This is a genomic window from Roseivivax sp. (assembly GCF_054552075.1).
Map to the genome: position 1 here is coordinate 54443 of NZ_JBTOLZ010000016.1, position 46899 is coordinate 101341.

The following is a 46899-nucleotide window of genomic DNA, read 5'->3' on the forward strand; positions in this document are numbered from 1 at the left end:
CCAGCGCCATCTGCGCCAGCGCCGCCTGCGCGGCCACCGCGCCGCCGGTGTCGCAGAGATGCGCCAGCCGCCGCAGGGTCGAGACCGGCACCGTCGAGATCTCGTCGAGCCGGGGATCCTCGCGGCCGTCCGCCGGCAGGACCGCCAGGGCGATGCCCTTCTGCCGGGCCAAGGCCTCGATCTGCTGCAGGCCGTAGGGCCAATAGGGCTGCCCGCCAATCAGCCGGATCAGGATGCCATGGGCGCCCTCGAGCGTCTGTTCGACATAGGTGTCGACCGAGAGCGGATGGCGCAGCGCCGCGATATTGGCCAGCCGCAGGCTCGGCAGCTTGCCCTGCCGCCCGCCGCCGCGCTTCCAGCCCGCCGCGAAGGCCCCGAGGTCCGAATCCGAGAAGGACAGCGCCACGATCTCGGCCGGGCTCTGGCCCAGGTCGGTCGGCGTGTCGGTCTCGTCGAGCCCGTGGCTTTCGCGGAAGACGACATGCATGGTCTCAGGCGGTCTCTTCCGCCGCGGTCAGAATGCGGGTGATCGCGGCGCGGTCGATGTCGTCGTGCTCGGCGATGACCACCAAGCGCCCCTCGCGGGCCTCGCCCGGGCCCCAGGGCCGGTCGAACTGGTGGCGCACCCGCGCACCCACTGCCTGCACGAGAAGCCGCATCGGCTTGCCCGCGACGCTGGCGTAGCCCTTGACCCGCAGGATGTTCTGCTCGCGCGCGAGCCGCTCGATGCGCGCGGCCAGATCGGCGGGGGCGGTGAGCTCGGGCAGGGCGACGACGATGCTTTCGAAGTCGTCGTGGTCGTGTTCGGGCACCCCGTCGTGATGCGAGGGGCGCGCCTCGATGTCGTCCTCGGCGGCGGCGCCCAGGCCCAGGATCACCCGGGGGTCGACGCGGCCCTCGGCGACCTCGACCACCGGCAGGCTGCGCGGCGCCTCGGCGGCGATGACCTCGCGGGCGCGGGTCACGCCCTCGGGGCCGGCGAGGTCGGGCTTGGTCAGCAGCACGATGTCGGCGCAGGAGATCTGGTCCTCGAAGACCTCCGACAGCGGGGTCTCGTGGTCGATGCTGTCGTCGGCCTGTCGCTGGGCGTCGACGGCGGCCACATCGGGGGCGAAGCGGCCCGCGGCGACTGCCTCGGCATCGGCGAGCGCCACCACGCCGTCGACGGTGATCTTCGAGCGGATGTCCGGCCAGTCGAAAGCCTTCAGGAGCGGCTTCGGCAGCGCCAGGCCCGAGGTCTCGATCAGGATGTGCTCGGGGCGCGGGTCGAGCTTCAGGAGCGCCTCGATCGTGGGGATGAAGTCATCGGCCACGGTGCAGCAGATGCAGCCGTTGGCCAGCTCCACCACGTTTTCCGCCGGGCAGTCGGGGATCGCACAGCCCTTCAGGATCTCGCCGTCGACGCCGACATCGCCGAACTCGTTCACGACCACGGCCAGGCGCTTGCCGCCGGGGTTCTTCATCAGCTCCGAGATCAGCGTGGTCTTGCCCGAGCCCAGGAAGCCGGTGACGATGGTGACGGGAAGTTTCTCGAGATCGGCCATGTCAGCCCTCCATTGGCGGCACGCGGGCCACGCAGTTTTTCTTGAAATGTTGCGGACGCTCGCGCCAGGGGATCAGCCCGTTGGCGCTGGCGTGGTATTTCGCGGCGCCCTCGCGCAGGACCTCGAGGTCCGAGGCCTCGTGCAGGTTGCCGAAGACATAGGTCCAGCGGCCCGCGCCGCGCAGCGCCACGGTGCAGCCGCCCTCGCAGTTCTGCAGGCATTCCACCGCGCGCAGGGTGACGCCCTCGGGCATCGAGCCCTCGAGCGCCTCGTACAGCGCGGCGCCGGGCCGGGTGCCGTCCTCGGTGACCTCCTGGCCACGGCGGCAGGTGGTGCAGATCAAGAGCTCCGCGGGCGGGCGGTCGGGCAGGTCTTTCAACGGGACGGTCCCATTCTGATCGGGGGAAGGGGCATGAAAGATGGCACGAAGGCTCTGAGCCCGCGGCCACCGGCACACCCCGTCCGGTTGCACTTCCTCGGCGCGAGGCAGGTCTCCCGGCTTTCCGGATGTGAGGCGCGGGCCTCTCGGGCGCCCTGCCTTCCCGACCCGTGACGGGGCCAGTGGCGGAGGGGCGACCTCTCCGGGTCACGGTCGCGGGGGCGGCTGCGGCTGCCTCCCGGGGGGCCGGGCGGTCCGCATTCCCTTTTCACCCCGGACGCGCCGGGGCACCTTGCGCATATGCCTTGTTGCGCCGCGACCCACGCGCTGTCAAGCGGCCAGAGACACCCCGGCGATTGACGGGCCGGGCGGCGCCTGCCAGTCAGTGGCCAAAGCCGCGAAGGAGCCCCGCCATGGACGACGCCACCGCCCGCCACAACGCCAAGATGAAGCGCATCAAGGCCGCCCGCGACGAGATGATGAAGACCAAGACCGAGGAAAAGGGTCTGATCGTGGTGCACACCGGCAAGGGCAAGGGCAAGAGCTCCTCGGCCTTCGGGATGATCATGCGCTGCATCGCCCATGGCATGCCCTGCGCGGTGGTGCAGTTCATCAAGGGCGACTGGGAGACCGGCGAGCGGACCTTCCTGCGCGAGCGCTTTGCCGAGGAGTGCCGGTTCTTCGTCTCGGGCGAGGGCTTCACCTGGGAGACCCAGGACCGCGACCGCGACATCGCCGCCGCCCGCGCCGGCTGGGAGACCGCGAAAGAGCAGATCCGCGACCCGGAGATCTCCTTCGTGCTGCTCGACGAAATCAACATCGCGCTGCGCTACGACTACCTCGACATCGACGAGGTGGTGGACTTCCTGCTGACCGAGAAGCCCGAGATGACCCATGTCGTGCTGACCGGGCGCAACGCCAAGCCCGAGCTGATCGAGGCCGCCGACCTGGTGACCGAGTTCGAACTGGTGAAACATCCCTTCCGCGAGGGGGTGCGCGCCCAGGCGGGCGTGGAGTTCTGATGTTCTTAGGTGCGGCCTCGGGGGACGCCAGCGCCGCTGCGCGGCGCTCCGGGGGCTTTGCCCCCACCGCCCTCCGGGCGGTTCCCCCAAGGTATTTTCGCCAACCTGAAGCAAGGGTTTCTTTACACTTCGCGCGCTACCCTGGCGTCGCGGTGGAGGGAGAGGTCCCGATCGCCGCCCAAGCTGAAGGCGCCGTGCGCGACCCATCTGCAAAAGGGGCGCGTGCGGCGCTGGACGGCAAGTTTGGGTTGGTCGCGTGCCGGGCGGGTCGCGGTGCGGTTTTGTGTGATGGTGTGTGGCGTGGGTTCGGCGGGGCGCGCGAGGCGGTTGGTTTGGTTCGGGGCGCGTTTGAGGAGGCGTTGCGCGGTTTTGTGAGGGTCGGCGGCGGCGTTAAGGTTAATGGCGCGGGTGCCGCCGCGGGGTTCGGCGCATGAGCCGGGCGCTGATGATCCAGGGCACCGGCAGCAATGTCGGAAAGTCCATGCTGGTGGCGGGGCTGATCCGGGCGGCGCGGCGGCGCGGGCTCTCGGTGGCGCCCTTCAAGCCGCAGAACATGTCGAACAACGCCGCGGTGACCTCGGACGGCGGCGAGATCGGCCGCGCCCAGGCGCTGCAGGCGCGGGCGGCGGGCCTCGCGCCGCGGGTCGACATGAACCCGGTGCTTCTGAAGCCCGAGACCGACACCGGCGCGCAGGTGGTGGTCCAGGGCAAGCGGCTGACCACCGCCCGGGCGCGGGACTACGCGGCGCTGAAGACCAGGCTCATGGGCGCGGTGCAGGAGAGCTTTGCCCGGCTCCGGGCCGCGCATGACCTGGTGGTGGTCGAAGGCGCAGGCAGCCCCGCCGAGGTCAACCTCCGGCCCGGCGACATCGCCAACATGGGCTTCGCCCGGGCGGCGGATGTGCCGGTGGTGCTGGCCGGCGACATCGACCGGGGCGGGGTGATCGCGCAGATCGTCGGCACCGAGGCGCTGCTCGAGCCCGGCGACCGGGACATGGTCGCGGGCTTCCTGGTGAACAAGTTCCGCGGCGACCCGCGGCTTTTCGACGAGGGCTACGCGCTGATCGAGGCGCGCACCGGCTGGCCGGGTTTCGGCATCCTGCCCTGGTTCCCCGAGGCCTGGAAGCTGCCTGCCGAGGATGCGCTCGACATCCGCTCGGGCCCCGGGGCGGAGGGGCTGCATGTGGTCTGCCTGCGGCTCTCGCGGATCGCGAATTTCGACGATCTCGACCCCTTGGCGCAGGAGCCGGGCGTGCGGCTGACCATGCTGGGCCCCGGCGAGGCGCTGCCCGGCGACGCGGACCTGGTGATCCTGCCCGGCAGCAAGGCGACCCGCGCCGACCTGGCCTTCCTGCGCGCCCAGGGCTGGGACATCGACCTTGCCGCGCATCTGCGCCGCGGCGGCCATGTGCTGGGGATCTGCGGCGGCTACCAGATGCTCGGGCGGGTCATCGCGGACCCCGAGGGGCTCGAGGGCGCGCCGGGCGAGGACGCGGGGCTGGGGCTCCTCGACGTCGAGACGCGGATGACGCCGGACAAACACCTGACGGAGGTCGCCGCCCGGCATGCCGCCAGCGGCGCGGACTTCCGGGGCTACGAGATCCACATCGGCGTGACCGAAGGCCCCGACCGCGCGCGGCCCTTTGCCCATGTTGGCGGCGCACCCGAAGGTGCGGTCAGCGCCAACGGGCGCGTGGCGGGCAGCTACCTGCACGGGATGTTCGCCGACGACGCCTTCCGCGCGGCCTATCTGGCGGGCTTCGGCGCGCGGTCGACCGGAGGCTATGAGGCGGGGGTCGAGGCGGCGCTCGACGCGCTGGCGGAGCATCTCGAGGCGCATCTCGACGTGGCGGGGCTGCTGGGCGTGGCACGGTAGGCGGGCAGGTGGCAAGCCGGAGATGACGTTGAGAGCGGCAGGAGCGGGCGCGTCCTAGCTTCGATCAAGGCCGTTTCCCGCTTCGAGCGGCTCCGGCTGAACCCTCTTGGACCTGCCCCGGCTCCGCCCGCGTCAGCTCTTGTCTTCCGCCCCGACCAGCGCCGCCTCCAGCCGCTGCCAGCCGGCGCGGTCGCCGGGCAACCCGAGGCGCAGCCAGCCGGTGGAATAGGGGAAGGCCCGGCTCCAGATATGCGCACGGGCGAGGTGGTCCCGGGCCTTTTGCGCGTCGCCGGTCTCATAGGTGCGGAAGAGCGGCGTGCCGCCGACCAGCGCCCAGCCCACGCGCGCGGCCAGCCCGTCGAGCCGCGCCGCGTCGCGCCCGAGGCGCGTGGTGGTGGCCTGTTGCCAGGCGCGGTCTTCCAGCGCCGCGCGGCCGGTCGCGATGGCCGGGCCGCTGACCGCCCAGGGGCCGGCGGCGGCGCGGATGGTCCGGGCCAGCTCGGGGCCGCTCAGGGTGAAGCCCAGGCGCAGGCCCGCGAGACCGTAGAACTTGCCGAAGGAGCGCAGGATCAGGAGGTTCTCGCGGGCCGCGCCCGAAGCCGATGCCTCGAAGCGCGGGGCGAGCGAGAGCGCGGGCTCGGGGTCGCAGAAGCTCTCGTCGACGACCAACAGACCGACCTGCTCCGCCAGCGCCTCCAAATCTTCTGGCGCATGCCGCTGCCCGTCGGGGTTGTTGGGGTTCACCACCACGGCGACCGCCGCGCCTTGAAGCGCCTCGAGCGTCGTGACTTCCGTGACCGCGCGGCCCTGCGCGGCCAAAGCCGCCGCGTGCTCGTTGTAGGTCGGCCCCAGAACCCGCGCCGGGCCGTCAGGGCCGAGGCGCGGCACAAGCTGGATCGCTGCCTGCGCCCCGGCGAGCGCCACGGGCGTCAGCGCGGTCTCATAAGCCCGAGCCGCCGCCGCCTCGAGCGCGGCGATCTCGCCCGCCTCGGGCAGGGCGGCGAAGGCGCGGGCGGGCAGCTCGGGCACCGGGTAGGGCCGGGCGTTGATGCCGGTCGAGAGGTCGAGCCAGTCGCCCGCCCCGTGGCGCGCCCGCGCCTGGTCCAGATCGCCGCCGTGATCGCGCATGAGACCTCCGATCCTAGCCCGCCGCGAGAAACGCGGGCAGCGCCAGCAGGGCCAGCGCGCCCGCCATGCAGAGCATCGCCCGGGCGTAAAGCGCAAGCCCCCGCGCCAGGTCCCGTGGGGCCGGATCGGGGGCGCCGGGGTTGATCCAGGGCTCCTCGGCGACGCGCGTGGCATAGACCCGCGGGCCCGAGAGCCGGACGCCAAGCGCGCCCGCCATGGCGCCCTCGGGCCAGCCGGCATTGGGCGAGCGATGGCCAGGCGCGTCGCGCAGCATGACCGCAAAGGCGGCGCGCGGGCGGGCCGAGACCAGCGCGAAAAGCCCGCCGGTCAGCCGGGAGGCCGGCAGGTTCACCAGGTCGTCGAGCCGCGCCGCCGCGCGGCCGAAATCCTCGTGCCGGGGCGTGCGGTGGCCGATCATCGAATCGAGCGTGTTCACCGCCTTGTAGGCCGCGATCCCCGGCAGCCCGGCGATCAGACCCCAGACAAGCGGCGCGACGATCCCGTCCGAGGTGTTCTCGGCCAGGCTTTCGAGCCCGGCGCGGGCGATGCCCGGCGGATCGAGCTGCGCCGGGTCGCGGCCGACGATCATCGCCACGGCGGCGCGGGCGGCCTCGGTGTCCCCGGCGACAAGCGGGCGGGCGACAGCGGCGACATGGTCGTGCATGGAGCGCAGCGCCAGAAGCGGCCAGGCGAGCACCCCGCCGATAAGCCAGCCGAGCGGGCCTTCGGGCAGGAGGAGCTGCAGCGCCAGCGCGGGCAGGAGCACGGCGAGAAGCACCAGCCCGACCGCCAGGCGGCCCCGGGCGCGGCGGCGGGCCGGGCTCTCGCCTTCGCGGTTGAGGCCCGCGTCGAGCCGCGCGATCAGCGCGCCGATCCAGGTCACCGGGTGGCCGATCTTGGCGAAGAGCCAGGAGGGCCAGCCCAGGCTTGCGTCGATCACCAGCGCGACCAGCATCATCGCGGCAAAGCTCATGCCCGCCCCCCGGTACGGAAGGTGAAGACCCGGGCGAAGCCGGCCTCGGCAAGCCGCGCGGGGCCCTCCTCGGGCAGGGTGCCGGGCGCGAAGATCAGCCCCCGGGCGGAGCCGGTGTGGGCGCGGAGGTGGCCAAGCGCGCCAAGCTCTTTCGCCAGTGCCCCGGTCGGGTCACCGCCGGGGCCGCGCAGCGCGCTGGTGCGGGCGGCCGAGAGGCTGGCGAGGCGGGCGGCCTCGGGCAGCTCGGGCGCGCGGCCCCAGGCCTCGGCGAGATCGGCGATGTCGGGGAAACGCGCGTCCTCGGGGTCGGTGCGGCTGGGTGCGCCGAAAAAGCCGCCGAGGATCTCGGCCTCGGGCGGCGGCGGCAGCGGGTGCAGCGCGCGGGCCTCGCGCGAGGCCCAGAGACAGCCGTCGGGCGTGGCGCGCATCAGGGGGTCGCTGGCGCCCTCGGCGGCAAGGCAGGCGGCGGCCAGCATCTCGGGCGTGCCGGCGAAACCCGCCGCCCGTGCCAGCGCCACCAGCGCGGCGGTCGAGGCACCGGCCCCGGCGCCCAGCGGCATCTCGGCGCGGATCTCGAAATGGCCCTCGGGCAGGTCGAGCGCGGTGAGAAGCGCGCGCGCCGGGCCGGGCTCGAGCGGCCCGGCGAGCCGCAGCGGCCCGGGTCCGCGGCGCGCAGCACTGACGCCGAGCCGCGCGCAGGCGCAAGTCACCAGGACCACCGGCCCCTCGGGCCCGAGCCGCCCCTGCAGCCATTCGCCGAAATGCCCCGCCACGCGGATCATGCGGAGAGCTGTCCGGTGACGTTGCAGGCGATCACCGAGAGCCCGCCGTCATAGGCCCGGAGCCGGGTGAGCGAGAGCGGGGCGATCTCGAAGGCGAGGCCCGCGTCGGGCAGCCCGAGCGCCAGCGAGAGCCCGGCGCGCGCAACGCCCGCATGGGCGACAACCGCGATGGGGCCCTGGCCCTTTGCGGCCTCGCGGGCCAGCTCTTCGAGCGCGGGGCGGCAGCGGGCCACGAGATCGGTGAAGCTTTCGCCGCCGGGCGGGCGGCGGGTGGCCAGCGCGCTCCGGCTCAGAGGGCCGAGGTCCGGCAGCTCGGCAAAGGGCAGCCCGTCCTCGGCGCCGAAGTCCTGCTCCCAGAGCCGGGCGTCCTGCGTCGCCTCGGTGCCCGGAAACAGCGCCTCGGCGGTCTGGCGGCAGCGCAGGGCCGGGCTGGTGACCACGCGCGCCCCGGAAAGGAGCCGCGTAAGCGGCGCCAGCGCCTCGGGTTCGGGCAGCAGCGCGGGCACATCGGTGCGCCCGACCAGCCGCCCGCCATGGTCGGCGGGGGCATGTCGAATCAGCACAAGTTCAGATGCGCCGATGGCGGTCATCGGGGGTTCCCTCCGTGCGGAAAGTCTGCTTTCTCACGTCGCCATGGGAAAGTCGATCCTGATCACCGGAGGCGCCCGTTCGGGCAAAAGCGGCCTTGCCGAGCGGCTCACGCTCGAGCTTGGGCGCCCGGCGATCTACATCGCCACGGCCGAGGCGCATGACGCCGAGATGGCCGCGCGGATCGCCGAGCACCAGGCCCGGCGCGGTGCGGAATGGGAGACACTGAACGCCCCGCGCGACCTCGTGGGCGCGCTCCGCGAGAGCGACGCGCGCGGCCAGCCCCGGCTCGTGGACTGCCTGACGCTCTGGCTGTCGAACCTGACCTTCGCCGAGGCGGACCTCAAAGCCGAGGGCGCGCGGCTGGCCGAGGTGCTGGCCGCGCAGCAGGCCCCCGTGGTGCTGGTCACCAACGAGGTCGGCAGCGGCATCGTGCCCGAAAACGCGCTGGCCCGGCGGTTCCGCGACGCGGCCGGGCGGCTCAACCAGGAGATCGCCCGCGCGGTCGACGAGGTGCATCTGTGTGTCGCGGGCTACCCGATGAGAGTGAAATGATCAGCCTGCCCGAATTCGACGACCTCGACGCCATCGCCCGCTGGGCCGGGGAACTGCCGGCTTTCGACGAGGCCGCCGCAGAGGCCGCCCGCGCGCGCCAGGGCGAGCTGACCAAGCCGCCGGGCTCGCTGGGCCGGCTCGAGGAGATCGCGGTCTGGATCGCCGGCTGGCAGGGCAATGGGCGGCCCACGCTCGACCGGGCGCAGGCGCTGGTCTTCGCGGGCAACCACGGGATCTGCGCCCAGGGGGTGAACCCCTTCCCGCAGGAGGTGACCGCGCAGATGGTCGGTAATTTCGAGGCCGGTGGTGCCGCGATCAACCAGCTTTGCCAGGTCTCGGGGGCGGAACTTTCGGTGGTGGCGCTGGAGCTCGACAGGCCCACGGCGGATTTCACCGAAGGCCCGGCGATGAGCGAGGCCGACTGCCTGGCCGCCATGGCGCGCGGCGCGGGCGCGGTCGTTCCGGACGCGCAGATCCTGGTCCTGGGCGAGATGGGCATCGGCAATTCCACCATCGCGGCGGCCCTGGCGGCGGCCTCCTTCGGCGGCGCGGCCGAGACCTGGGTCGGGCGCGGCACCGGCTCGGACAGCGCCGGCATGTCGCTCAAGGCGCGGGTGATCGAGGCGGGGCTGGCGCGGCACAAGGAGCTCTCGCCGATGCAGCGGCTGGCGGCCTTGGGCGGGCGCGAACAGGCGGCCCTTTGCGGCGCGGTCCTCGCGGCGCGGGCGGCGCGGATCCCGGTCCTGCTCGACGGCTATATCTGCAGTGCCGCGGTGGCGCCGCTGGCTGCCGCGGACCCCGCGCTTCTGGATCACTGCATGATCGGCCACGCGAGCGCCGAGCCCGGCCACGCCCGGCTCTGCGCGGCGCTGGAGAAACAGCCAATCCTCGACCTGGGCATGGCGCTTGGCGAGGGCTCGGGCGCGGCGCTGGCGCTTTCGGTCGTCAAGGGCGCGGTGGCCTGCCACAGCGGCATGGCGACCTTCGCCGAGGCGGGCGTCGCCGGGGCATGAGGGCCGTCCGGCGCATCCGCGAGGCGCGGCTGGCGCTGATGCTGCTGACCCGGCTGCCGGCCGGGAGTTTCACCAAAGATCCGCCCGCGCTGCCCGAGAGCCGCTGGGCCTGGCCGCTGGTCGGCCTGGTCACCGGCGCGTTGAGCTGGGGTGTCTTCGCGCTTGCGGGCGCGCTGGGGCTGGACCCCGGGATTGCGGCGCTTCTGGCGATCGGCGCGGGCGTCCTGCTGACCGGCGGGCTGCACCACGACGGGCTGGCCGACAGCGCCGATGGGCTCTGGGGCGGGCAGAGCCCCGAGCGCCGGCTCGAGATCATGCGCGACAGCCGGATCGGCAGCTACGGCGTGCTGGCGCTGATCCTGACGCTGGGGCTCGAATGGCAGGCGCTCGGCGCGGCGGGCGCGGCGGTGGGGCTTCCGGGCTTCCTGCTTATCGGCGTGGCGAGCTGGCTCGCGATGCTGCTGGTCTCGGACCTGGTGCCGCTGGCGCGGGGTGACGGGCTGGGGGCCTCGGCGCGCGGGGAAGGCGGGCCTGAGGTCTGGTGGCCGGGAGGGCTGGCCCTGCTGGTGACAGTGCTGGCGACAGGCCCGGGCGCGCTCTGGGCGCTGGGTGCCATGGCGGCGCTGACCCTCGGGCTGGTGCGGCTCGCCCGGGCCAAGATCGGCGGGCAGACCGGCGACATCCTGGGCGCCGTGCAGGTGCTGACGGGGCTTGCCGGATGGCTCGCGCTGGCCGCCGCGCATTAATCCGACAATTTCACTTTGCTTTCCCGCGACCGCGTGATACCCGAGCAAAAGTATCAGAGATGGGAGCGATACAATGACCGTATTGAGCATCCGCGCAACGCTCGCCTCGGTGGCCGCGCTGGCCGTCGCAGCGCCGGCACTGGCGCAGGACAATGGCGAACTGAACCTTTATTCCTCGCGGCACTATGACACCGACGAACGGCTCTATTCCGACTTCGAGGACCAGACCGGCATCACCATCAACCGCATCGAAGGCAATGCCGACGAGCTGATCGCGCGGCTCCAGGCCGAGGGCGAGAACTCGCCCGCCGACGTCTTCCTGACCGTCGACACCTCGCGGCTCGAGCGGGCCAAGGACGCCGGCATCCTGCAGGCGGTCGAGAGCGATGTGCTCGAAGAGCGCGTGCCCGGCCAGTACCAGGACAGCGACAACCAGTGGTTCGGCTTCTCGCTGCGCGGTCGCATCATCTTCTACGACAAGAACGACGTGGACGACCCGCCGGCGACCTACATGGATCTCGCCAGCGACGATTACGAAGGTCAGGTCTGCATCCGCTCCTCGACCAACACCTACAACCAGACGCTGCTGGCCTCGATCATCGAGAACGAGGGTGAAGAGGCGGCGCGCACCTGGGCGCAGGGCGTGGTCGACAACATGGCCCGCGCGCCCCAGGGCGGCGACACCGACCAGCTGCGCGGCATCGTCTCGGGTGAGTGCGACCTCGCGGTCTCCAACACCTATTACTTCGCCCGCGCCATCGCGAGCGACGTGGACGGCGTGTCGGGCTCGCTCGACCAGATCGGTTGGGTCTTCCCGAACCAGGACAGCTATGGCGCCCACGTGAACCTCTCGGGCGGCGGCATCGCGGCCAATGCGCCGAACCGCGAGAACGCGGTGGCCTTCCTGGAGTATCTCGCCTCGGACAGCGCGCAGCAGTATTTCGCCGCGGGCAACAACGAGTACCCGGTGGTCGAGGGCGTCGAGACCACCGAGGCCGTCGACGAGCTGGGCGAATTCCAGGCCGACACGGTGGACCTCTCGGCGGTGGCCAAGCAGCTGCCGACCGCGCAGGAGATCTTCAACGAGGTCGGCTGGGAGTGATCCCGAAGCCGGGTTGGAGATGACCTGAGAAGATGTGGAGGCCCGGGCGGAGACGTCCGGGTCTTTTTTGTGTGTGTTGGGGTGGGGGTGTTTGCGTGGTTTTTGGCCGGGCTGGGCGGGAGTGACCGGGAGGAGGCGGCTCGGAGGACGCAGCTCGGTTGGATCAGACCCGAGCAAGAACGCCGCTCAGAGCATGGCGATTGCACCGCTCCAAATTCAGCACTGCACCAGCCCCAACGCGCACCCCCTTGCGCCCGAATAGCATCGAAGATGCCGGGCGCGCGCCGGACCGGCCCCTTGGGCCGGCGCTCCTTGGGGCGGCGTGCTTAATTCGCAGTTCGTCCTGACCTTGCTGGGATAAAGTGCTTTGCTCGGAGGTCAGCAGCGCCGGCCCCCGGTCCGGCGCGCGCCCTCTGTTGGGCGTGGTGTGAGGGGGCTTGTGGTGAGCCTCGGTCTCGCAGGCACCGGGCTGTCGGGTTGAAAGCTTTAGAGGGGCAGGTGCCCCTCGCTTCGCTTCATAGAAAGCGACGGACAAGCACAGGCGGATCAGACAAGTCGGACCGGAAAGCGTAGGAGGCTCAGAAAAACTGAACGTCAGTGGCTCAGAAAACCCGATCCAAGACACCCAGTCCGAACCTCGAGTTGCGACCCGTGACCCCAATTCCACCGATCCTCAGCCGCACAACGCTCAACCCCACGAGCCTCAACCGGAAACACCCGCCAAACCCCTCAGGCACACCCCAACCTCACACCTTCAAACCACCCGCCACCGCGTCGGGCTGTTCTCCTGCCACCTGCTCTCGTGCAGAAGCGGCGTGTCGCGGTCCTCTTCAGCCACCCCAAGACACAGATACCCCGTCAGCACCCAGCTCCCGGGCACCTCGAAGATCACCGCCACCTCCTCGGGGTCGAGGATCGACACCCAGCCGAGTCCCAGGTTCTCGGCCCTTGCCGCGAGCCAGAGGGTGTGGATCGCCATGACCGTCGAATAAGCCAGCGTCTCGGGCATGGTCTGCCGGCCAAGCCCGCGGCCCTCGGCGGGGTCGGTCTCGGTGAAGACCGCCAGGTGCACCGGCGCCTCGCGCAGCCCCGCGAGCTTCAGCGCCAGGTAATCGGCCCGGGCCTCGGTCCCGTAGCTCGAAGCGGCCTGTGCGTTGCAGCGCTCGAAGCTCTCGATCACCTGCGCCCGCGCGCCGGCGCTCTCGACCTGCAGCACCCGCCAGGGCCGCGAATTGCCCACCGAGGGCGCCCGGTCCATGGCGGTCCGCAGCCGCGCCAGCACCTCGGGCGCCACCGGGTCGGGGCGGAAATGGCGCACGTCGCGGCGCCAGTGCAGCACCTCGGCCAGGGCCTCGCGGTGGGCGCGGGTGAGCCGCATGGCCCTACTGCCGCCCGATCCGGCGGATCAGCAGGATCACCGGCAGAAGCCCGATCGCGGCGATCACCAGGCTCGGCACCGCCGCCCCGTCGAGCCGCTCGTCGGCGGCCAGCCGATGCGCCTGCACCGCCAGGGTGTCGTAGTTGAAAGGCCGCAGGATCAGCGTCGCGGGCAGCTCCTTCATCACGTCGACGAAGACGATCAGCAGCGCGGTCAAGAGGCTCGGCGAGAGGATCGGCAGATGCACCCGCATCAGGGTCTTATAGGGCCCCTTTCCAAGCGCCCGGGCGGCGGCGTCGTAATTGGGGTTCATCGCCGCCTGGCCGCCCTCGTAGGCGCCGATCGCCGCGGCGAGGAAGCGGATCATATAGGCAGCCACCATGAGCCAGATCGAGCCGGTGACCAGAAGGCCGGTGGAGATGCCGAAGCGCGCCTCCATGAAGGCGTCGAGCGCGTTGTCGAAGGCCGCGAAGGGCACCAGGAGGCCCACCGCGATCACCCCGCCGGGCACCGCGTAGCCGATCCGCCCGACCTGCAGCACCCCGTGCGAGAGCCGCCCCGGCCGCAGCCGGTCGTAATACCCCAGCGCAATGGCCGCGAGCACCGTGAGCCCCGCGGCCACGGCGGCCAGCGTCACCGAGTTCTGCGCGAAATCGAGGTAGCGCTCGGACAAAAGCGACTGCCCCGAGCCCACCGCCATGGTGGCGAGCGTCACCGCCGGCACCAGCGCGCCAAGCGCCATGGGCAGGGCGCAGGCCAGCATCGCGGCCAGGCCCCGCCAGCCGGTCAGGGTGATCCGGGGCAGGGCGCCCGGCCCGGCGTTGGAATGAAAGCGCGCGGCACCCCGCGTCTTTCGCTCGAGCAGCGCCAAGAGCAGCGCGGCGCTCAGGAGCCCCAGCGCCAGCTGCGCCGCCGCTGCGCGGTCGGCCATGCTGAACCAGCTCTGGTAGATGCCCGTGGCAAAGGTCTGCACGCCGAAATAGGCGGCGGTTCCGTAATCGGCCAGCGTCTCCATGCAGGCCAAGAGCACCCCCGCCGCGATCGAGGGCCGCGCCAGCGGCAGGGCGGCGCGCAGGAAGGCTCGCCCGGGGCCGAGACCCAGCGTGCGCGCGATGTTGAAGGGCCGCGCCCCCTGCGCCAGGAAGGCCGCCCGCGCCAGCAGGTAGACGTAGGGGTAAAGCACCAGCGTCAGCATCGCCGCCGCGCCCCCGGTCGAGCGGATCTCGGGGAACCAGTAGTCGCGCGGGCCCCAGCCGGTCACCGCCCGCAGCGCCGTCTGCACCGCGCCGGGATGGTCCAGCAGGTCGGTATAGGCATAGGCCAGCACATAGGCCGGGAAGGCCAGCGGCAGGACCAGCGCCACCTCGAGAAGCCGCCGCCCGGGAAAGGCGCAGGCCGTCACCAGCCAGGCCGTGCCCGCGCCGATCACGCAGGTGCCGCTGGCCACCACGACCAGCAGCACCAGCGTCGTCGAGACATAGCGCGGCAGCACCGTGGCCCAGAGATGCGCCAGCGTGTCGAAACTGCCGCCCGCCGCCGCCAGCGCCACCGCCAGCATCGGCAGCAGCACCAGCGCGGCCACCCCGAGGCTGACCAGCGTGAAGGGCGCCGCGGCGGTGTCCTTGCGGGGACGGGGCAGGGACCAGCTCTGGCTCACGGGGGGCGTTCCCTTGGTTCGGAGGGGGGTGTTTCGGGCGCGCAGACAGTCGCGTTTCAGCGCCCCGAGCGCAAGAGGGTGAAAAAGCCGCAGGCCGGGCTTGAGCTTCCCGTTGCTGGAACCCTTATGTGACCTCTGACGCTTGGATTCCCACCGGAGGCCCGATGACCCAGACCGCCGCACATACGCTCTCGGTCGAGAACATGACCTGCGCCGGATGCGCCGGACGGGTGGAGCGTGCGCTGCAGGGCGCCGAGGGGCTGAGCGGCGTCTCGGTCAACCTCGCCCGCGAGGAGGCCCGCTTCGAGGCCCCGGGTCCCGAAGGCGCGCTGCGGGCCGCCCGGGCGCTCGATGCGGCGGGTTATCCTGCGCGCCGCGCGCAGCTCACGCTGGCGGTCGAGGGCATGACCTGCGCCTCCTGCACCGCGCGGGTCGAGGCGGCGCTGAGTGCCGTGCCCGGGGTCGAAAGCGCTACGGTGAACCTCGCGAGCGAGACCGCGCAGATCCGCTACCTCGATGGGGTGACCAACCCCGAGGCGCTGGCCCGCGCCGCCGGAGAGGCGGGCTATCCGGCTCGCCCGCAGGGCGCCGTGGCCGAGGACGCCGAGACCCGCCGCGCGCTCGAGGCGCGCTCCCTGAAGCGCCGCGCGATCGGCGCGGCGGTCCTGGCCCTGCCGGTGGTCCTCCTGGCCATGGGTCCGCATATGGTGCCCGGCGCGGGCGCGCTCATCGAGGCGTCGATCGGCACGCAGGTCTCCTGGCTGATCCAGTTCGCGCTGACGAGCCTTGTCCTCTTCGGCCCCGGGCGGATCTTCTTCCGGCGGGGCCTGCCGGCGCTCGCCAAGGGCGCGCCGGACATGAACAGCCTCGTGGCGCTCGGCACCGCGGCGGCCTGGGGCTATTCCTCGGTCGCCACCTTCCTGCCCGGGCTCCTGCCCGATGCCATGCGCGCGGTCTACTTCGAGGCCGCCGCGGTGATCGTCCTCCTGATCCTGATCGGCCGCTGGCTCGAGGCCCGCGCCAAGGGCCGCACCGGCGCCGCGATCCGCGCGCTTCTCGACCTGCGCCCGGCCATGGCGCGGCGGATCGAAGAGGGCACCCCACGCGAGGTCCCGGTCGAGGCGCTGGCGGTGGGCGATCTCCTGCAGATCCGCCCCGGCGAGCGCATCCCCGTCGACGGCGTCGTGACCGAAGGCCAAAGCCGGCTCGACGAAAGCATGCTGACAGGCGAGCCCGCCCTGGTCGCCAAGGGCCCCGGCGACAGCGTCACCGGCGGCACGGTCAACGGCGCGGGCGGGCTGATGCTGCGCGCCGAACGGGTCGGCGCCGACACCGCGCTGGCGCAGATCGTCCGCATGGTCGAAGAGGCCCAGGGCGCCAAGCTGCCGATCCAGGGGCTGGTCGACCGGGTCACGCTCTGGTTCGTGCCCGCGGTCATGGCGCTGGCGGCGCTGACGGTGCTGGTCTGGCTGGTCCTCGGCCCCGATCCGACGCTGACCCATGCGCTGGTGGCCGGGGTCTCGGTGCTGATCATCGCCTGCCCCTGCGCCATGGGGCTGGCGACGCCGACCTCGATCATGGTGGGCACCGGGCGCGCGGCGGAACTGGGCGTGCTTTTCCGCCGGGGCGAGGCGCTGCAGTCCCTGGCGGGGGTGGAGCTTCTGGCCTTCGACAAGACCGGCACGCTGACCGAAGGGCGCCCGAAGCTGACGGCCTTCGAGCTCGCCGAGGGCTGGGACCGCACCACGCTCCTGCAGCTTGTCGCGGGCGCCGAGGCGGGCTCGGAACACCCCGTGGCCCGCGCCCTGACCGAGGCGGCGGAGGCCGAGGGCCTGGCGCCCGCGCCGGCCCAAGGGTTCACCGCCGTGCCGGGGCAGGGCGTCCGCGCCGATGTGGACGGCTTTGCGCTGGCGCTCGGCAATGCCGCGCTGATGGCCGAGGAGCGCGCCGAGACCGCCCCCTTCGAGGCCCGCGCCAGCGCGTTGGCCCGCGAGGGCCGGACGGTGCTTTACGCCGCCGTCGACGGCAGGATCGCGGCGCTGATCGCCGTCTCCGACCCGCTGAAGCCCGGCAGCGCCGAGGTGATCGCCGGGCTCAAGGCCCGCGGCATCGAGGTGGCGCTGATCACCGGCGACCGCGAGGAGACCGGCGCGGCCGTCGCGCAGAGCCTCGGCATCGACCGGCTGGTCGCCGAGGTGCGCCCCGAGGGCAAGGTCGCCGCCCTCGAAGAGCTGGCCCAAGGCCGCCGCACCGGCTTTGTCGGCGACGGCATCAACGACGCCCCGGCGCTGGCGCGCGCCGACATCGGGCTGGCCATCGGCACCGGCACCGATGTCGCCATAGAAAGCGCCGACGTGGTGCTGATGTCCGGCGATCCGCGCGGCGTCCTGACCGCCGTCGAGGTCTCGCGCCGGACCATGGCCAACATCAGCCAGAACCTCGGCTGGGCCTTCGGCTACAACGCCGCGCTGATCCCGGTGGCGGCGGGGGTGCTCTATCCGGCCTTCGGGCTCCTGCTCTCGCCGGTCTTCGCCGCCGGGGCCATGGCGCTCTCCTCGGTCTCGGTCCTGACGAACGCCCTGCGCCTGCGCCGGCTCACCCCCGCCGGCGCGCCCTCCAGTGAAGCGAAAGGAACCCCTGCATGAATATCGGAGAAGTGGCCGACCGCTCGGGCGTGCCCGCCAAGACCATCCGCTACTACGAGGAGATAGGCCTGGTGCGCCCGGCGCGCAGCGCCAATGGCTACCGCGCCTTCGCCGAGACCGAGCTGCACAAGCTGGCCTTCCTGGGCCGCGCCCGCACGCTGGGCTTCTCGATCGAGGAATGCCGCCGGCTCCTGGCGCTCTACGAGGACGACAACCGTGAGAGCGCCCAGGTCAAGGCCCTGGCCGAGGAGCACCTCGCCGAGGTCGACGCCCGGATCGCCGGCCTGCAGGCCATGCGCGAGACCCTGGCCCGGCTGGTGCGCTCCTGCCACGGCGACGACCGGCCGGATTGCCCGATCCTGGATGACCTGGCGCAGGGCGGGTGAGGGGGCGCCTCGGTTGGCGGTGGTCTTGCTGGAAGTTCGACCAATAAGGTTTTCTTGGCTCGAGCCGCTGTAGGCTTTCGGCTGTCAGGCCTTATGGTCGAGACCTCTCCCCGACACGCGCGCTCTTCGCGCCCTGTAGGCCCGGATTGTCTTCCCCGGCGCAAAGGTTGTATCGGCATTGCGTGAGACCAGCGGAAGCCGAGGAGACCGTGCGGTGAACTTAGGCAGCAGGAAAACCGTGGCTCTGGAGTGCCGAGCTGCCGTCGGCGATGCTCGCGCACGAGCCCTCGGACCCATTCTTTATTCCCCTGCCATCGGATGCAGGTCGGCTCGCGCGTTCATCTACGTCGGCGCTGGGAGCGGTCATACTTCTGAGAAAGGCGCCGGCTTTCCAGGCGCGATCGGAGCCTAGCCCATGAGCCGCCAAGCCCCCATCGTGCACATCGGCTTGCCCAAGACGGGCACGACGTCTTTGCAAAAGCACCTCCTCCCGAAAATCTGCGAGGAGAAGGACTTCCTGTATAACCCGGCGGAATTCAGGAAGATCAAGAAGCAGAGATTTACCTACAGCGCGGAAGACAAAGCGCGTCTGCACGAGGTTCTAAGCACCCGCAGCGTCCTCGTCAGCCAGGAGGGTCTCGTCGACTGGAACCCACGCAACTGCGAGAGCGCGGCCGACAAGGTTCTGGACTTGTTCGGCCCCGAGGCCCGCATCGTCATCACCTATCGGGATCCAATCGACTACCTGACCTCGCTCTATGTTCAGAAAGTGCACGAAGGCAATGTGATCGCGGCGGAGGACTTCTTCGTCACGTCAGAGGATTACGAGAAGCTGGATGAATTCCTGCCGGAAAAAAGCATGTTGCGATACGACTATGGCAGGCTGGACTACCAATTCCTCGAAAAGACGTACAAGGACCGGTTCTCCAATGTCTTCCCTGTTCCCTTGAGCAGGATGAAAACGCTTTATCCCTTCACCCAGTTGATTGATCTGAGCGATCGCCAAGTTGAGGCTCTGCGCACCTTGTTGAGCACCGCGCCACGAGAAAACAGGTCGTATTCCCAAGCCGCATTGAATCTCACCTTCATTCGGGAAAGGGGTTTGAACAGGCTTGGTCTGAAGTCCTTGGGGTCGGAGGACTACCCGGGGACAAACGCGTTCCTCGAGAGCACGACGGGTCTCCCGAAAGATCCGAATGCCAGGAAGAAGACACGCAGAGACCCGCGGTCTGGGCGCAGCAACAAGGGTCTGCTCAAGCCCTGGCGCTGGTGGATGCAGAATGCCTTCGACAGGATCTACCCCTACAAGAAATACAAGCTGCCCCAGAGTGTTCTGGAGCGTCTCGATACCGACCTGATGCGCAGGAATGCGGTGTATGTGGCGGAGTTGGAGCAGTCGCTGGATGACAAACTGTCCTGATGTCAGAGGGCAACTGGCGGCCGACGATCCCATAGCGGCCAAGAAAGCCTGGACGCGGTAGCTTTTCGGTCGGAAGTGCCTCGGCTCGTTGCCATTTGCCTGTCGCCCCTCTTGGCCTCTGAGCAGGCATTTGCGCCCGGACGACGACGCCCCCACCTGGTTCCGGGCTGGCCCCGCGCCTAGATTGCGCGTATGAGAGCCGCCACTCCGACCCAAACGCGCCCTAGGGAGCTTTGCCATGCCCTCTGACGCCCTTCGCAGTGCCGCCCGACTGAGCGTGGCGCCGATGATGGATCGGTGGGACATATTTTTTCCCTCTTAAATTCAGTGACTTGCGCGATCTCCGGCAGCCGTGTAGCGCTCTCGTAGCAAAGTGTGCCGTTCGAGAGTTCGGCTACTGCGGTAGAGAAAGTACTCTCGTCCCCAACGTTCAGATTCCAAGGGAAAAACGGGTCTGACACCGAGGCTGGCTCTGGTGTGTGAGTGGTTTGTGCCACGGCTGTATCCGCCGTGGCAACTCATTCGCGAACGGCCGGTGTCATGTCCGTTCGGGACCTGTCCATCGATATCTGGCGGGTCCGGGTCCGTGAGGTCGCGCCGCGAGATGAGCGGCGCGATCTGGTTTTAACCGCGCAGGCGGAGCAATTCCCGATCGACGGCGATTGCTTGCTCTACCCGGCACCAGGCACTTTGAAGCTGCCCGAGGTCGTGCTTGATCTTCGTCAGCCGCCTCGCTGAATCGGTGAGCACGGTCTCGTACCCGCCGCCGCTCATGCAGTACTCGTCGTCAACGTATCGCTGCGACGTCCCGGCAGCGATATCCCTCTCCAGGGCCCGGAGAAGGCGGGACAGGTCGGCCTCTTCGCGCCGCGACATCATCGAGCAGGACTGCAGTGCGCTCTGCAAGCGGTGAGCGCATTTGCAGAGTTCCGGGCTGTACTTGTAGTAATCCAGGACCGCCTGCAATTCGGCGCGCGCTTTTCCGCGGCGTTCGAAATAGCGGCTCAGCGCAGCTTCGAGCGGTTCGACGTGAACCCCGCTCATGACAGCATCGCCTTTTCCGACGGCGTTTTCCGCTCTTCGCTATCGAGGTCTCCCTCGAGCGCTTCGTCGAGCGCATCCGCGAGCAGGCAGATTTCTTCGACGCATGGCTCGCCCGGGTCGAGCTCGGCGAAATACGCAGCTTCCGGGCTCTCGAGGTCTGCGACGTGTTCCAGGTGCAGCAGGCCTTGCAGCTGTCGCACCTCGCACGTCATGCGGCGGGTAACGTCCCGATGGCTGAATGCCTCGTCGAGGAGGTGCTGCACGCGGCGGAGCCAGCGGCGTCCGCCGAGCATCAGCGCAGCGTTTTGGAGACCCTCACCGTTCTCGGCGAGGAAAGTGTGCAGCCTTGAGGGCTGTCTTTGAAAATCGAACATGTCGACCTCCGTATTTTTGCTCCAGGCAGGATTGCCCGGGCTACAAGGCCGCTTGACCTCCTCTCGGTGCGGTGGGTTTCAGTTTGGAAAGAAGAGCGTGATGGCCGGCTTCCAAGTCGTTGACTTACTCAGGGTTGAGAGTGAAGCCGTTGTCCCAGTCCATCTTGGTTCATTTCTTTGATCGCGAGGGGCGTTCCGTTCAGAGCGTCGTCTCACGCAGACGACGACGTTCTGAACGGGCGACCGGCCGAGGTGTTAGAATCTTTTCTGCCGAACGGCATTGCAATTTACGCGAGAAATCGACCCAGCCAGCCCGCAATTCGGATGTCTATGCCCCCAAAATATCTGAGCTCCAATAAAGGCTATTTGAAATCGTTACTGACACGGGATTGTCCACGGAGCTGCTCCGTCAGCCGCCTCGGTATGGAGGGCAGAGAGCTGTCGATCGCTGCTGCGCCGGATTGCTTCGACGACCAGCGCGCCGCCGTCGACCTCGATCTGACAGTAGAGTTCGGCAGCCGCGGACAGGCATACTGTTCAACCACCACGCCGATCTGGTAGAGACCGCGCGCTCGCGGGTCAGCTGGGGGCGGGTGATCGAAATGCCCGTCAGGGATGTCGCAGCGGCGTGACCCACGTCGGCCGCATGTGGGATAGGACCCCGCTATACATCCCGTTGTGCGCGCCACTCCATGCAGGCGATAAGATACTCCCGCGCGTCCTTGCTCAGGCGTCCGATACCCAACAGTCTCGCCAAGTCGAGCGTTGGATCCTCTGCCGAGGCAAGACCTCGTTCGTGTTGGTCGATGGTGCTCGCGATTTCAGCCGGAGGCACGTCACGGATGGAGCGGTTTCCCAACGGTCGAGCCGGAATTCGCGTGGCGTAGGCGCTTGACGGCCAGACAAAGACGCAGCCGAGATCCTCATGCAGCTCCGCCGTTCCCAGTGCCGCCTCGACCCGCGCAGCAATCCTGTGCCCGGTGCGTTGCCAGCCGTGAAGCTGCGCTACACCGCGGGCAAGACGCGACATGGGTAGGGGGCCGTCCGCCTCGATCATGTTGGCCACAATCCGTTCGAGCGTCGGCAGATAGCTCGCCTCGTAGAAGGCCTCCGGATCGGGCTGCGGTTCGCTCGCATTTGACTCGCGCACACTTGGTGAAGAAGCCGCCTCGGCAAAATGGGCGGTGTGACGTTCTGCGGGCGCCTCGAGTTCGGGTGTCTCGTTTGTTGGTTCGAAAGCGTCGTCTTGTGCGTCGGTCTCGGAGGCACCTCTTGCTACACTGGCGATTGACGGAGCAGGAAGCGCGAGAGGCGCTACATTGGTGGTTTCTTCCTCCGGCTCGTGCTTTGCCGCCTCTGCCTCACGCCGGGCCCGATCCGCCTCCAAAGACTTCTCAAGAGAAGCGTGGAGCCGCGCAACGACATCCGCCGGGTTCTTGAACCAGTCGGTCGACCATACCCGCAAGATCTGCCATCCTAAACCCTCAAGAACGGCTTGCCGGATCTTGTCGCGGTCTCGGGCCGTGGCAGATGAATGATAGGTCGCGCCATCGCATTCGACGCCGGCAAGGTAGGTTCCGGCATGGTCTGGATTTATCACGGCCAGATCGATCCGGAAGCCCGAGACACCGATCTGAGTACGAATGTCCCATCCCTTGGCCATCAGAGCGGCAGCGACCGCCTCTTCGAATGGGCTCTCGGCCGGTCCGAGGCTTCCGCTCTCGCGGGCAGGCAAGGCGATAGAGCCACGCTCCGCATAATCGAGGAAAGTTTTGAAGTCGGCAACGCCGCGGGCGCGGGTGCGCCCAAGGTCGATGTCATGCGCTGTCAATGAAGCGAAGACATGCATCTCTGCGCGCGCGCGAGTCACGGCCACGTTCAGGCGCTTCTCGCCTCCATCGGAGTTTAGAGGGCCGAAGGCCATTGCTAACTTACCGGCGGCATCGCGTCCGTAGGTGACGGAGAATAGCATCACGTCGCGTTCGTCACCCTGGATGTTCTCGAGGTTCTTTACGATCAGCGGTTCTTCGCGCTCCTCCTCGAAGAACCACTCCAGCCGCGAGTCCTGCCGGCGCGCTTCATCCAGAAGATCCTGGATAAGCTCCTGCTGTGGCTGGTTGAAAGTAATGACACCGAGGGTGGGCCGTTCGTCTTCAGGCTTCGCAAGAAATTCGGTCAGTTTTGCCCTTACCCACGCTGCCACGGCCTTCGCCTCGACTTCATTCGTCCGGCTCCGCCCACGATCGAACTGGCCATCGACCTTGTGGAACACGAGTGCGTCCGATCCCGTGGTCGGGCCAGGGAACGTCACGAGACCACCATCATAATAGAGGTGGTTCGAGAACGCGATTAGAGCCTCGTCGCGACTGCGGTAGTGCCAATCCAGCCGACGAGTGGGGATGCCCGCGGTGCAGACTTCATCCAGGATCGAAGGCATGTCGCGCTCTATCTCTGGCAGGTCCTCCTCGGCGTCGGTGCGGCCAAAGAAGTTGGTAGGCGGCATCTGCTTAGGGTCGCCGACGACGATGGCTTGGCGACCGCGCGCAATCGCCCCGACCGCGTCCCATGTCGTGATCTGTGACGCCTCGTCGAAGATGACCACGTCGAAGGCCGGCTGCCCGGCCGGGAGATACTGAGCCACGGAAAGCGGTGACATAAGAACGCACGGTGCCAGCTTTGCGAAATTGTTGGGCATCTCCGAGAGAAGGCTGCGGATCGGCATCGAGGGTCGTTGAAGCCCGAGCTGGTGACGCAATGTTCCCAATTCGGAATTGCGCGGCACCCCATCCCTTGTGGGCAGACCGTGTGCGATCCGGCGCAGGATCTCGGACGGCGCCAACCGCGCGGCAGCGTCGTCCAGTGCGCGGAATGTCCCGATCTGATGCTCGTGCTCCCAATGTGCAAAGCGGCGCAAGTCCTCGGAGGAGTCCATCGCGAGGGGCAGCCACCACGCGGCATAGGCGGTCTTGAAGGCCTCGGCCGCTGGGTCAGTCAGCCGATCTTCAACGAGGGCTTCGATCAATGGCGAGAGACCTGCCGCCTCTGCCGTGCTTCTCGCTTCATTCCAACGCGTCCAGTCCGCCAACCGGGCGCGTTCTGCCCTGATACTGGCGAGGCCGTTCCGGATTTGCTTGAGCGACGCCGCGCCCGGCAGACGTCCGCTGGACGTCACAAAGTCTTGCACCGCTTCCGCCATGGCCGACTCTGCCGCCGCAAGGCGAGCAATGGCGTCACGCTCCGGTCCGGCGCGCAGGCTGGCGAGTGCGGCCAAAGATTGGCCGAGACGCCCGGCGTCGCTCGCCTCGGATGCAAGAGAGCGGAACGCTTCGCGAAAGCGGGCGGTCTCGGTGAGGAGTTGGTCCAGCGCACCGAGATCTGCAGCTTCGCCGTTGGCCTCGGGCAGCTCCGAGAGGGGCGAGGCCGCCATCTGTTCTCTGGCCGTCCGCAACCGCTGGAGGGCCGGGAGATCGCTTCCGGGGTCTGCCACACCGGCTTCCGCGTAGCTCTGAAGCACCGAACGGACACGACGTTTTGCCAGGGATGAGAATGGCCAGAACTTCGCATGCGCGGCACGCCAGTCGACGTCCAGCGACTCCAGTGGCGCCTGGCTTGACGCCTCGGCAACGTAGTTGGCGGCGAGCCGTTGACGTGCTTCCCTCGCGTCCTTCAGGGCTTCGGCGAGACGTGTCCGTTCCTGCGCAAGCCGGGCCTCAGGCAGATCCGGAACGTTGGAGAGGTCACGGGCATTTTCAGCTATCCGGGGGGAGAGTGCCGAAAGGCGCTGGCGGCGAAATTCAGTTCCGTCGGTGTCGGGCGGGAGACCAAGCAAAGCCGACACCTCCGTCAGCGCCCTGAGCAGATCTGTCGCGGTGGAATCCAGTTTCTCGGCGGCATCGAGAAATGTCGCTTCCCATCCGAACGACCAGTCATTCGCGTCCACTAAGTCGAGGGATGGCCCTTCTCCGGCCACGGCGTGGGTGCGGCCGGCGGCCTCGGCGAGATCGATCAGGCGCACGTAGCCCTGGGCGTCATGGGCGTCCTTGGAAGCGAAGGACAGCGTGAAGGCGGGCTTGCGCCCAGCCAACTGCCCGATCGCGTCGAAGACGCTGAAACCTTGAGTGCCATGTGCGTGCAGCGCTTCGACGTAGGCATTCAGCCTATCCCGTGCGACGCGCAGGTCTTGCGTGACCTGGGCCCATTCGCTGCCAGTCTTCCTTGATGCACGATCCCAACTGCGTCCAAGCTGTGAAAGCACCGACTTTCGATCGGTCTTGTTGGAATGCAACTCCAGAACCGCATCGCCGAGACCCTGCGCAGACAGACGGCGATGGACGACATTGAGCGCTGCCGCCTTCTCGGCGACGAACAGAACCGTCTTTCCGCTGGCGAGGCACTGCGCGACGATGTTGGCGATCGTCTGGCTCTTACCCGTGCCAGGCGGGCCGATGAGCACGAAGTCTCGACCTTCAGCGGCTGATACGACAGCGGCAAGTTGCGAGCTATCCGCCGGCAGGGGCGTGACAAGATCGGCAGGAGCTACCCGCCGATCGAGGTCTTCGGGACGGATATCCGGTGCCTCGTGCCCTTGGAAGGGCTCGGAGGGGTTATCGACCAGATGCGCAACAAGTGGATTCTGCCGCAGGTCGTCGGTTCGATCAACGAGGTCTTTCCACATCAGATACTTAGCGAACGAGAATGTGGAGAGAGCCAGTTCTTCAACCACCTCGAATCCGGCTACATCGCGGACACGCATCCGCACCTGTTCGAGGATCAGCGGCACATCGATGCCGCTGTCATCACGCGGCAGTTCTCCCTCAAGCTCCGGCACCTTCAGGTCGAAATCGCGCTTCAAAAACTCGAGCAAGGTTGAGTTGATGCGGACCTCATCCTCGTGATGAAGGACTCGAAACTCCGACTGTGCCGACTTTCTTTCAAGGCGTACCGGGATCAGCAAAATCGGCGCCCGGTAGACCCTTTGGTCGCCCTCCGACTTTTTCCAGCGCAAGAAGCCGGCGGCAAGAAAGAGGGTATTGGTCCCGCCCTCTGCCATGTCGCTCTTTGCCTTGCGGAAGAGCGTTGTCAGTCGGGCCTTCATCTCCTTGCCCGTCAGGGGCACCGCGATCTGACGGCGCGCCATGGCGTCTGCCGCCACGCCTTCCTCGATCCTTGCCCGTTCCTCGGGGCTGAAGTTGCGCCTTCCCACAGGATCGTCGTCTCGCAATGCGAGCAGTTTGAACGCGCGCCCGTCGGCAAGCGCATCCTCAAGCGACGGAACGTCAGGGCAGAGGAAGGGAACGGTCTGCTTGCTTTCTTTGAAGTTAAGTAGCCGGTTCATGAGCGTCAGATCGAGCAGCTTGCGTTGCCAGCGCTCGATGCGCCCCTTGGGACTCGATGGAGCCTCATCGACGAATTCCCCGGGCAACAGGCCAAGGTCCAGAGGTTTGGGCAGCGTTGCCGCGACTGCTATCTCTTCTGCAGCCTCGGCCGTCTGTCCTTCTCGATGGCTCGCAAGTGGCCGGATGCGAGCGGCGCGCGCACGGGCGATATCCACCGCCATGACGAACTCGGCCTCACGTTCTTCGGAGAGCCGGCGGCGCCCCTCGTCCACCGCCTGTTCAAAGCCGACGGCCGGGCGTTTCGTCAGCAGCGTCGTCTCGAGGGCTACGAAGTCACGGGCCTGGATCGCCTTGCGAAGCGTAACAGGATCGGGTTCGGTCACATGGCCAAAGTCGCGCTTCGTAAGCCAAACACCGACCCAGGCGTGCCCGTCAGAAAACAGCACGGCGGGGTTTATCCCTGCCGCTTCAAATGCGGCGGCAAGAAGGAGGGCGGTGTCGAGACAGGTGGCAAGGCCCTCGGATGCGATCCGCTCCGGCCCCCGGATTTTTTGCCCTTCGTGTTCGAAAGAGGCGGGTGGCACGGCGTAGGCCAGGCCCATAGCGGTTGCTGCCGACCAGATCGCCCCCGCCAGCATCCAGACCCGCCCCGGATTGCCCGACTGATACCCATCGAGAGAACCATCCTCCCCCGAGCGCTCCAGCAGCCGAGATGCCTCTTTCAACAGCCGTGCCACCACAGGATCGTTCGGAGAGACAAACGCCGCAAGCAAATGCGCCATGTCACCGACGCCGCCCCACTCGTCCCTTGCGAGCAGTTCGATCCGGTGGCGTTGCGTGGCAAGGCTTTCTTCGCCGGTCTCCAATTCCAGCGTCAATTCCCCAGTCTCTGCCTCGTCCAGTCCAGACAGGCGCGCGAGGTCGAGCGGTGTCGCGAGGTCCGAGAGTGGGCACTCCGTGCCTGGAGCGATACGATCAATCGTCCAGGTCCTTTCACGAAGGATCGCCGGAGACGCGGTCAGACGCACCCGCAAGTCATGCAGAGACACATCGCCTTCGTTCCGAAGCACAAGGGATTTGAGGACCGTCACGTCGTTCTGGGCTGAGGCAAAGTTGACCCGTTTCACGCTGGAGACGTCAAGCTTCAGGCCAACGGAGGGCTCAGGAGAACTGGTTTCGGGAATGCTGTAATAATCTGACATAAACAAATTCAAGTTTCATTATGGATGGCGCACCGCCATTCCGAAAGAAACGGAAGTTGGAGTTGTCGTCCAGAGATTTTTCCCAAAGCCGAAGCGGGGTCGCCACTTGCGGGCTATGGCCCTCGTAGTTGAGTGGCCCGTTGGTACTGTATCTACTAAGATGTTTATTCAGAAGAATACGAAGATCAGGAGCAGAAGACGATGTCGAAAGGGGGGCAGGGGATAAGAAACAGTGATCATTGGTGAAGCGGATACTCGCCCCCGCCACCTCGGCCCGTTACCACCGCACGCCGGCTGAGGACCTTTCTCAGTCTCGCGAGGAAGGGGATTAGGTCCCGCGATGTCAGTCCCTTACAGACCTTAGCCCGGTGGTAGTGATGTTCTGAAAGCGAGTAGCCAGTTTGATTGTTAGTGCATCCTTGGATGTTGGCCGAAGGTTGGGATGTTCTTTAGCGTGGGGCTGTAGCCCAAGGCGCTGTGAGGTCTGACGGTATTGCAAGGGCGTTGACACCCCTCAATCAGAAGCCGCGCCTACCGCTCAAGTCGGCGGGGGTGGGAAGAGCGGAAAGTAGCCCTACGGCGACGCGAAGGTTCATGTCGCAAAAGCGGAGCTCTGAGAGCCACGCCACACAGGTCCTGGTTCACGGTTCGAGAAGGGCGGGCTCCGGGCATTCGCTGCGCGTGCAAGATATGGCGAGGTCCGTGTCAATTTCGGATATGCTAAAGCAGTCCCATCAATCAAAGAAGTGGACGTCTGGTAAGCCGCGAGCCGAGGGTGTCGAACGCATACACCAGTGATGCTCGGTGTGGAGCGTGAACTCCACCGCCGCTGTTTGCCAAGCGTGGCATTGGCAGGCCGCACTCAGCAGCGGCAGACTGCCCCCGACCAAGGGCAGCAGATGCACCGCCGACAACTTGCTCCGATCGATGGAAGTGTCCGCCAAACAGACGCTACCGAAATCGCAGTGAACGGGCTATGCAACCCATGGACCCTCAGAATGATCGAGGGCCAGAAAGGAAGCGGATCAACTATTTGAATAATGAGGCGATCAAGATGCATGATCCATCGGAACCGACCATTGCAATTAGCCTCTCCGGCGGCGGCGCACGTGCAATAGCGTTTCACCTGGGCTGTTTGCGAGCACTGCATGATGCCGGGCTACTGGCCAAGGCCGAAGTGATGTCTTGTGTTTCGGGCGGATCGGTCATCGGTGCGATTTATGTGACCCATGATGGAGACTTCGAGAGCTTTGAAGCAAGGGTGCGGGAGGTGCTCCTGAAAGGCCTTGTTCGTCCGGCGTTTCGGACTGCGTTCACTTCGCGCGAGGGGTTGCGCGCCATCTTCTGCCGCGCTGGCCTGCTCACACGGTGCCTAACACGCTTTGCGTTGGCACCGGTGCGCTGGATCGTCACCGGTGGGTTCGTGCTGGCCGGTATTGCACCTTCGGAACGGGGTGTGGAGCATGTCCCGCGCCGTTATGCCAGTCGCACGACGATCCTTGCAGAAACCTTGGACGCTCTTCTTTTCGAGGGAAAGACGCTGAAAGACATCGGCGACCGGAAACCGAAATTCGTGGCTATTGCAGCCGAACTGCGCACCGGGACCGCGTTCTATTTCAGTCCGGAAGAAAGTGGCAACTGGCGCTTTGGGAAGATCAACCCCGACCGGATCCCTGTCGCGCGGGCGGTGGCGGCCTCGGCGGCCTATCCGCTGCTTCTGCCCGCGCTTGATGACGACTACATATTCAACAAGCCCGACGGCAGCGCGCGTAGCGAGCGGGTGACGCTGACCGACGGAGGTATCTACGATAATCTGGGCCTCGCGCCACTCTGGCCGGACCGAGATCCAGCGATCAGTGTCGCGATCCCGAAGCCGGACATCATCATCGCCTGCCGGGCAGGCTATGGGTTGCGCTTCGGCATGCCGACCGTCACGTTTCTGGGGCGGATGACGGCCAGTTTCTACACGACTCTGGACCGGGCGCAGAACGCGGCCCTGAAGCGGCTCTACGATCTGCAGGGCGCGGGAAAACTGCAGGCCGTCGTGCTGCCCTATCTCGGCCAGGCTGACCACCGTCTCTCCTGCGCACCGAATGATTTGGTAAAACGCGAGGAGGTCGATGCCTATCCGACAGATTTTCGAGCCATGTCCGAGGAGTGGATTGAGCGCCTGGCAAAGCGGGGGGCGCAAGTAACGCTGGCCGTACTTGAAGAACACAATCAGGAGCTCCTGGAAAACCAGAGCCAACCAAGAACACCTATCTTGTAATATTTGTGATCATGCACATCTTGGGAGGAAGATTTTGTATGAAAGCGATTCGAGATGACTAAACTGACCTTCTTTCCGATTGGAAACGCCGATACATGCCTTGTTGAACTGCAGGACGGGCGACGCATGCTCGTCGACTTCGCCGATATGGCCGACAAGGATGACGAGGCCGACAAGCGCTGCGATCTGAGTGCGCTCCTAACTGAAGATTTCGAAGAAGCCGAGGTGGACGATTACCATGTCGTGGCTTTCACCCATCTCGATGACGATCACTGCCATCGGGCCTCGGAGTATTTCTGGCTGGATCATGCCAAAGCGTATCAGAGCGACGATCGCAAAAAGATAGCCACGCTTTGGGTGCCCGCAGGCGTCATTACCGAAGATGGCCTGACGGGGGATGCCCGCGCCATTCGGCAGGAAGCCCGACATCGTCTGAGACAAGGTAAGGGGATTGTCGTCTTCTCACGTCCGGAGCGTTTGAAAGACTGGCTCGAAGACAACGATCTGACGGTCGAGGATCGTGCGGACTGTTTCGTCGACGCGGGTCAGCTGGTGCCGGGTCTGACGATCGCGGAAGATGCGGTTGAGGCCTTCGCGCATTCTCCACACGCGACACGTACAGATGACAATGGGCTTGAGGATCGCAATGGCGATTCACTCGTTTTTCAGATGCGGTTCCGCGAAGGGTCCTATGATACGGACGTCCTCTTTGCAGCGGATATTGATCACGAGGTCCTGGCGGAGATTGTCGACATTACCAAGCATCACAAGAACGATGATCGTCTTCACTGGAACATCTACAAGCTTCCGCACCATTGTTCTTACACCGCTATTGGTCCCGATAAGGGAACAAATAAGACGGTGGCGACAGCTCAGGTCCAATGGCTTTGCAAGGAACAAGGTGAAACTGCAGGCTATGTTGTATCGTCCAGCAATCCGATCCCTAAGAAAGGGTCGGAGGCCGACATGGACGTGCAGCCGCCCCATCGACAGGCTGCCAACTATTACCGGGAAGACGTCGTCGAAAGCGACCATCTGTTGGTGACAATGGAGCACCCGAAATCGAGCGCACCAAAACCGATCGAACTCGACATCGGACCGAAGGGGGCCTCCAAGAAGGCGCTCGGTGTTCCTGCGGCAGCGGCGCTGGTCGGCGGCGCGTCCGCACCGCGGGCCGGGAATGGCCGCTGATCTTACCGGGATTACCGGTGCGACATTTCAAGATGTCGCGGCCGACGCGCTGACGGATGATGGTCTGAAGGCGCTCGCGGACCTGGCGTCGAGAGACGGCTACGAAGGATGCACGTTACTAAGTTGCCATCGCGCAGATGGGGCGACAGAGGTCGTGGTCGTCGAGGTCTATGTCGAAATCGGGCAGGCGGCACGCGTCAACGATGTCCGCGAACGCGAGCCGGTGGCCGTTGTTACCGGTCCGGAGCGGGCAATGCCGTCCGTGTACCCGCTGCGCGCGGAATTTCCGCAGCATCTGCCGCATATGAACTTGAATTATCGGGGGCGACGGCGGTCCCTGTGCCTCTTTGATGCGCGGGCCGAAGATATCGTCCATCTCTACAACCCGGCCATGCTCATTGAACGGGTGCGCTGGTGGATGCAAAAGAGCGCCTTCGGCGAACTCCACGGGGTCGATCAGCCCCTTGATCCCGCTCTCGCGCCGTCGTTTTGGAGCCTTGTTCTACCGCCGGACTTCGATCCGACAACCAATACGTTCTATGCAGCACTGCCGCGCACAAACCACCTGATCTCACCGATCCTGCTCTGGCCATGGGAGTCAGCGCTTGGCACAGATGTCCCGCAGTATGCATGTAGTCATGTGGTGACCCAGCCGACAGCGCATGGTGCCATGATCGACCTTCCAGCTAATGTCGCGGAGCTCCTCGAGATTTATGCGGAACTGGACGTCAATCTCATGGGCGAGATCCGAATGCTGTTTGACGGAGATCTGACCGACCCGAAGCTGAGCAGGCGGATGCAGCAGGGCTTGCTCTTGCTGATCACCACACCGCTGACCGGTGCGGATGGAACGGTTGGCGCGAAGACGACGCGAGCTTTTCTCAGCCCTGATACTTCCTTGCTGGATGTTGGCAAGGCATTGGGCATTGCCAGTGACGAAGGGGGCACTATCGGGCGGCTGGTGAATGTTTCAACCGATGAAGACGCACTCAAGGCGCAAAGACTGTTACCGCTCAACGTGGTCGACGGGTTTACGTCAGAGATGGCGCGCACAACAAGCGGCCGTAGCGATGCGGCGAACCGAAAGCTGGTGGCCATTGGTGCCGGTGCGCTTGGCTCGCAATCGGTCTTGAACCTCGCCCGGATGGGACAATCGAATTGGGGCCTGATCGACCAGGATTTCGTCGCGCCGCACAACCTCGCACGTCATGCTGCTCCAGGGCATGCGATCGGCTGCTCCAAAAGTGAGGTTCTCGCGCAAGAGATCAACGGATTGTTCCAGAAGCAGGAGGCGATCGCGCTCCACGCCGCTATCGGTGGAGATGATACGCCAGACGACGTGCGTGCGGCGCTGTCCGAAGCCGAGCGCGTGATCGACTTCAGCGCGTCCGTGCAGGCGGCCCGCTGGCTTGGCCATGACGCCGATTTGCAGACTCCGGTCAGTTCCTATTTCGTCAATCCAGGCGGCATGGCACTGGTGGCGCTACATGAAGGCGCGCAGAGGCAGGGGCGGGACGGGGTCGTCGAGATGGCGTATTATGCGGCGCTATCCGAGACCGAAGCACTCGCGGACCATTTGGCAACGTTCGGGCAGGTGCGGATTGGCAGCTGCCGGGATGTCAGCGTCACGATCCCTCAAAGCCGGATAGCCCTTTTTGCCGGGCTCGCAGCAGCAGACATCGAGACCACACATACGCTGCCAAATGCGCAAGTTACGATCTGGTCGATCGAAGCTGATGGCAGCGTATCAGTCGACCGGCGCACCGTGGACCCGTTTCGACATGTCACGCTGGATGAATGGACAGTCATGGTTGCACCTCGTGTGATCGCCGAAATCGAAAACGCGCGCGGCGATGGCGCGGTGGAGACCGGTGGAATTCTTCTTGGCGGATTCGATTTGGATCGCCGCACCCTATATGTGACTGCAGCATTGCCATGCCCGTCTGACAGTAAAGCAGGCCGCTCCTACTTCGATCGTGGCGCACGTGGTGTTCAGGAGGCGATCGCGGATGTTGAGCGTACGACCATGCGTCACATCACCTATATCGGAGAATGGCACACGCACCCCGCTGGCTCGACCAGTGCGCCAAGCGGTCTTGATCGAACCTTGCTCAACTGGGTCGCAGATCTCCGGCAGCTCTTTCTTATGCCGGGAATACTGTTAGTCCTCGGCGACGATGGTCTTCGCGTGGTCGTTGAGAAGGCCGGGCAGAGCGAAGAGTCTATTCTCACGATTTAGGCGGTGAATGGATTGAGCGGATGAGGAAGTATCGGCGGCTCCGCTTTCGACCGACCAAGTCTGAGCGTCCGCTCTGAGGAAGCTGCGCTGCGGCATAGACAACTCAGACCTATGTCCAGTTAGGGCCGCAGGCGGACTTTTGTGGGAGGTCGGCCGAACTTCAGGATGAACGCCTTCTGCGCCTCCGTAGATTTCGATGCCTTCATGCGTTTCCGGCCCTCTCCCAGCCACGAAAGATTATCCGAAGACTCCAGCTTCAAACGCTCCAGTTTTCACGGGGCAGACCACTTACAGGAAAACCTCAGTTTCGAACGGACCAGATCGTGGGGTGTAGGTCACCTGGAACTGCGACGGCCAAGTTGTGCGCCAATCCGGCTCTTAAGGGAAACAACCTATAGTAGACGATCTTTGAAAATTTCGCTTTCAAAACGTAAGAATACAATTTATAGTTGATTTGCACCCAGGGACGGTGGCTCTAAGCGCGCAGCCAAACTTAGGGGCGCGATGTGCCACCGTCCCAATGCCGCCGGAATGCCCGGGACCGCGCAACAACGCAGCCCATTTCCAACTTCGTACGCCAAAAAAATGCCCCGCTGCCGAGAGGGTACAAGGCAGCGGGGACTTTTGGGGGCGTGAGTCAACATCTTGCTGTCACTTCACAATAGTCGCAGTTTTTGCCTTTATTGCAAGAACTTATTGACCAGGCGTCGCGACTTTTAGTCGAGCCCCCATAGGCATAGGCAAAACCGATTGAGCGACTTCTGCGCTCGAGCTGACACGCTCTCACTGAGGCTGATGAAGTGCTCGTCTCCCTGTGTGACGCACTTCGCGACAATCGGCCTCTGAGGGTGCAGCTTATGGCAAAACTTCTTCCCCTCTTTGAAAAACCGGTGCTCCACGTTGTGGGTGAACTTGACCACCATCCCTTGGGGTGTCGGCTCACAGACCACTGTGTGCTCCACGCGCGGCACCTCGGGGACCTTCGGCTTCGGCGGGGTCTTCGGAGGATTCTCCGGGGGGGGCTCAGGCGGGTTTTCCGGAGGATTTCCGGGGGGCTCGCTCGGCGGATCAAAGCTCGGACGATCATAGGTTGGCTCCGGAGGCGGTGTTGGCAATGCATGTGCCGCCCCGGTCGCGAACATCGCCGCAATCGCCATCACTGCAATTAGCTTGTTCATTTGTGTGCCCTCTGTCCTCAAACGAAGCGATCCGTGCCGAAAGCGGCAACTTGGTCAGCGGATACGGCGTGTCCGGTCGCGCGAAGAATTGCGACCGGGTCTGTTCCAACCAGGACTGTCGTATCGCCGGTGACCGGATCCAGCTCGGTTGTGATGTCACCGTCGAGCCCAGCATCGATGTCATAGGTGATGAACAGCAGGTCGTCGGCGCCGAAGTCTTCGACGACAGGCGGCGCGCTCGGGTCAACCCAGGTCCCTGTATAAAAGAGGTCCGCCCCTTCTCCGCCTGTAGCGGAGTCGCCGGTGCCCATGATCAGGTTGTCCGGCCCATCTCCACCATCCAGCACATCTGGATCTGTGAGGTCCTCTTCCCGGAACCGGTCGTCGTTCTGGCCATCGGTGTAGCCATAAAGCGTGTCGTTCTCGGCGCCGCCGTTCATGGTGTCCGACCCGGTGTTGCCGCGGAGGAAATCTCCGTCGTCACCGCCGACCATGCTGTCGTCGCCCTCACCACCGAACAGAAAATCGATGCCCGCGCCACCGTCCATAGTGTCGTCGCCGGTACCGCCAACTATCTCGTCGTTGCCGTCTCCCCCATCGAGAGAGTCGTCCCCCTCGTCTCCGAAGAGTTGGTCGAAGCCGTTCCCACCGGTGATCGTGTCGTTGCCCGCCTCGCCGGCCAGCAAGTCATCCTGGTCTCCACCGGAGATGAGGTCGTCGCCCTCTGCTCCATAAATCGAGTCAAATCCCGGGCCACCTTCCGCGGTATCGTTGCCTTCGCCGGCATCGATAACATCATCTCCCTCGCCGCCGTCGATGCTGTCGTCACCGGCTTCCCCAACCAAAGTGTCGTCGTCTGATGTCCCATCGAGTGTGTCGTCGCCATCAGTGCCGCGAAGAACATCGTCGAGTGGACCGCCGCCGACATCACCGCCACCGTCGCCACCGCCGTCGTCTCCATGGGAGCTGTCGTCATCGTCGTCGTCACTGCCGCCGTCGCCGCCACCCATCACCGCAAAGCCCGCAAAGCCTGCCAACAATAATAGTAAGAATTCCATTTCTACCCCCCGGATCACGGAAAGAATCATGCCGGAAGGGTGACACGAAAAATGCCTAAGCCCGCCACATTTCTGCCAAAGTCACCAATTTCGGATCAAAGCCTCCCCAGACCTGCGACTGTTTCCTGATCGCAGCTTTTTGGGGACAGAACATGCCTTGGTAGTACGGTTGCGCTACCGACCCTGCGCACAAAAAGACCAGGGTACGCAGGCAGCGGACCGTGCAAAGACGATGCGAGCGGTGTGTTACGAGGTGCAGGAACGGCCCATGGCCACCGTTCGCGCCAGGTCCGAGACATTTCCGCCCCCTGCCCGAAACAGGCGTTCTCTTGCCAACCTTGGTGATCTCGGGGCGCTGCAAGAAAAGCGGAGAGCGGTCATTCACCGCATCTGGGATGAACGATCCCTCTTGCCGGCAGGTACCGACCAGCTCGGCGTCTCAGAGCTCCACCGTTTCAGAGATAGCGAGCGCATCTTCGAGCTCGATACCGAGGTAGCGCACAGTGCTATCCATCTTCGTATGGCCGAGCAGGAGCTGCACGGCGCGGAGGTTTCCAGTCTTGCGATATATCTGCGCCACCTTGGTTCGCCTCATGGAGTGAGTGCCATAGGCGATTGGCTCGAGACCGATCGAAGTCACCCAGTCCTGCACGAGGCGGGCGTATTGCCGTGTCGAGATATGTCGGCGTTCGTGAATGCGCCCGGGCCAGAGGTGCTCAGACCCGATCATCAGCGGAGCCTCGAGCCAAGCCGCGACCGCTCTCCGAGTCCCCTCGGTGATTTCGAAGTTGACCGGCCTCCGGGTATTGCTCTGGACGATAGAGGCGCGGCGCTTGACCTGTCCGGCCGCATAGACGTCGGCGACCTTCAGCTTCACCAGGTCGCATCCGCGCAACTTGCTGTCGATGGCCAGATTGAAGAGCGCCAGCTCTCGAGTCTTCTGCGCGATCTCGAGGCGCACCCGGATCGCCCATACATGCTGCGGTTCGAGCGGACGCTTCTGGCCGACGATGCGGCCGTTGTTCCAAGCGGGACGGCAAGCGCGGATGGCTGGCAGGTTTGCGGTCTGCATGGTGGTTCCTCCGATCAACCACGCCCGCCACATCTTCGGTACCTTGCCGACGGCCGAGCATAGCAAAGCTGCTGTGCCGCCCGAAGATTCCGCAACTGGAGCGTCCCGCGCTGCCGCAAGACCGTTTCGACCCCATACCCACCGTCGCACGGTCTGGTAGAGTGGTTGAATGACCGGGACCCAAAACTATCGCTTCCGCAGAGCTAATGTGGATGATCTCGCCTTGATCAGAGCGTGGCAGTTGAAATCGCATGTTCGGGAATGGTGGGACGCAAATGAGCCGTATGCAGAAGCGGATTTAGCTGATCCTCGGGTGGCTCGCTGGATCGTATCATTCGGCACGCGGCCCTTCGCGTTCATGCAAGACTACACGGTCCACGGTTGGGGCGATCATCATTTTGACCATCATCCCAAAGGGACGCGGGGTATTGATCAGTTTATCGGTGAGCCCGACATGGTCGGCATTGGGCACGGATCGGCTTTTATCGGGACAAGAATGCAGGCGCTCTTCGATGAGGGGGCACCTATCATTGCGACCGATCCGCATCCGGACAATGCGAGAGCAGTAGCAGTATACAAGAAGCTGGGTTTCTCGCCGTCAGGACCGCTTCAGGAGACGGACTGGGGTTTGATATTACCAATGACTGCGAGGCGGTAGGCAAAGCAGCCCGAACGACGGCTTTGTCCCGTAGTGCGGACGTTCGGGCGCCAGATCATGCTGCTCGACGCCATGGAGGGACGGTTTGGGGAAGCTGCAGCGCAGCGAATGGTCAACCTACGAATGGCAGATAAGGACCGGTTGCTATCTGAAATCTCAGTGGGTGCCGTTGTTGAAAGCCACAATGGACAACATCAATGGAGCCTCGAAGAGAACCCTCACGATCGTGGCGAGCGCAGCGCCCGAGTACAGGCCGACCAGGCTGATCGCCACCGCGATCGCAGGCTCGAAGAAGTTCGAAGCGCCGATTGGAGCGCCACCGCTTCCAGCTTCATGCCGCACGCTACCGCTTTCGCAACGCGACATCCTTCAGGTTCGCGTTGTCGAGCATGGCTTCGTCCAGCAGCTACTTCTGCTTGGCATTCTCGTCCTCGAGCGCCTTCAGCCGTCACGCACCCGACACCTCGAGGCCACCAACCGTGCTTTGTATTCGTAGAACGTCGCCGTACTGACCCCGTGCTTGCCGCAAACATCAGCCGTCCTCATTCCGACCTCATGCTTCTTCAGCACCCGACGACCTGCTCGTACATGAACCTCGATCGCTTTATCGTCCGTCTCCAGGTTTCAGGGGACAGAGCAGAGCTTACACGTCCGAATGCTGCGCAGCACGTGAGTGTTAGGTCCAGTGGTAGCTCCGAGGTCGCAGCTTAGTGCCTGCTCTCGCTTTAGACCCAACGGGCGGGGCATGCCAAAACCCAATATGGATGCTTTAGGAACGCCCGAACCGGTCCACCGGACAATTCACAAAGAACGCACAAAGTTGAAAGGCGACCCCGCCGTCACCCCGGCAAAAATGGATCGAGCTTCAAGATTGCGTCGAGAAAAGAGAAATTCAACAGACTGGCAATTGATTTTCCAGAGACACTGCATCTACGCTAAGCTTCAGAAGGTTTTAGGGGCAGAAGCCATGAGGCTATATAGGTTTGGTGGATTGGCTTTAGCACTGGCTGTGACTGGAGCGCTTTTTGCCCCACCCGCAGACGCCCAGACGGATCGCTGGGAAGGGAACCATGCCGAAGCGCGTATCTGCACCGTCTCCGAACCGAGCAGCTGTGTGCGCCTCTCCTGTGCCCCAAACGGTCAGATCAGCCTTGTTGCGAACGGCGCCGGTCTACGACCCGGGCTGGGACGGATCGCGGTGGATGGGCGCTTGGTGGGATCGGGGAGGTTCTCGGGCTCGCCGGGCTTTTTGTCCGCGTTGCTCGACCTTAAAAACAATGCGCCCATCTTCGAGGCCATCCGGGGCGGCTCCCGGCTGCGTCTCGACCTGACCGGCGGGCGATTGGACCTGTCGCTTACAGGATCGTCGCGAGCGCTCTCAACTCTCTTGGCTGGATGCACCCGCGCGGTGCCGGAGGCGCCGGCGGTTCGGACCGCCGAGGTCTGGGATGCGTTTGAGCGCCGTTCCAACGAGAATCAAGTCGAGTTGGACGCCTCCAATCTGGATCTTGGGCGACGCGCGTTCACCGTCACGTCGAACGCCGATCTTTGGGGGGGGGGACATAAGATCGGGACTGGACGACCCGCTACTGCGCGACATGACACAAGACGCCTGCGCCGCGCTTTGCCTCGCCACCGAGAACTGCGGAGCCTTTACCCACAACGCCGTCGATGGGAACGTATGCTTCCTGAAATCTGGTGGCGGGCGCATGGTCGCATACCAAGGGGCCTCTTCCGGCATCCGCACAGGCCCGAACGTAGCGATGATCCCACCGCCCACGCGGGGCCCGTTACCGCGGGTGGACGAAGCGGCGCGCTGGCGCGATCGGGACACGCCCGAATTGCACGCCGCGCGCTTGAGGTTTCTGGCCGCACCGACGGCTCGGTCCTGCGCGGCGGAGCGAGCCGATCTCGCGCGCCTTGCCGAGGCGATGACGCTGTCGATCCCCGAAGGCCCAACGACCGCCGGCGAGGCGCTGACGTTCGACTGGTCGGGCAACGACCTCGTAGAGCGTCTGCCGGTTTGGGTAATGGTGCGCACGCCCGCCGCCGCACGCTTCGTTGGCGGGGGCGCGATCCCGCTGGGCCCGGATGCGCCGAACCCGTTCGGCATCGCGGCCGGATCGGGCGAGACGCGCGCACTTGTGGCGTTGTGGGCGCGGGGTGCTGGGCGAGGAGGCGAGGTCATGTTGCGTCCGCTACGCGCGGGGCCGTTGCCGGTCACACTCTCGCTCGTGACGTGGCTGCCCGGCTGCGGTGAGGAGGCGGAAGTGGCGCGCCGAGAGGCAGTGATCGAGGTCACACCGGCGCCGGCCGAATTGGTGATCGGCACCGATCTTGGCCGTCAGGATCTGACGCACCGGCTCGATCTGCCTACGCACGACAGGCGTATTGAGGTGGGCTCCGCGCGGCTGCGCGTCTCAGTACTATCCGACGGCACCGAGATCGTGGAGAGGGCCGGGCGCGACGCAGCGCTGTCACCTAAGGGCCGGTTTGTCACTGTCGCGGAAGATGGAGTCCACTCGGTGATCGACGTCTTGGACGGCGTCGTCGTCACGCAACTTCGTGCAGAGCGTGAGACGCTTCGCTGGAGTTCGGGCGACACCGTGCTTGTGGGCTCTTCACGGCCTTGGGGGAAAGTCGATGTTGCATTCCCGTTCGCCGAGCGTTTGCTGGTCGACAACCAGATCACCGGCCCGAGCTGTTGCTTGGCGAACACGGGGAATACGCATATCTCTTTCGATTTGGAAAATGGGATCTTTGCGGTTCGCGGCACACAGGGCCATTGGTTTGGACCGGTCCAGGGTGGCCCGCTGACTTATGAAGAGAAGGGTAACGGCTATGCCACCACCGGATACATGACGGCACCCCTTCAGGCGGTCACGGCGCACAGCCTTGGGACGGTTGCGCCCATCGCGGTCGCAAACGGACTTTCTCTGCCTGGAGGCGCGCGCATGCCGCGGCCTGTGATCGACCTGGCCGCTCCGATCCCCCGCCCGGCCAAGGAGGCGCCGCAGGAGTTGGCGTCCCTTTTGCGCGGGGTCGGGGGCACAGAGGTCGGCGCATTCGAGCGCATCGGACTCAATGTCCTGCCCGGCCTGTCGGATGCGCCGCTCGCGGGGGGGGAGGTTCAGCATATCGACAACCGGAACCGTATGAAGCGCACTGCAGCTGACGTGCATGCGATCGAGCAACGCCTCGCAGCGGTCGGTGCCGCCTATAATTGGCGCTTCGACCTCGTGCCGGAACCCCGTGCGAACTACAATGCGTCTGTCAACTGTTTCACCTACTTGACGGGTGCTGAGGCTGACATCACCAATCAGACCGTGTTCGCTGCGCCGGGCGCACTGGCCCTTCCGGAGACAATTCTTGAACTCGATCTGATCGACGCTCCTGATGGAGCGATCCTGGTCGGTCGTGCGGAATGCACGGCGGGCGCGACGTTGGGGAGCCTGCGAGGAGCCAGCTTTCTGTTCGTGGCCGATCTCTCGGCCCCACAACCCGCCAAACTTGAAGAGCTGAGTGCGATGGCGTTCTCCTACATGGGCAACAACCGTCTGCCGCAGTTCCACGAGGTGCCCGTTGACTCGCGGCTCTACGACCGGACGTTGCTTCTGTTCACGCCGGAGAACGGCGGCATCGCGGTATTCGACAGCGATGCGCGCGAGATTCGGCGCATGTGGCGCGGACTGCCCTCTGGCGACCTTTTGTCAGACGCTTTCCTTACTTCCGACCACGCACATGTCTTGCAGCTCAATCGCGACGGTGGGTTCTACGTCCATCGCATCATCGACGGCGCTACGGTACTGGCTGGGCGCATCGTGGATGACGAGGTTGCAGTCTGGACCGAGGACTATCGCTTCGACGCGACCGCCGAGGCGGCCGCCACTATTGACCTGCGCTTCCCGGGGCTCGACGGGCAGTTCAGCCTCGACCGGTTCGATCCGGTCCTCTACGCGCCCGGCCTCGCGCAGCAGGTGCTGGGGGGGCAGACGCCGGGCGCGCCCGCTGTGCCGGTGCCGCCCGAGCTCACGGCGACGATGACGGCCGAAGGAGATCGTATCACGCTGGAGGCGCGTCTACCCGCCCCGCGCGGCGCCGTCGCGTTGCACCTGCATCAGGATGGCATCCTAACGGAAACCTTCGCGATCAAGGGAGACCGGTTGAGCGTAGTGGCCGGCCGGCTGCCGGGCACGCGACACGCGGCCGTGGTTGCGGTGACAGCCCAAGGGCTGTCGAGCAACGCTGTGACAGCCGATCTGGGCCCCGGGCCCGTGGGAGGGACGCGACGCGTACTCGCCGTGGCCGTAGATCGTTACACTGATCCGCGCCTGCCAGATCTTAACTACGCCAAGGCAGATGCCGACCGGCTGATGCGGGCCATGTCAGCGCTGCCCGATGGGGTGCCATCCTACGAAATGCCGCGCTTCATCGGCGGCCGCCGTGCGGACTCAGCCGCTGTACTCGCGGCCGTGAACGAGACACTGGCAGGTCTGGGAAAAGGCGATCACGCAGTACTTTTTTTCGCCGGCCACGGCCTGACGGACGCAGATGGGCGGTTCCACCTCGCCCTCTCGGGCACGAACCCGGATCGGCTGGATGCGACAGGCCTGCCCTGGTCAGAGATCGCGGCACACATTGCCAACACCCCGGCACGCGTGACGGTGCTGATCGACGCGTGCCATTCGGGCGCAGCTGGCACCGGGCTCTTTGCGACGAACGATGGTGCAGTCGGCGGTCTCGCTGGGCTGCCGGCGAACTTGACGGTCCTGGCGGCCTCGAAGGGACGTCAGCAATCGATCGAGGCACCCGAGGTGGGCGGCGGCCTCTTTACCGTCGCGCTCGAGCGCGTGCTCGTGGGCGAGCGCGGCATTCATGACGTCGATGGTAACGGGCGCATCGAAGCTTCGGAGTTGGCGCAAGGCGTGCGCCGGATCGTCGAAGGCCAGAGCGGCGGGCAGCAGGTGCCGTGGATGACCCGCTCGCGCGTGGTGGGTGACCATGCGCTTTTCTAATCTCGCGCTTGCTGCGCTCCTTGCATTCGGGGCAGCGCGGGCATCGGCCGAATGCTTCATTTGCGACGAGGTCGTCGAACTCACCGAAGGTTACGCTGCCTGTTTCACCGAGAACTTCGACGCACTCATGGAGGCGCTCGACACCGCGCCTGCAGGTCGACAGCAGGTGAACCTCGCAGGCTGCTTCGCGGATAGCGGGACGGCGGGCCGCCGCGGCGGGCTGCTTGAAATGGGCGCACTCCCGCCCGCGGCTGCTGAAGCGCAGGTCAAGTCGGTCTACATTCTCGATCGGCCTCTCGCCCTCTGCCTGCGAGACCTGATCGCCGCGCATGACGGCCCGTTCGACCCGTCCGTCGCGTTCGACCTCTTCGAGGCCTGCGATGGCGGATGAACCCGAGCGGAGCTTCTTCGGAGTGCCGATATCGGTCTGGGACGGGCTGGCCGGCCTTTTCACAGTGTTCGCGGTTCTTGGCGGCATCGCCGGCCTGATCGTTGCCTACTTCGAACTGGCGCAGAGGCGCGACGCAGCCCAGGCCGAAGCAACGCTGGCTCTGCTCGACGTCTGGGAAGGTGCGAATAACGGCGGTACGCGCTATCTCGATGCCTTCCGCTTGCTCGACAACCGCGTTGCAGCGCGGCTCGACGAGGTGCCGCGAGCCGATCTCGAAGCGGCGCGAGCGGATGAAACGATGCGGGCCGCGCTCTATGCGCGTGCCACCCGAGAACTCATGGCCGACCACGAGGTTCAGCGCGCTTTCGAGGACGTCGTGTACTTCTTTCAGCGACTCGCAATCTGCGTCGAGACGGACCTTTGCGACCGCAGAGCGACTCTGGCATTCTTTGAGGGCCCGATGCGAAGTTTCAGGCTAACCTTTGCGGCCCCGATTTCTGAAAGGCGTGAAACGGAAGCGGAATTTGCAGACGGCCTCGACTTGATCGACGTCCCGTAAGTTAAACCGGTAAATCGATTGGAACGTTTTGCAACGCTTATCTTGCCCGGCGCTGACCTTAACGCTAAACGCAGCGAGATGTCGGATTGTCCACACCGCCGCCCATGTGCCTTTTCCAAGTAGCGAAAGCGCTGCGAACGTCGGCTTCGGCGGGCCGCGCTGCTGAATCCAGAGCCGGGATTAAATGTCGGCAATGGGCCGAGTGCAGACCATTATGCTTGTTAAGCGACGACTTCATTACGAACAGCGTGTTGCGGAGGTTCCGGCGAAGGAGGGATTTTGTTGAAAACGCCCCATCATCACCCCATGGGGGTGATTGCCCCCCATTTTCAACACGCTTCGGAAAATGCAGCATTTTCAGCGCCCTGCGGTGGCGAGCGGAAGTGTTCGCTGAAGGCTCTTACAGGGCCAACTCGGGCATGGAAGCTCGGCCCTTTTCGACAAGATCGATGAACTCCTGAGCAACGGCAACCCCTTGCGAATGATCGTAGTGGCGCTGCGTTGTCCGCTCGTCCTTGTGGCCGAGGAGACTCGCGGCCTTCCGTCCGCCGGCGGGGAGGCACTCGCTGGCGTCCGTCGCCACGTTGTCGCGCAGGCGATGCAGCGATACACGGACGCCGAAGGCCCGCTCTGTCAGATCGCCCGCAAGCCGCCCGAGATGCTTTTCGGTGACTGCTTCACCGCGGTTGAGCGATGACGGAAACAGGAAAGTGCCATCGTCGAAGATCGACCGGAATTTCTCCAAATATTCCTCGATCGCCTCGTAGAGTTCCCGACTGGTCAGTAGGCGCTCGAACGGCTCGCCGTTTTTCTGGTCCTCGGGAAGCTTCAGGAGCCGTGCGGGCAGCCAAATCCGAATGGTGTGATCTCCGATCAATTGGAGCGTCGTGCCAGATGCCAAGGCCGACATGGCGCGTGCGCGCTGGGGCAGGGCGGTCGCCAGGGTCAACAGAAGGCCGTTGCGGAATTCCTTTGCGGCCTGTGAACCTCTGACAGGTCTCGCACGGGCGGCGTCCATGAGCTCAAACCCAAGATCATAGATGCGACGCGCGCCGACCAGTTGTGCACCGGTCTTCGTAGAACTGCCCTCTTTTGCGGCGCGTTCTTTCCAGTCTTGGGCGACAAAATCACACGCCTCCGAGGCGAAGCCAGGTGCGATGATCGAGAACCCGGAAAGGATGCGTGCGGTATAGTCTGCCGCGGTGCGGGCCGTGGCGCGATCGGCCACGGCCCGCGCATATGCATCGAGGTTTGCCCCATTGGGTGTCGACGGCAGTCCCGTGACATTGCAATGATCTGCCCACCGCTCCAGTGCCAGCGCGACGTTGCGCAGATGCGCTGCGCTCCATATCCGTGCGCCTTTCACGCGTTCGCCGCGATTTGACAGCTCCCCGTGGTCACGCAACGCTTCACGCCATGGACGTGGCAGGGGGCCAATCGCTTCCTCGGCAAGTTGCCAGTCGGTTTTGCGCTTCGTTTTCGCAGAGACACGGGCGGCGCGGAGCACCTGCCCGAAATGCGCGGTGGCTTCGGCACCCCAAATCTCGGCGGCCACACGTTGCGCGTGCGCAAACTCCGCCCATGCGGATTTTCCGACAGCGGCAAACCGGTCCTGCAGATGGGTTGCGAGTTCACCTTGCTGCGGGACCCCGGAGTGCGGTTCCGCGGCTCGCATGTCGCGCAACAGCGTTAGGTGAGCATTCATGATCTGACTTCCTTGTAATGGTTCAATTTTCAAGCCGCCTTGCTACGGTCAAGGACAGCAAGCCATTCGTTCGAGATGAGATCGTCATCGAGCTCTGCGTAGAATTCGATCGTCGTCTCGATGCGCTTGTGACCAAGCAGCTTCTGCACCTTCGGAAGGTTGTCGAGGCTTTCCTTCAACCAAATCCAGCCGACCAGATGCCGGTAGAGATGGGGATGGATCATCACGCCAACCCTCCGGTGCAGAATCCGGGTGACACGCTTGAGAAGGGCACCGTAGTGACCGTCTTGGTTCGTCGATCCCTGACCCGGGAATAGGTAGGGATTGGCGGGCTCCTGGTCCTTCACCAGTGCCGGCCGAAGCGTTTGTAGGTAGGTATGGAGCAGCCGGCTCGTAGAGCGAGCAAGAACGATGGTCAGATCAGCGTCGCCCGCCTCACGCATCTTCACCATAGATGAGGGAACGACGATCCGGGCCCGGTCGTCCTGCCAGGCGATCCAGTCGATGCGCGCTTTCAGCACGTTCGCGCTCCGAGGCGCGCGCGACAAGAGGATGTCGTGGGCCAACGCCGACATGATGTCACGAGCGAGTTCGGCGTCGACGACCTCGACAGGTTTTGGCAGGAAGCCATGGCGCTTCCGCCAGGAGGCTCGCCTTTGTTCGATTGTCCTGTTCACCTCGTTGAGGATCTCGCCACTCAGATTGATCGTTCTTTTGATCCTGACTTCGTTAAATTGCCGCAGTTTCGCCTTGTTGCGTGGAGAAATTCCTTTGAGGCCCGCTTCGTGCAGCTTGATCAAATCGTCGATCAATCGCAGATCGTCCACCGGCCGGCATTGATAATCCTGGGCGATCTTGCGGATCGATTTCAGTACTGTGGTGACATAGGAACTCGGAAATTCGCTCTGATTTGCCTCCTTGAGTGTTTGCGTCGCTGCTTCCAGGAATTCCGGATCTGTCAGTTCCTCGATGGAATCGGGCACAATTCCAACTGATGCCGAAAGGGCTTTGGCGATTGAAGTCACGTAGCCGCGCCGCTTCTTCAGGGTTTCTTCGCTCCATTTGCCCTTTCCAACGAGAAACCCGGCTTTCCGGATGGCATCGTTTCGGGCGTTCCCGCAACTATGCTCGGGTTGCCCCGGACGCTGAGCCGTTTGTTTGCGTTTGGCCCGAAGCAATGCTTTCTTGTCTGCAACGGGCTCCTCGTCGTCCCTGGCATCGAGTTCGGCGATGAAGTCTTCACGCGTCTTTCCGTCTCGTGACATCTGTCCGAGAGCCCAGGGCGCGACACGCCCGTCAAACTCCACCATCAGCGGTGCAATCACTTCCTCAGCGACACCGTATCTGTTGCGTGCATCGGCGAACGGATGCGCGGCCGCGACGAACCCGAATGAGGAGAATTCCGTATCGGATGCCAGACGCTTGAGCAGAGTTGCGATCTCGCGCACATGCTTTTCGCACCGCGCTTCGCTTTTTGGCGAAACCGCGATCCTATGGTTGTAGTAATCGCCGAGGACCGCGGTGCTGATCTCGCCCGGGGCGATGTCCGCGTCATGTAAGAACAGCAGAAAGGACCCCGCAGACAGGCGTGCCGACTCCGGGAGCGTACTGTCCTTGATCGCTTGGTGGACGTCACGATAGACCCCGGCAGTATCGTCAATCCGTCGTTTTCGTCGGCGCGCCTCGCCGCGGCCGACTGCCTTGATGAGGGCCCAGCGGTAGGTTGCATAGCTGCCTTCGGAAAGATTGAACCGCGCCGCAGTGTTCGCGTCAAAGAAGTCGATCACATCTTGCTTGCAGACCGCCCGCAACTCGGGTGTCCAGCCCGCTTTGCGGCAGAGCCAGCGCAGTTTCGACACCAGCGCACGCTGATCTGTCTTGAACGCCGTTGCAATCAGGTCCGCATAGGTCACACGTGTCTCACCCACAGCCACGAACAGGTCCTGGCCGGTTGCCTCGGACAGGGCGGCCAAGGTTGCATGGCGTGGTTTCAGTCCTTGGATGTTCAGGATATCACTGACCGCTTTCGGGTTCAGGCCAGCGCGCAGTGAGAGCGACCGCATGCTTTCGCCAGAGGCGGCGAGATAGGTTCGGAGCAAGGCGTTGAGTGCCATCGGGATTTCCTTGTCAGGTACTGGGTGGTGTCATTCGAGATCGAGGTCCGGCCTCCCAGGCTCGGGCCGGACGCGAAGCTCGAAGACCGCCAGCCACTCGTCCTTGATCGTCCAGGATTTCCCCAGCTTGACTGCTTGCAGCTTGACCAGTCCATTCGGTGTGCTGTGACCCCCGATTTTCCCTCCATCTGATGATAGAGTCCGGCCCAATAAGAGGACCGGAAGATGAAGAGATCGAAGTTCAGCGAAGAGCAGATCATCGCGATCCTGCGGGAGCAGGAAGCGGGCGTGAAGACCGCC

Annotated in this window: 32 protein-coding genes, 3 pseudogenes and 1 riboswitch (1 of these 36 running past the window's edge); of the genes and pseudogenes, 16 read left to right on the top strand and 19 right to left on the bottom strand. The window is 65.2% G+C overall.

Going from position 1 to position 46899, the window contains the following annotated elements:
• The 3 genes in view from cobN to ACX938_RS12960 are tightly spaced (at most 4 nt apart) and all read right to left on the bottom strand, a layout consistent with a single transcriptional unit that may run on beyond the window.
• Positions 1 to 487, bottom strand: partial view of a cobaltochelatase subunit CobN gene (gene cobN / locus ACX938_RS12950; RefSeq protein WP_459431365.1) — the start only. The gene continues 2855 nt to the left of window position 1, outside the view; the window shows 487 of its 3342 coding nt (coding positions 1-487); its start codon is at positions 485 to 487; its stop codon lies beyond the left edge, outside the window.
• A 4-nt stretch (positions 488 to 491) separates the two neighbouring features.
• Complete coding sequence (gene cobW, locus ACX938_RS12955) at positions 492 to 1544, bottom strand: cobalamin biosynthesis protein CobW (RefSeq protein WP_459431366.1); 1053 nt, start codon at positions 1542 to 1544, stop codon at positions 492 to 494.
• 1 nt (position 1545) lies between these two features.
• Positions 1546 to 1923 carry a DUF1636 family protein gene (locus tag ACX938_RS12960; protein WP_459431367.1) on the bottom strand — a complete coding sequence of 126 codons (378 nt, stop codon included), beginning with the start codon at positions 1921 to 1923 and terminating at the stop codon, positions 1546 to 1548.
• Between the two features lie 89 nt (positions 1924 to 2012).
• A riboswitch (cobalamin riboswitch) is annotated at positions 2013 to 2233 on the bottom strand.
• 103 nt (positions 2234 to 2336) lie between these two features.
• Here ACX938_RS12960 and cobO point away from each other — a divergent pair.
• Positions 2337 to 2945 carry a cob(I)yrinic acid a,c-diamide adenosyltransferase gene (gene cobO, locus ACX938_RS12965; RefSeq protein ID WP_232752966.1) on the top strand — a complete coding sequence of 203 codons (609 nt, stop codon included), beginning with the start codon at positions 2337 to 2339 and terminating at the stop codon, positions 2943 to 2945.
• Positions 2946 to 3375: 430 nt separating this feature from the next.
• The gene (locus ACX938_RS12970; protein WP_459431368.1) at positions 3376 to 4821 is read left to right on the top strand and encodes a cobyric acid synthase; all 1446 of its coding nucleotides are present in this window, start codon (positions 3376 to 3378) and stop codon (positions 4819 to 4821) included.
• A 132-nt stretch (positions 4822 to 4953) separates the two neighbouring features.
• On the opposite strand, the gene cobD is transcribed toward ACX938_RS12970, so the two are convergent.
• The 4 genes from cobD to ACX938_RS12990 are packed head-to-tail and all read right to left on the bottom strand — an operon-like array spanning position 4954 to position 8294.
• Complete coding sequence (gene cobD / locus ACX938_RS12975) at positions 4954 to 5949, bottom strand: threonine-phosphate decarboxylase CobD (RefSeq protein WP_459431369.1); 996 nt, start codon at positions 5947 to 5949, stop codon at positions 4954 to 4956.
• Between the two features lie 13 nt (positions 5950 to 5962).
• Positions 5963 to 6922 (bottom strand): adenosylcobinamide-phosphate synthase CbiB, encoded by a 960-nt coding sequence (gene cbiB, locus ACX938_RS12980; protein WP_459431370.1) that lies wholly within the window; start codon positions 6920 to 6922, stop codon positions 5963 to 5965.
• A complete protein-coding gene (locus tag ACX938_RS12985; protein WP_459431371.1) occupies positions 6919 to 7704 on the bottom strand; it encodes a propanediol utilization protein in 786 nt (261 codons plus the stop codon). Before ACX938_RS12985 ends, cbiB begins: the two co-directional genes overlap by 4 nt.
• Complete coding sequence (locus ACX938_RS12990; RefSeq protein WP_459431372.1) at positions 7701 to 8294, bottom strand: histidine phosphatase family protein; 594 nt, start codon at positions 8292 to 8294, stop codon at positions 7701 to 7703. Before ACX938_RS12990 ends, ACX938_RS12985 begins: the two co-directional genes overlap by 4 nt.
• Before the next feature lie 43 nt (positions 8295 to 8337).
• Here ACX938_RS12990 and cobU point away from each other — a divergent pair, with 43 nt between their 5' ends.
• The 4 genes from cobU (at position 8338) to ACX938_RS13010 (ending at position 11708) form a co-directional block, all read left to right on the top strand.
• Positions 8338 to 8847 carry a bifunctional adenosylcobinamide kinase/adenosylcobinamide-phosphate guanylyltransferase gene (gene cobU / locus ACX938_RS12995; RefSeq protein WP_459431373.1) on the top strand — a complete coding sequence of 170 codons (510 nt, stop codon included), beginning with the start codon at positions 8338 to 8340 and terminating at the stop codon, positions 8845 to 8847.
• Positions 8844 to 9860 (top strand): nicotinate-nucleotide--dimethylbenzimidazole phosphoribosyltransferase, encoded by a 1017-nt coding sequence (gene cobT, locus ACX938_RS13000; RefSeq protein WP_459431374.1) that lies wholly within the window; start codon positions 8844 to 8846, stop codon positions 9858 to 9860. Before cobU ends, cobT begins: the two co-directional genes overlap by 4 nt.
• On the top strand, positions 9857 to 10606 hold the full coding sequence (locus ACX938_RS13005) for an adenosylcobinamide-GDP ribazoletransferase (RefSeq protein ID WP_459431375.1): 750 nt from the start codon (positions 9857 to 9859) through the stop codon (positions 10604 to 10606). The genes cobT and ACX938_RS13005 overlap by 4 nt, the downstream gene beginning before the upstream one ends.
• 73 nt (positions 10607 to 10679) lie before the next feature.
• Entirely contained in the window at positions 10680 to 11708 is a 1029-nt protein-coding gene (locus tag ACX938_RS13010) for an extracellular solute-binding protein (RefSeq protein ID WP_459431376.1), read from the top strand.
• A gap of 754 nt (positions 11709 to 12462) precedes the next feature.
• Here the strand turns inward: ACX938_RS13010 and bluB are convergent.
• Entirely contained in the window at positions 12463 to 13086 is a 624-nt protein-coding gene (gene bluB, locus ACX938_RS13015; RefSeq protein ID WP_459431377.1) for a 5,6-dimethylbenzimidazole synthase, read from the bottom strand.
• A gap of 4 nt (positions 13087 to 13090) precedes the next feature.
• Positions 13091 to 14743, bottom strand: a complete 1653-nt coding sequence (locus ACX938_RS13020) for an ABC transporter permease (protein ID WP_232752955.1) — start codon at positions 14741 to 14743, stop codon at positions 13091 to 13093.
• A gap of 164 nt (positions 14744 to 14907) precedes the next feature.
• Here ACX938_RS13020 and ACX938_RS13025 point away from each other — a divergent pair, with 164 nt between their 5' ends.
• The 3 genes from ACX938_RS13025 (at position 14908) to ACX938_RS13035 (ending at position 19194) form a co-directional block, all read left to right on the top strand.
• Positions 14908 to 17388: a heavy metal translocating P-type ATPase gene (locus ACX938_RS13025; protein WP_459431378.1), complete on the top strand. Its 2481-nt coding sequence runs from the start codon at positions 14908 to 14910 to the stop codon at positions 17386 to 17388.
• On the top strand, positions 17385 to 17774 hold the full coding sequence (cueR, locus tag ACX938_RS13030) for a Cu(I)-responsive transcriptional regulator (RefSeq protein WP_232752953.1): 390 nt from the start codon (positions 17385 to 17387) through the stop codon (positions 17772 to 17774). Before ACX938_RS13025 ends, cueR begins: the two co-directional genes overlap by 4 nt.
• A gap of 415 nt (positions 17775 to 18189) precedes the next feature.
• On the top strand, positions 18190 to 19194 hold the full coding sequence (locus ACX938_RS13035) for a hypothetical protein (RefSeq protein WP_459431379.1): 1005 nt from the start codon (positions 18190 to 18192) through the stop codon (positions 19192 to 19194).
• 624 nt (positions 19195 to 19818) lie between these two features.
• On the opposite strand, the gene ACX938_RS13040 is transcribed toward ACX938_RS13035, so the two are convergent.
• From ACX938_RS13040 to ACX938_RS13050, 3 genes are all read right to left on the bottom strand, one after another.
• Entirely contained in the window at positions 19819 to 20238 is a 420-nt protein-coding gene (locus ACX938_RS13040; RefSeq protein ID WP_459431380.1) for a hypothetical protein, read from the bottom strand.
• Positions 20235 to 20612, bottom strand: coding sequence for a hypothetical protein (locus ACX938_RS13045; RefSeq protein ID WP_459431381.1), 378 nt, complete (start codon positions 20610 to 20612; stop codon positions 20235 to 20237). The genes ACX938_RS13040 and ACX938_RS13045 overlap by 4 nt, the downstream gene beginning before the upstream one ends.
• Before the next feature lie 664 nt (positions 20613 to 21276).
• Complete coding sequence (locus ACX938_RS13050; protein ID WP_459431382.1) at positions 21277 to 27162, bottom strand: DUF3320 domain-containing protein; 5886 nt, start codon at positions 27160 to 27162, stop codon at positions 21277 to 21279.
• A 964-nt stretch (positions 27163 to 28126) separates the two neighbouring features.
• On the opposite strand from ACX938_RS13050, the gene ACX938_RS13055 reads away from it, so the two are divergent.
• From ACX938_RS13055 to ACX938_RS13065, 3 genes are read left to right on the top strand one after another with little or no spacing between them, the layout of a single operon-like run.
• Positions 28127 to 29419 (top strand): patatin-like phospholipase family protein, encoded by a 1293-nt coding sequence (locus ACX938_RS13055; protein ID WP_459431383.1) that lies wholly within the window; start codon positions 28127 to 28129, stop codon positions 29417 to 29419.
• 54 nt (positions 29420 to 29473) lie between these two features.
• Positions 29474 to 30610 carry a ComEC/Rec2 family competence protein gene (locus ACX938_RS13060; protein WP_459431384.1) on the top strand — a complete coding sequence of 379 codons (1137 nt, stop codon included), beginning with the start codon at positions 29474 to 29476 and terminating at the stop codon, positions 30608 to 30610.
• Positions 30546 to 32849 carry a ThiF family adenylyltransferase gene (locus ACX938_RS13065; protein WP_459431385.1) on the top strand — a complete coding sequence of 768 codons (2304 nt, stop codon included), beginning with the start codon at positions 30546 to 30548 and terminating at the stop codon, positions 32847 to 32849. The genes ACX938_RS13060 and ACX938_RS13065 overlap by 65 nt, the downstream gene beginning before the upstream one ends.
• Before the next feature lie 1195 nt (positions 32850 to 34044).
• Here the strand turns inward: ACX938_RS13065 and ACX938_RS13070 are convergent.
• Positions 34045 to 35085 (bottom strand): calcium-binding protein, encoded by a 1041-nt coding sequence (locus ACX938_RS13070; RefSeq protein ID WP_459431386.1) that lies wholly within the window; start codon positions 35083 to 35085, stop codon positions 34045 to 34047.
• A 439-nt stretch (positions 35086 to 35524) separates the two neighbouring features.
• A complete protein-coding gene (locus ACX938_RS13075) occupies positions 35525 to 36157 on the bottom strand; it encodes a tyrosine-type recombinase/integrase (protein ID WP_459431387.1) in 633 nt (210 codons plus the stop codon).
• A 169-nt stretch (positions 36158 to 36326) separates the two neighbouring features.
• On the opposite strand from ACX938_RS13075, the gene ACX938_RS13080 reads away from it, so the two are divergent.
• Entirely contained in the window at positions 36327 to 36815 is a 489-nt protein-coding gene (locus ACX938_RS13080) for a GNAT family N-acetyltransferase (RefSeq protein ID WP_459431388.1), read from the top strand.
• 156 nt (positions 36816 to 36971) lie between these two features.
• Here ACX938_RS13080 and ACX938_RS13085 read toward each other — a convergent pair.
• A pseudogene (locus tag ACX938_RS13085) lies at positions 36972 to 37130 on the bottom strand (arsenical-resistance protein); the annotation flags it as partial.
• A 94-nt stretch (positions 37131 to 37224) separates the two neighbouring features.
• Positions 37225 to 37423 (bottom strand): annotated as a pseudogene (locus ACX938_RS13090) (transposase); the annotation flags it as partial.
• A 990-nt stretch (positions 37424 to 38413) separates the two neighbouring features.
• Between ACX938_RS13090 and ACX938_RS13095 the strand changes: the two are divergent.
• The 3 genes from ACX938_RS13095 to ACX938_RS13105 are packed head-to-tail and all read left to right on the top strand — an operon-like array spanning position 38414 to position 42780.
• Positions 38414 to 41830: a caspase family protein gene (locus tag ACX938_RS13095; RefSeq protein ID WP_459431389.1), complete on the top strand. Its 3417-nt coding sequence runs from the start codon at positions 38414 to 38416 to the stop codon at positions 41828 to 41830.
• Positions 41817 to 42221 carry a hypothetical protein gene (locus ACX938_RS13100; protein WP_459431390.1) on the top strand — a complete coding sequence of 135 codons (405 nt, stop codon included), beginning with the start codon at positions 41817 to 41819 and terminating at the stop codon, positions 42219 to 42221. Before ACX938_RS13095 ends, ACX938_RS13100 begins: the two co-directional genes overlap by 14 nt.
• Positions 42211 to 42780 (top strand): hypothetical protein, encoded by a 570-nt coding sequence (locus ACX938_RS13105; RefSeq protein WP_459431391.1) that lies wholly within the window; start codon positions 42211 to 42213, stop codon positions 42778 to 42780. The genes ACX938_RS13100 and ACX938_RS13105 overlap by 11 nt, the downstream gene beginning before the upstream one ends.
• A 400-nt stretch (positions 42781 to 43180) precedes the next feature.
• Here ACX938_RS13105 and ACX938_RS13110 read toward each other — a convergent pair whose 3' ends face one another.
• The 3 genes and pseudogenes from ACX938_RS13110 to ACX938_RS13120 all read right to left on the bottom strand — a co-directional run.
• Positions 43181 to 44485: a site-specific integrase gene (locus ACX938_RS13110; RefSeq protein WP_459431392.1), complete on the bottom strand. Its 1305-nt coding sequence runs from the start codon at positions 44483 to 44485 to the stop codon at positions 43181 to 43183.
• 29 nt (positions 44486 to 44514) lie between these two features.
• The gene (locus tag ACX938_RS13115) at positions 44515 to 46599 is read right to left on the bottom strand and encodes a tyrosine-type recombinase/integrase (protein ID WP_459431393.1); all 2085 of its coding nucleotides are present in this window, start codon (positions 46597 to 46599) and stop codon (positions 44515 to 44517) included.
• A gap of 30 nt (positions 46600 to 46629) precedes the next feature.
• Positions 46630 to 46899: pseudogene (locus ACX938_RS13120) on the bottom strand (hypothetical protein); the annotation flags it as partial.

Coding starts and splice junctions, on each gene's coding strand:
- bluB (WP_459431377.1), bottom strand. CDS start 13,086: ATGCGGCTCACCCGCGCCCACCGCGAGGCCCTGGCCGAGGTGCTGCAC.
- ACX938_RS13055 (WP_459431383.1), top strand. CDS start 28,127: ATGCAACCCATGGACCCTCAGAATGATCGAGGGCCAGAAAGGAAGCGG.
- cueR (WP_232752953.1), top strand. CDS start 17,385: ATGAATATCGGAGAAGTGGCCGACCGCTCGGGCGTGCCCGCCAAGACC.
- ACX938_RS13035 (WP_459431379.1), top strand. CDS start 18,190: ATGAGCCGCCAAGCCCCCATCGTGCACATCGGCTTGCCCAAGACGGGC.
- ACX938_RS13025 (WP_459431378.1), top strand. CDS start 14,908: ATGACCCAGACCGCCGCACATACGCTCTCGGTCGAGAACATGACCTGC.
- ACX938_RS13070 (WP_459431386.1), bottom strand. CDS start 35,085: ATGGAATTCTTACTATTATTGTTGGCAGGCTTTGCGGGCTTTGCGGTG.
- ACX938_RS13115 (WP_459431393.1), bottom strand. CDS start 46,599: ATGGCACTCAACGCCTTGCTCCGAACCTATCTCGCCGCCTCTGGCGAA.
- ACX938_RS12970 (WP_459431368.1), top strand. CDS start 3,376: ATGAGCCGGGCGCTGATGATCCAGGGCACCGGCAGCAATGTCGGAAAG.
- ACX938_RS13105 (WP_459431391.1), top strand. CDS start 42,211: ATGGCGGATGAACCCGAGCGGAGCTTCTTCGGAGTGCCGATATCGGTC.
- ACX938_RS13080 (WP_459431388.1), top strand. CDS start 36,327: ATGACCGGGACCCAAAACTATCGCTTCCGCAGAGCTAATGTGGATGAT.
- ACX938_RS13045 (WP_459431381.1), bottom strand. CDS start 20,612: ATGTTCGATTTTCAAAGACAGCCCTCAAGGCTGCACACTTTCCTCGCC.
- ACX938_RS13110 (WP_459431392.1), bottom strand. CDS start 44,485: ATGAATGCTCACCTAACGCTGTTGCGCGACATGCGAGCCGCGGAACCG.
- ACX938_RS13075 (WP_459431387.1), bottom strand. CDS start 36,157: ATGCAGACCGCAAACCTGCCAGCCATCCGCGCTTGCCGTCCCGCTTGG.
- ACX938_RS13010 (WP_459431376.1), top strand. CDS start 10,680: ATGACCGTATTGAGCATCCGCGCAACGCTCGCCTCGGTGGCCGCGCTG.
- cobT (WP_459431374.1), top strand. CDS start 8,844: ATGATCAGCCTGCCCGAATTCGACGACCTCGACGCCATCGCCCGCTGG.
- cbiB (WP_459431370.1), bottom strand. CDS start 6,922: ATGAGCTTTGCCGCGATGATGCTGGTCGCGCTGGTGATCGACGCAAGC.
- cobO (WP_232752966.1), top strand. CDS start 2,337: ATGGACGACGCCACCGCCCGCCACAACGCCAAGATGAAGCGCATCAAG.
- cobU (WP_459431373.1), top strand. CDS start 8,338: ATGGGAAAGTCGATCCTGATCACCGGAGGCGCCCGTTCGGGCAAAAGC.
- ACX938_RS13060 (WP_459431384.1), top strand. CDS start 29,474: ATGACTAAACTGACCTTCTTTCCGATTGGAAACGCCGATACATGCCTT.
- ACX938_RS13095 (WP_459431389.1), top strand. CDS start 38,414: ATGACACAAGACGCCTGCGCCGCGCTTTGCCTCGCCACCGAGAACTGC.
- ACX938_RS13100 (WP_459431390.1), top strand. CDS start 41,817: ATGCGCTTTTCTAATCTCGCGCTTGCTGCGCTCCTTGCATTCGGGGCA.
- ACX938_RS13040 (WP_459431380.1), bottom strand. CDS start 20,238: ATGAGCGGGGTTCACGTCGAACCGCTCGAAGCTGCGCTGAGCCGCTAT.
- cobD (WP_459431369.1), bottom strand. CDS start 5,949: ATGCGCGATCACGGCGGCGATCTGGACCAGGCGCGGGCGCGCCACGGG.
- ACX938_RS13005 (WP_459431375.1), top strand. CDS start 9,857: ATGAGGGCCGTCCGGCGCATCCGCGAGGCGCGGCTGGCGCTGATGCTG.
- cobW (WP_459431366.1), bottom strand. CDS start 1,544: ATGGCCGATCTCGAGAAACTTCCCGTCACCATCGTCACCGGCTTCCTG.
- ACX938_RS12985 (WP_459431371.1), bottom strand. CDS start 7,704: ATGATCCGCGTGGCGGGGCATTTCGGCGAATGGCTGCAGGGGCGGCTC.
- ACX938_RS12990 (WP_459431372.1), bottom strand. CDS start 8,294: ATGACCGCCATCGGCGCATCTGAACTTGTGCTGATTCGACATGCCCCC.